Source organism: Nostoc sp. ChiQUE02 (genome assembly GCF_034531305.2).
Lineage (GTDB): Bacteria > Cyanobacteriota > Cyanobacteriia > Cyanobacteriales > Nostocaceae > Nostoc.
In genome coordinates, this window is sequence record NZ_JAVRBN020000024.1 from 1 (window position 1) to 57,671 (window position 57,671).

Consider the following 57,671-nt stretch of genomic DNA (forward strand, 5'->3'; position numbering starts at 1 on the left):
CAAGCACGCTCTAGATTACCAGAAAAATTATTAGAAAAGCTTTTTAAAAAAGCGGCAGATAATTTTTCCTGGTTTTCGCACTCAACGAGTTAGCTTAATTACTACTCTTTTAGATACAAAAACTTATTCTACTCTGGAAATTGTTGGGCTTTACGGTCAACTTTGGGATGTTGAACTAGATTTAAGACATCTAAAAACTACCTTGGGTATGGATATTCTACGATGTAAAACACCCTCAATGGTACGCAAAGAAATTTACGTTTTTTTGCTGGCTTATAATTTACTTCGGAGTTTGATGTGGGATGCCGGAACTACTTACACCACTCCTCCATTACGCCTATCGTTGCAAGGTACTCGCCACCATTTAATTAATTTTATTCCTAAATTATTAGCAGCAACTTCAACAAAACGTCTCCGAATTTATCGCAATGAAGCTAAAAGTTATTGCTCACAAGGCTGTTCCTGACCGCCCTGTTAGAAATGAACCACGAGTTCGTAAACGTCGCCCAAAAATTTACCCCTTGATGACGAAACCCCGGCATGAATTACGCAAGCAATTGCAAACTGCTTAAACCGCAAGGGTTCCGGCTTTTCTTAGTGCCATTCAATCTAGACTATAAAGATGCTTCGGCTCAAATGGTACCATTAAAGCGAAATGGGCTGCCAGAGGATGTTGCCGGAGCTATTCTGCTGCTCGCATCCGACGAAGCAAAATTTATTACCGGGGCATATTTACCCGTGAGTAGCGGTATACAAATGCTTTGATTGGTGTCAGGAAGCAATGATGAGATGACGTAGATAGCAAGCATACAAAAATCCCCCTCTATACCGTTAGGTGAGAGGGGGAGATAGCTAAGGTCAGAGGATATCTATCAAAAACTTCAACCGAATTTCCCGGCGGTTGAGGCTATGAGGAATGCTGCATAGGTAAGGATGTAGCCAACTGTGAAGTGAGCTAGACCTACTAACCAACCTTGGACAATAGACAGAGCAACGGGCTTATCTTTCCAGTAAACTAAGTTAGCCAGTGGAGTGCATTCATGTGCCCAGACTAGAGTTTCAATTAACTCTTGCCAGTACCCACGCCAGCTAATGAGGAACATGAAACCGGTTGCCCAAACCAGGTGTCCAAAGAGGAACATCCAAGCCCAGACAGATAAATTACTTGTGCCGTAGGGATTGTAACCGTTAATTAACTGAGCGGAGTTAGCCCAGAGATAATCACGGAACCAACCCATGAGATATGTAGAGTTCTCATTGAATTGAGCGACGTTACCTTGCCAAACACCGAGATGCTTCCAGTGCCAATAGAAAGTTACCCAACCAAGGAGATTCAGCATCCAGAACATAGCGAGATAGAAAGACTGTTCCCAAGAGGAAGTTTGGCAAGTACCACCCCGACCAGGCCCATCGCAGGGGAAGGTGAAGCCGAAGTCCTTTTTATCAGGCATCAATTTGGTACCACGAGCATCCAAGGCACCCTTGACACAAATCAAGGTAGTGGTGTGCAGACCTAAAGCGATCGCATGGTGAACCAGGAAATCACCAGGGCCAATGGTCAAGAACAGGGAGTTAGTACCGGAATTAATCGCATCTACCCAATTTGGCAACCAGACGTTACCGTAGTTGGGCCAAGCTGTGTAGGCAATGCTATCTGGATTAGATAGTAAAGCATCCATGCCATACAGCAGTTTCCCGTGAGCAGATTGGATGAATTGAGCAAACACCGGCTCAATCAAAATTTGCTTTTCAGGAGTGCCAAAGGCAACCACAACATCATTGTGGACGTATAACCCCAGAGTGTGGAAGCCCAAGAATAGCGACACCCAACTCAGGTGAGAGATAATCGCTTCTTTGTGCTTGAGGACGCGCTCAAGGACGTTGTTTTTGTTTTGCTCTGGATCGTAGTCTCGTATCCAGAAAATACCAGCATGGGCGAATGCACCAATCATCAAGAACCCAGCGATGTACTGGTGATGAGTGTACAGTGCTGCCTGTGTTGTGTAGTCCTTACCGATGAAGGCGTAAGGAGGCATTGAGTACATGTGCTGTGCAACTAACGATGCAGCAGTTCCCAATGCTGCCAAGTGTATAGATAACTGGAAGTGCAACGAGTTGTTATAGGTGTCGTATAGCCCTTGGTGCGGTAAGTTGAACTGACCTTCAGTTTGGATGCCAAAGAATTTTTTGGAGTTGAGCATCTCTTTGATGCTGTGACCAATCCCGAAGTTAGTCCGGTACATGTGACCGGCGACGATAAAGATGACTGCGATCGCTAAATGGTGATGAGCCATATCGGTCAGCCATAGCGATTCAGTCTGGGGATGAAAACCACCCAAAAAAGTCAGAATTGCCGTCCCTGCGCCTTGAGATGTGCCAAACAAATGCCCTGGTGTATCAGGATTCTGGGCATATACACCCCAGTCACCCCTCCAGAAAGGTGCTAAACCTGCTGGGTGCGGCAAAACTGTAAGAAAATTATTCCAACCAACATGAACACCGCGAGATTCGGGAATGGCAACGTGAATAAGATGCCCAGCCCAAGCCAGAGAGCTAACACCAAACAAACCTGCCAAGTGGTGATTCAGACGAGGTTCAGCACTCTTGAACCAAGCCAAGCTGGGACGATATTTAGGTTGCAAGTGGAGCCAACCAGCAAACAAGAACAACGCTGCTAACAGCAACAAGAACACTGAACCTTGGTAGAGGTCATTATTCGTCCGCATCCCAATGGTGTACCACCAGTGGTAGACACCAGAGTAAGCAATGTTAACAGGAAAGGGAGCGCCCCCTTGGGTAAAAGCTTCTACTGCTGGTTTGCCAAAGTGAGGATCCCAAATTGCGTGGGCGATTGGGCGAATATGCAGAGGATCTTTAATCCACTGTTCAAAATTACCTTGCCAAGCTACGTGGAACAATAGACTAGATGCCCACAGAAATATGATTGCCACGTGACCGAAGTGAGTAGCGAAAATCTTTTGGTAAAGATTTTCCTCGGTCATACCATCATGGCTTTCAAAATCATTTCCCGTAGCGATCGCATACCAGATCCGACGTGTAGTCGGGTCTTGTGCGAGATCCTGGTTAAATTTAGGATATTTTGTGGCCATGCAATTTAATTACATCTCCTTAAACGCTAATCCAAGTTGCTAGTTCTAACGAGTCAGCAACTTTTTACAATTGAATCAGCACCCTTTCAGCCTTGGATTGGAGGTCAATCTAAATAGCAAAAGCTGATGAGTATTGAGGATAAAACAGACTTAATTCTTAGACTTACATCATTAGGCAGTATGATGCAATTCATTTCCATAGAAGTAATAAAATAATTAATGACTACCATTTCCATCTAACTATCGGACGATATTTGTATTAAATTAACTTGTAGTCTTAAATACAGCCTCAAAGCTACAAATTTTAGTAATTTTTTTATTAAAATGAGCTTAGAACTTTGTAAATACGTGACATGATGAGAATTTTTTTAGCAAAATAAAACAAAAAATTAAGCTCAAGTTTATGTACGTATTAATAAGCTCTGATACCAATAATTTGTACTTTTTGTGGGACTAAATTAGGTGAATTAGTCAGGGGTTAATAATTCCGTAGTAAAGAGCAACAACAAATAAGAAAGTAGCCAATATAACCACGGTAAACCCATAGCGAGCTAGTAGATTGGGTAAGTCCTGATTGGTGATTACATTATCCCTTTGTACCTGAGTCATAGGCTCAGATTTATCAGGTTCTTGAGCATTCATGTCGTTAGGTGGGTTCTCTGGCAGAGAAACATTATTCTCTGTTATTTTGTTTTGAGTCTCTTGGGATTTCATGGGCTTTTTTTCGTGTCTTTCTAGCTCCGATGCTTTCATAGTTTAAAATATTGGCTAACGATTACATCGTTCTTGAGAACTACCTTGGCTTGATGTGCGATTCGCCTAGAGGTGTTAGTCGATGTGAAGTTAATCTGTAATTACAAATACACTTTTCTAAACAACTGGATTAAATTTAAATTTTTGAGTTTTTAGAAAATTACCAATTGGGCGAAGTGGGTATATTTGCTAATGATGCTTTACCAGAGAAGAAGGCGAAGGGATTATCAATAGTGGTTGTAAATATTGAAATGCCAAACTCGATATAATACCGTACTCACGTTTTTTTCAAACCACAGACATACGCATATAAACACAGATAAATCTCATAATTATCTGTATTCATCTGTGGTTACTAATTTTCTATGAACGAGGAAGTCTCCAAAAAGCTAGAGTTAATCAGGCAAACCTTGCATGAATCCGAAGTGCAAGGCGTGCGTTTGCGTGGTACAGACTGGTTTGCTTGGGCAACGGCTGGTGCTTCTAATACCGTGCTGCTGACTGCTGAAACTGGCGTAGCAGAAGTATTAGTAACTACTGACGAGGCTTGGGTATTGACGGATGAAATTGAAGCGCAGCGTCTTAAGGATGAAGAACTGCCTGCTAATTTTAAGGTGCATGTCAACCCTTGGGCTGATGGTGCTGCCCGTGAGTCTTTCGTTCGTGATGTAACTGGCGGCGGAAAAGTAGTTAGCGATGTCTCCGACAACGCGAAGCGCGAACGCCCCATCTCCAATTTAGAAAAACCGTTACCCCCATCTCTGCAATTTCATAAACGGGTAATGATGTCAAGTGAATTAGAGCGATATCGCCAAGTCGGGCAAAAAGCTAGTCAAGCAATGACAGAGGTACTCAAAGCTGCCAAGCCAACTTGGACAGAATATCAATTAGCGGGTGCGGGTGCAGAGGCATTATGGGCGAAAGGATTGCATCCGGCGCTGACACTAGTAGCAGGTGAAAGGCGTTTACCGCTATACCGTCATGCTACACCCACAGGAGAACAGATTGGACGGCAAGCAATGCTGGTGTTTTGCGCTAGAGGATACGGTTTGTATGCAAATCTGACTCGATTTGTTTGTTTTGGTGAGCTTTCAGGCGAACAGGCCGAATTGCATTCCCATGTGCGCGAAATAGAAGCAGTAGTTTTGAATTTGTGCCAACCCGGAACCACACTCGATGCAGTTTATCACGCCCTAGCTCAGGCTTATGAGCAGCATGGATTTCCCAATGCCATCCGCGAACATCACCAAGGAGGAACCACTGGATATTTAGCGCGAGAAATCGTAGCAAATCCAACTACTACTGATACTTTGGCAGAAGGTATTGCTGTCGCTTGGAATCCTAGTTTACCAGGGGCAAAGGTTGAAGATACTTTTGTGATTCTCAAGGATGGAAAGTTGGAAAATCTGACTTTTGATCCAAATTTTCCTAGTGTTGAGGTAGAAGGAAGGTTACGCCCTGTACCTTTGTACAATTAAAAATTATGGATTTTCAACAAGTATTCGGTAAACCACCTGAAACTCAAGCCAGTGCGCCAGGAAGAGTAAATTTACTCGGCGAACATACCGACTATAACGATGGCTTCGTTCTGCCAACTGCGATTCCTCAATCCACGACGGTACAGCTAGGTTTGAGTAGCGATGGCCATCATCACTTTTACTCGGAAAATCTCAACGAGCAAGTGAGCATTTTAGATATAAACCATTCCCCGTCTGGATTTGCCAGTTATATTTTTGGCTGTATTGAGATTTTACAAAAAGCAGGATACAAGATACCATCACTTTGTGTGTATGTTAAATCATCGGTTCCTATGGGTTCGGGTTTGTCTAGCAGCGCTGCTTTAGAAGTGGCAACGCTTCGGGCAGTACGCCAACTTTTGAACCTTGCCATTGATGATGTTGAAATCGCCCAATTCGCCCAGCAAGCAGAAATTCACTATGCTGGCGTGCAGTGCGGCATCATGGATCAGATGGCTTCTAGCTTGGCTGATACTGAACATATCTTATTTTTAGATACTCGGACTTTAGAACGCCGGGTGATGCCTTTGCCTGAGAAAGCCGAGATTTTGGTTATTGATAGCGGCGTACCCCGTACCCTTGCAAGTAGCGGTTATAACCAGCGTCGGGCTGAGTGTGAGGAGGCGGCGCGATCGCTAGGAGTTAAGGCACTGCGAGATATTACTGATGTTGAAGTAACAGAAAAACTACCCGAACCTCTACGCCGTCGCGCTCGTCATGTGATTACAGAAAATAACCGCGTCTTAGAAGTATTGCAGGGAGTAACATCTGAGCGCTTTGGCGAATTGATGAACGCATCCCACGCCAGTTTGCGAGATGATTATGAAGTCTCCGTACCTGCGCTGGATACTCTAGTAGAACTGTTGCAAAAAACTCCGGGAGTATATGGTGCAAGACTCACAGGTGCTGGTTTTGGCGGGGCAAGTGTCGCTTTGGTTGCGGTTGGTGAAGCTAGAAGTATTACAACCCATATCCTTGAACAATACAAGCAAGCAGGTTACACCGGACAAATTTTAGTTCCTTCTTTGGAGTTAAGTAATGCAGCCTAAAGTTGTTTATGGAAATACAGCCGTTGAAGGTGTAAATCGTTGGGGATGGTTCATGGGTCACTTTATCACCCCTGAAGACGATCCGCGTTCCACGGAAATGCTAGAAGTAAAATGGGCTGTTCACTAAGCAGGTGACAGTAGAACTGAATGGGCAGTAAATAACCAAGCTGCTACGCTTTCAATTCTCACAGGACTTACGCAACTGTCAATTAAAGTTTCATAATCTTACTTCGATTGTTGTTTTCCAGGAGTGACAAAATAGGGTTAAAAAGCTGCTCCTTAAATTTTCAAAGTGGGGTATCGCTTGCGTAATATCATGTCCAGTTGAACGCTTGTCGTTGCGAACGGAGTGAAGCAATCGCAGAGACCTTGTGATTGCTTCGTTCCACTACGTTGCACTCGCAATGACATATCACAAGTAATTTACCGGACATGATATAAATGGAGAGTTGGTTGAGTGGAACGAGTAGCGATTACCTATTTATGTAGTGGTTTAATGCGATCGCATTTCAACTGCTGGCAAATTGTAGCACTCGTTCCCATTCCCAACGCCACACCGTCTCTACCAGTATTTGTTTGCCGTTGGTGAATTTGATGAATTCTTGTCCAAAGGCAATAAAAGACAGTGGATAGGGGCTAGTTGATTGGGAGGGGTAGCAATTACAGCACTTTCATCCAGTTTGAGCGCTAATCGGGCAATGACGCTGTATCGAAATTCATTGGTCAGAATTGAGTGTAATTTCCTTATGACTGAAGCTCCCCAGGATGACCGATTACAGCAGATAAAGTAGTCAATAAATCTGTCACAGTGTAAGGCTTAGACAGAAACTTCTCAGCACCAACAGCAATAGCCTTTTGCTCGTTAGCGGGTAAACCACTGGTGGCAATAATCTTAATATTGGGGTTGAACGTTCGCAGGATGGAGATAGTTGTTAATCCGTCCATGTTGGGCATGGACATATCTAGCAAAACTGCACTAATTCGTTCCTTATACTGGGCATACAAAGCGATCGCCTCAATGCCATCGTTAGCAACAAGGGTTTTGTAGTTATAATCTTCTAAAGTTTCCTGATTGGTTTGTTTTACTAAGTCTTCATCATCAACAACTAAAATCAATTCGCCATTACCTAAAGGTAATTCTGCCTTTATTATTGTCTCGGTTGCTGTGCCTTCTCCTCTGGGTAAAAACACTTGAAATTGTGTCCCTTTACCTACTTGAGTTGATACTTTCACAAAACCACCGTGGTTTTTGATGATACCTAAAACTGTTGACAGTCCTAGCCCTGTACCTTTACCAACTTCTTTAGTTGTAAAAAAGGGATCAAATATGCGCTCTAAGAATTCTGGAGGGATTCCCGTCCCTGTATCTGATACGGTAACAACGATGTAGCCTCCTGCTTTTGCGTCCAGGTGCATTCGGGCGTTTGTTTCGTCAATCATCCGGTTTTCGGCATTAATTGTGAGCATACCATCATTGGGCATAGCGTCACGGGCATTGACTGCCAAGTTCATAAATACCTGTTCTAGTTGGGTGGGATCGGCTTGCACCATCCATAATGTGTTTATGGGAATGTCATTAACAATTTCGATGGATTTAGGAAATGTCTGTTTGATGACTTTGACCAATTCTTGGAGCAAATGCCCAGGTTGCAACAAGATGCGCTTCCCTTCTGTACCACGGGTAAAGGCGAGAATTTGTTTAACTAAGTTCGCTCCACGCTGCGAGCTGTTTTCTAGTGTTTTAAACAGTTCTTGAGTCTGCAAATCCACATTTTTGTATCTCAAAGGCAGCAATTCGGCAATCATGATTATGGGAGCAAAGACGTTGTTGAGGTCGTGAGCAATGCCACTGGCTAGAGTTCCTACACTCTCCAAGCGTTGAGCGCGGTAAAATTGTTGCTCTAGTTGTTTTTTCTCGGTGATGTCGGTGTTGACTGATAAGATAGATTGGCTTTGTCCGAATTGATTGTGTACCAGTGTCCACCGACTAGCAACGATAATTTTTCTCCCAGTTTTGGTGGTTTTTTCTAACTCCCCTTGCCAATAACCTTGTTCGAGAGTGGTTTTGAAACCTGCTGCTAGTTGAGACAAGGATTCTACGTTGAAAAGTTCATGGACTAATTTCCCCATGCTTTCCTGTGCTGTCCAACCGTATAACTTTTCAGCACCTGGACTCCAGAACAGAATGCGGTTTTCTAAATCGCGGACAAAAATGGCATCGGTAGCAATATCAATTAAAGCTGCTTGTTCGGCAATTTTCTGTTCGGCCAGCTTGCGATCGCTAATATTGCGGCTGACGGCTGCCAGACCAATTAGCCGGTCGTTGGTGTCTTTGACGCAAGAAACGCTGTAAACCATCCATAATGCTTCTCCCGTCTGGAAATGACGGAAACGAATTTCTACTTCCGCCCGTCCCTCACGCAAAACACGCGGGAAAAATTCATTGATGATAAAGTCCTGATCTTCAGGAAAGAAAAATTCCCTGACTGGCGTTTCGCTATATTGCTGAGTGTCATTTAGCCCGACTAGTTGCATACCCGCCGGGTTCAAATAGAATGGCACAAAATTCATATCACACATACCGATAAATTCTGTGCTGTTATCGGCCAGAGAAACAAATTTACGGATTTCAAGTTCCGATTGTTTGCGTTCGGTGATATCTATATTCACCCCAATCATCTGGAGTGGCTTATTAGTAGTGTCATCATACAATACTTGACCCTTGCATACTGACCAACCAACTGTACCATCTGAGTAAATAAACCGGAATTCGAGATTATGGGGTACTTGCTGGTCAATTGCTCGCAAAACTGATTGATGCAGCAATTCGCGGTCTTCAGGGTGGACAATGAGATTTAAAAAATTTTCATAGCTGACATCAAAGGTATCAGGAGTTAGACCAAATAAAGTAAACAAACTCTCAGACCAGATAACCTGATTGGTTTTCAGATTCCATTCCCAAGTGCCAATTTTACCAACACTAAGTGCCAGTTGTAACCGCCGCTCACTTTCTCTGAGAGTTTCCTCAGTCTGTTTACGATCGCGCAACATGGCTTGGCGATCGCTCACATCCCGCATTATTGAAAGATGACGATGTGGTATAAAATTGGCAACCGCCGCAAATTCAGTTTCTCGCACTGTGCCATCAGGACAATATAAGTTAAACTTACCCAACATTTGTCCTTGTTCGTAGAACTGTTGCCAAGCTTGGGTAAAATCAAATTCGGGTGCTGCAAAATCCGCGATTGTGGAACCTAACAGTTCTTCCTTCGATACACCAAACAGCTTACAGGCTGCTGGATTTCCCTCTATATAGCGCCCCTCGTCATCTGCAATAGCGATCGCATCAAGAGCATGATCGAAAAGAGCTTTCCACTGATGTTCACGCTGCTGGAGTACTATTTCAGTTTGTTTGCGCTCCTCAATTTCCCGTTTCAAACGTACATTTGCTTGCAGTAGTTCAGCTGTACGCTCCGCCACCCGTAACTCTAATTCTTGTTGAGCTTGGCGGCGTTGTTTAACTTCCTGTTCTAACTGCTGGTTGCATTGCCTAAGTTTAACCGTTTGTTCCTCAACTTTTGCTTGCAAAACTTGAATTACCCTGACTATTTCTAGGGGATCAAGCACTTGCAGGAGATTAGTTTGTGTCACCAGTCCTTGCAGTTCGCTTTGTTCTCCAACTACGGTTAATCGCCGCACCTTTCGCTCTTGCATCAGCTGGTGAACAGTCCATAAAGATTCTGTGGGACTGATGCTTAATACAGGCGTACTCATCACATCTTGCGCCTGGGTTTGGGCTATATCTAGTCCCTGTAACTGGAATTTAATAATATCTTTTTCAGTGATCATTCCTACTGGGATCAATTTCGCCTTCTGTTGTGCGACAATCACAACACAACTGATCTGGCGATCGCTCATCATTTGAGACAATTTCAGCACAGATGTAGTCGAGGGAGCATGAATAACTTCTGTTACCATCACTTCCGTCACACATTGTAGCTTCAGCAGATGAATTGGTTGGATAACCTGACGAATTCTGTCTTGGGTAATTAAGCCTACCAATTGTCCAAGATCATCTACTACAGGTAGATGACGAATACAATGCTGGTGCATAAAAGATAAAGCTGTTATGGCGTTTTTAGCCTGAGCCAACCTCAGGCTAATGACTGGTTGTGTCATCACCTCTGAAATTTTGACACTGGATAAAATTTTTCCTATCCCAGTCAGCCTTACTATATCCCGAAGAGTTAATATACCTATTAAGCTTGTTTCCTCAACTACTAAAACACAACTACTAAAATCAAAGGTAGATTCTACTATACTGCTGCTTACCCGATTCATTAGAGCAATAACATCAATAAGTGGGGTATCAGGTAATACAGTTAAAGGAGAATATTCAACTATCTGCTCTAGAGTTGGTAAATCCACAGGATAAAGTGCTCGCATTAGTTCAACCTGTTAGTTCAAGCAATTAAAAAATTGATTTCAAAAATCAGACGATGACAAAATCAGCTGAAAAATTATCAATCTTAAATCCAGATGGCAAAATTTAGCTTTCTGCTTTAATCAAAGTTCTGTTTTTAAATTTTTGCTCAGGAAGCTCACACAAATAATTTACCTTTTTAATCGCTGATACTCCTAGTCATCAATGTTAATTTTTTCAAAATGGAAGTTATTTTTGTGCGACTCCTAATGTACTTAAATAGTTTTTTGTAATGTTGATAACTTTCTTATGAAAATGTATTAGCTTAATTATATAACCTAACTTGTTAATTACAAAAGTGCTTATATAAGGTAAAGACATAGATAAAAAATTTGAGGTTAAGCATAAAACCTTTGCTCGTGACTAGATGAATTTATTTGAGTAATTTTTGAGTAATGAGATCAAAAACTGTCTCAATATCAATACTTTATTCCCCAATACAAATCCTTACAACATTATCAATGCTTTCATAGTTGAAGATACCATATAGAGTAGCCTTGGAAACGAATTGATTACAAGTGCCCTCTTCTCCCTCATCAAGAGGCGATTGCATTACTAAACTTATCCACACTTTAAAAAGATAGTTGGTATCTTTCGCCAGCAAGAACTGCCCTATTCAAGAACTGCGTCTTCATTGAGATGATTTTTCAACTAAATTTTCTTTACAATAGCTTTCAAACGCTTAAACCGCTGATTCTGTTCTGACCACTTTTTGCAAGCATCTTTAACAATTGTTATCTCTGAGGCCGATAAAAACTCATCCCCTTGCCCAGACGCTATAATTTTAGCTGCTATAACCGCCTCTTCATACTCCACACAGTACTTAACCAGTTCTGTGCAAAATATCTTTTCTCTTTCTTCTATTGATGTAAAGTAATTACTTGGCATTATTCAACAGATAATATAAGTCTTATTTTGAAACTACATCAACTAAAATAAGTTTCCGTTTCAAATCCTACGAATTGTATAAATTTATAAGTTCTACCTAGAGATACTTGAGAAAATGTAGTTAATTTATATCTAGAATAGTAAGAGGCTGTGAGGGTTTGAGAGCATCACCTGATGAAAATATTAAAAAATAATTAAAGATTTTTTCCAAGTAAGAGAAAAGTAAACATGCTCCCTCTTGAGCATAGCAATCGGTTATAAAGCTGTACGTCTGCACAACTTGGCTGCGATCGCAGCCTCATTCCAAGAAAATAATCTTGTAGTCAATTGCGCTCTTCCATCACTCTCATGAGAGTGATGGAAGAGCGTTAATTTGACGACAGCCCGAATGCTTTTAAAAGCAGACTAAGGTATAGCGTTTCCTAATCATAGAAGGTATATCATATTCCCCTCATCGCTTGTGGGGAGGGGGTTGGGGGTGGGGTTCTTGTATCTCACTCAAGCGAGAACCGCTATATCTATGCCATTAACTAGCTTTTCGATTAGTTCGATAGACTCGTGCATCGTTTTTTGATAACATTTTGGATGAGAAAAATGAAAGTTCAAGCCTTAGAAAAATATGGCAGTGCTTTTACCCAAACAAGGGTTTTTGAAAAGCTAAAAGCACTACCATACATGTTGCTGAGGATCATGTTATATCTGAAATTTTTCAATGTCATCAAAAAACAAAAATGTCCTGTTTCAATAAATAGGATTAGAACCGAATAAGCCCGTAATAAGCACTTGCAGCAGCTAAAAGAATTGTTAATACTCTCAAAGTTGTGCTTATACCAAATCTATGTGAACCTGCATAGAATAATTCCCTTGCAAGGCATGGAATTTCAAGTGTTTTATTCTGTGCATCTTCATAGAGAATTGGTATTAGTAGAAATTGTATAGAGGTGTTTCTATTAAGAGCTTCTTTAGTTTCACCCTCAAGTGTCATCCGTTCGGTATTGTTAGAATTTGTTACGTTGTCACTTTTCATGGTTATTATCCTGTTTGATTATTTATTACAATTTCGCCTTTAGTCCCAAAAATTACATCTAGCTTTAGGATTAGCAAAAAAGCTAGAAATAATCAAATGTAATTAAACGTTCCGGGAGCATCCACCTGATTACAAATCGGCAGATTAAGCTTCTTGCTAACTCCTTCTAGCAGCTGTTGTTGTTCAAGCCAATAGCTCATGCCTACCTTCAAGAATTTCCCTTGAATTGCCTGGGCATCATCTGAACGGAATTTCTATGCAAATTATCGGTCAAATATAAAATTCTCGGTCAAATATATTACTCCAGACTTCCAAAAACTATCGCCAATCCTCAATTGTTTCACCCTTGGCTTCGTAAGAGGCTAACTCCCGCGTCAGTTCCGAAAATGCCTTGATCCAAATATCTGTCAGCACTAACTGATAGTCAAAGCTAGCTTGGGATAGCTGGATTAAAGCATCAAAAGTTTTCAACAGTTGGTTAATTTCACAGGTTTGCTGCTGTGTGCCCATTAGGTTTACTCCGTTATTTTTCCTAAGATAATCCGCACAATAACCCCTATAAGAATTCGTTAAAAATTCTGGATTCAATGCACAGATATAGCAACACCTGTGAAAAACCTTTTTGTTTTAACAAAACACTAATGCACTCCACCGTTTTGAGTCTGCGTGGAATCGTACACGCCCCAATATTCAATACCGCGATCGCGTAATATCGGCTCGACGCGATGAATTTCTTCTTCTGAGCCTTCTAGGATGAGCAAATAATAACTCTGCTGGAGGCGATCGCTATAAACTCTGGCTCTGTCTTCGGGTATGCCTAAATCACCTAGTGCCTTTAACAAATTTTGATTTGCTGCGGCTCCCACAGCAACACCTGCCACGCTACTAACCAATGCTACACCTACGGAACCTGCTGCGAGTACGGCTCCTAAACCGGGAAGTGCCAAACTACTCAAACCAAGTAACGCGCTACCCCAAGTAGTCGCTGTCAGCGTGTCTCCTACCGCTCCGGTTGTATTGACATCTTGATTACCAATGCGATCGCTTACTTGGGTTTCGCCTAAGTTTTCGCCTTGCTCTACATCTTTAGCAATGACAGAAACTTTCTCCATAGGAAAGTTTGCAGTTTTTAATTCATTAATTGCCTGCTCTATCTGTTGAGAATTAGCAAATACTCCTAATGCACGTATAGTGTCTTTAGTTATCATATTTACCTCTTTCACAATTGTATTAGTGCGTCCATCTATAACCCCAATATTTCGCCTCACTTGAGGAGTAGAGTAAGTATTAAAACGCTACTAAGTTGTTTATTAAATTTATTTCCCCAAGGGGGGATAAATATAAGTGAAGATTTAGCGAACCAAGTGGAGTACGTCACGTACTAAACTATAGCCAGCCAAATCCCAAAGTAGGTAAGAAACAAAGCCAATCATCGCTAAACGACCATTCCACAGTTCTTGTTGGGGATTCCACCCAAGAATCCAAGCATTGCGATCGACAGCGTTATAGGCTTTAGCTTCAGTAGATAATTCAACCACTTTGTTAGTTTCAGTTACCATTGCAAATATTCCTTAATAACTCTACTACACCCACATCTTAGTTACTATTACGGTTGTAGTTCTCTGTCTATTGGGGAATCTAAAAGTGTCACAGGAAGTATCTGTAAGCATTATCTAGATTTTTGATAGTTTAGACTAAAAAGCATCAGGAGCTTACCCCAAAAAGCTCAGAGAAATATCATCTGTAGCCTTCAGACTAAACTTTTAAATGAACCAATCTCCTAATGCTATTTACTTTTTTTACAAACAGCCTCTTAGTCTGATTCACTCCTCAAGACAGATGTAAAAGCAGATTTAATTGAACCTCCTGCTTCCTTGATTTTCTGGGCGATAGGTTGCTCATTATGTAAAAACACACGCGCACAGTTACGTCCCGGCAAACCGGAAATTGAACCACCCGGATGAGTTCCAGCACCAGTAAGATACAAGTTATCAATTGGTGTTTTGTAGTTAGCTAATTCCGGCAACGGACGGAAGCAAAGCATCTGTTCTAAAGTCATATCGATGTGGTAATAATTACCTTTGTAAGTCCCTAACCGTTCTCCCAACTCAGCCGGACTTTCGACATGACGGGCGATGATTGAATGTTGCAGATTGGGCGAATACTGCGCCAGTTTATTAATCACCTTATCTGCAACTTTGTTTTTCAGTTCATCCGTCCAACCCGTACCCTTTAAACCTGTACCCTCTGAACCAGCAATTTGATAAGGGGCAAAAAACTCTATCCATAATGTGTGCTTGCCTTCCGGTGCCATTGATGGGTCGAGTCCGGTAGGCATCACCACATACATTGATGGGTCTTCATCAGGAATTTTGCCCAGAGTAATCAGACTATGGGCTTGTTCCACATGATTGACGGAATCAGCAATCAGAATAGAACCCATCAGATAGTTATCTTGGTGATTGTGGTGGACAAAGCGCAAGGGTTCAGATAAAGCACAATCGATTTTGAGGATGGTTTCATTGTTGTTGACGATGCGGCGATCTAACCTTTCGCGCAAGTTGCAATCGCTATTATCAACATCGCTACTATCCATTAATTGCAGGAATAAGCGCTTGGCATCAATACTTGAAATTACACCTTTGTTGGCACGATATTCTTTACCACCAGCAACTTGCACACCAACAGCTTTACCATCATCTACCAATACTTTTTCTACCTTTTGGTCGGTGAGGATCGTACCACCTTCAGCTTTTACCATCTTCACCAAAGCTTCCACAAGTCCGCCACTACCGCCACGTGGCCTTGCCATACCGGGATTATGACGCAACATCATCATCATAGCCCCAAAGGACATAGCTTTTTGCGAGGGAGGGGAACTCAGTTCTGCTGAAAGCCTAGCCAGAGGTGCTTTGAGAAACTCAGAATCGAAATACTCGTTAATATTATCTGTGGCACTGCTGAGTAGAGTACGAAGTAAATCAAGGGTTGTATTAGAGCCACCGAGAAGAGAAAATAAGTCTTGCAGACTATTGAGATTGTAATTACCAGCAATATCAACAATTGATTTGGGTGGTGCATTGAAGAAAGGAGCAATCCCTGTGATAAAGCGTTGCCAAAAGTCGGCATACTCAGCGTATTTTTCAGCATCGCGCTGACTGTAACGGGCAATTTCGGCACAAGTCTTTTCCACCGACTTATGGGCTAAGAAATACTTGCCATCTGGATGGGGGCAAAAGGCAACTGGATCGCAGCTAAGATATTCCAAGCCGTACTTATGTAGTTCCAATTCCTGGATGACTGGCCCTAAGAAAATAAACAGATGGTTAATCGCGCAAGGACTAAATTTAAAACCAGGTGCTTCATCAGGCATAAGTTCTTCAGTTGTAGAACCGCCACCAGGGAGCGATCGCCCTTCTAATAACAGGACGCTGTAACCAGCTTTCAGCAGGTAGCCAGCACAAACTAAGCCATTATGACCAGCGCCAATAATTACAACGTCATACGATTCCATGACTGCAATGGGGGGAGTAAAGTATATTCCCTGATATTAGGAAGTGCTGAAGATATCTAAATCTTTCGTGGGTTATAGAATATTTATATATCTAGTAGTAGTATTTTTATCGCCAAGAAGTAAATTTATTTTTAACCCATTTTTATTATTATTTTGTACCCAATCGATAAAGATTATAAATAAATCCATATTTTATATTATTTATAGTTCAATACAGTTCAGATAAGACCAAACCACTTGTAGAGACGGCGATTTATCGCTTCTCAAAACCCACTTGAATAATTTTTTCTAAGTATTCTTCTCCTGATATTTCTTTTGGATCTGCAATTGTTTTCATTACAACTTGTTTATCAAAGACCAGAAGATAGACAACATTAGTAAAATTCCGCATTGCTTTGAAAATACGAAATAACTGCTTGATATCTTCAGCAGGCAACCGATCAATATCGTCAATTATTACAACTATTCGCCGTTGCTGCTGTACTAACGTGTCTTCTACTTCTTCTTTTAATTGGGAAGCTTCCTTGTCCTTCTCGTCCAATAATGCTGCTAATGCCTTACCAGTTTGAGCATAAGGTAGAGGAATGTCTCAAATAATGGCGGCAAAATCAGCTAATCTGTCTTTCAAACCTTTTGGCACAGATGACTGTTGGCTTAAAACGTTTTGTAATTGCTCGAAAAAGCGTCTTGTGATATTTTGGTGTCCAGACAATAACCAGGGATTAAAAGGAACGATGATTGGTTGCTCATCGTCTGGCTTTTGCTGAAGATAGTGAACTACAAAGTTTAACAGTGTGGATTTGCCAGAGTTCCAAGAACCGTAAACTGCAATAACGAAACCTTCAGGAAAGGTCATTTTACAAATACTGTCTGCTAGATACTTGGCGAAGTTGGCATGTCCTAGCAAGTCTTTTTCAGGATCGACTAAGGAGCTATCTACCGATATATCGTTAATTTCTGTCTGTGCCATAAAAGAGTTTTTTACTGATGTTGCGATCGCCTCTATCGGGCCGTAGCCCATCGTGACACATTCAGTAGGATGAGCAATGATACCTTAGGATAGAAATTTTCAGTAAAATAATTTCCTCAAGACTTATGCAATTGGTTTTAGATTAGTTATTTGGCATCGCTGAAATTAGAAGGTTAAATAGACAAACAGCGTATATGGTAAATTTTATCTCTACATTATCTAAAAAGACTACTCAAATAATTGGAATTTAACCCCAATCATAACTATTGGTTAGATAAATGCAGCATTCTTTATATCTATATGTACTAGTGAAAGCTAAATTTTAATACTCCTATATAAAGGTATTAATTCTCAAGAATGATTTTGAAAAAATCCTATTATTTTATCTTCACCAAATATTAATTAACTGCTAAATTTATTACACTAAAGCTTCTAGCAAAATCTGTATTAACTTTAGGTCAAATAATTGACTTATGAGATGGAAGCCTAGCCACAGTTATATATTAGTTATTTCTGTTCAAGCAGTTTATAGTCAATACTTACTATGGACTAGTTCTTCAGGATAAGTAAGCAACTGCAATGCCTTAGTACTTATTGATTAAATTTTATATAAGTTTTCCTAATTGTGGCTAATAGTAGCTATAACAATTTAATTCTTTAAATATTGACTAAATAATATGGTTCAGCCCTAAGAAGATGACATTTCAACGGATGGTTGCACTTGTACCCTTAGTTTTTGTTCAAGAGCAACGCTCTATACCATTAGGCCAGCTAATGCGATTCTTATTCCCAATCAAGCAGTCAACTGATCTGATAGAAGTGGAATAATAAGTTTTCAATTATGTATTTCAACAACATCCCAGCAAACAATAGAGTCGTTGAGCATCACGAATAGCGTTTCCATCGGGGTCGTTGTTGAAATACACGTAAACGTCAATTTCCTGCATTAGAAATGAACGGATACGTTCAACCCATGTAGATAGCTCTTCATCGGTATAACCTACGTTCCATTGCCCACTGTGCATACGAATATAAGTCCAAGGGGCAGTCAAACAGACATCAAGGGGAACTGTTGGGCCGACAGGTAGACAAAGGGCTACACCCGCGCTTTCTAGTAGTTCATAAACTTGTGGAATCAGCCAGCTTGAATGACGAAATTCAACTGTAAATCTTTGTTGTGGGTAGGTTTGCAGTAATTCTAAAAAGGGCTGAAGACGTTCAATATTAATATGCCAAGTATGAGGAAATTGAAATAAAATAGGGCCGAGCTTTTCTTGCAATCCAGATGCGCGTTCCATTATGCGAGATAGCGGCTCTATCGGGTCTTTTAACTTCTTCATGTGGGTGAGATAGCGGCTACCTTTAACAGCAAAAAGAAAGTTAGAGGGTGTTTGCTTGCGCCAAGTTTCAAAGACAGACCGTTCTGGCAAACGATAAAAAGAAAAGTTAATTTCTACAGTAGCAAAATGTTGGGCGTAAAATGATAGTTGCTGGTCGCTAGGTAAATATGGTGGATAGAAAATATTCATCCAATGTTTATAAACCCAACCACTAGTACCAATTTTTAGTTTATTCATTCAGTTATCTAACTTAGATTATTCTTCTGAAAACTTAAGTCGTAGTTTCAACAATAATTTGCTATATTAAAACTTCATAACAAAAAAATAATGTAATTGAATTAGCCACAATTCCATCTATTAAATAATTAATTATAAATTAAGCTATGTTACTTATGCAATATAAACTTAATTAAACTTGCTCTTAAAAAGCGGCTCTAAACCTATTTTAAAGGCTAAAACCGCTTCCTCTAATCCTGGAATTATTCACTATCACTTCCTTCCATTTTTAATCTCCTTAAAATCATTTTAAAGCTAGTAGTTGATGGCTAAATTGTTGGAGTTGAGATTGAACCCAACTACCGCCATTAGCTATACATTTATAGCAGATATCTCCATAGCCTTCGCCTTGGTCATTGCATACAATTAATCTGGCTTCATGTGTCTGAAAATTTTGCTGACAAATTAAACATATTTTGTTAATTTTGTCTGTATTACACTCGATTTGAAATTTCATATTTGTTATCCTTATTAAATACATTTAAATAAAAACAAATTATATATGTTATTGCTTATAGTTTTTGGTAGAGAATTTACATCTATAAAAATAAGTATATGATTTAATATTTAAAGGGGCTATTAATATACTTTAATTTTTTATTAAAGCCAAATTTTTTAGCCGGGCTTTTACCTTACTGAAAGCAAAACTACACTGCTATAGTTTGACAATCATCTCTACAATAATATTTCTTAACTTCTCTTAAAAGCTTTACCAATGTAGCCGACAGAATGATTAAGTATTTGCCATCTAGCGATACAGTTCAAACTGGCGTAGGTTGCTTCCCCAACCTACGCTCTTAGCGTTCCCATAGGGTAACAAGTGGCATTTGCGGAACCCAACATTATCAAAGCTTTGTTGGGTTTCGCTGTTGCGAAACTCAACCTACTATTCTTCTTAACCCAAGCGTATTGAGCTATATATTCAGACTTGAAAGCTCAGATTTAATTGGGTTTCATTAATTACGTATTTCCTTAGCGTAGCGGGGCATAATCCATTACGAATTGATATGAGTTATTTCTTGGTAAAGGCAGCCACCTTGTCTTGTCCTGCGGTCATATAAGCACAAGCCATGTGTGATGAATTATAGGCCCAACCAATGCGTCCTTGACGGTCTATGAGGATGCACCCAGCTTCACCTTTAACCTTAGAAGCCAAAGCGTCAATCGCCATTTGTGCGGCTTCATCTGGATGCCGATCGCCAGTCAAAAAATCGATCGCAGTTTTAGCCAAAACCACCGGGATAATTGACTCGCCATCACCTGTTGTTGAACAAGCGCCGAATTTATTATCAGCATATAAGCCACAGCCAACAAGCGCAGTGTCACCGACGCGACCTTGTTGCTGCTTTGTAGTCCCGCCAGTTGAAGTACCAGCAGCTAAAACACCGCTAGCATCCAAAGCAACACAACCTATGGTATTAGGGCGATCGATTACTTCTTGATCTTCTTTCCACTGCTGCCATTGCTCCTCAGCTATTAAGTCTTCTTTTTTACACATTTCGGCACCACAATCTATAGCGAAGCGTTCTCCACCCCGCGCTACTAGCAGCCTGGGTTTTTCATCCATAATTTTTCGGGCAACCGAGATTGGATGACGTATACCCTGAACTGCTGCGATCGCTCCCCAACTTAAAGAGCCTTCCATAATCGCCGCGTCTAACTCCACTTCTCCGTCGCTGTTGAGAGTTGCACCAAGACCAGCGTTAAATGTCGGGTCAGCTTCCAAAACACGGGTAGCTGCTTCAACAGCTTCTGCGGCAGTACCTCCGCTAATTAGCACTGCCCAACCAGCTTCTGCTGCTGCTGTACAGCCTGCATTATTGGCTGCAACTTTGTCGTCTGTGATGGTTTTTGCTCCACCATGAACAATGATGGTCGGTATCATATAATTCCTTCTTGTTAGTATGAATTTTGTGGGACTGCAATCGCCTTCACAGGTTCGTCAATTAGTTGTAGCGATCGCATTTTTAAAGTCTCTAAACCCAAGTGCTGGGTTGCTGATATAAAGACAGCTTCAGGATAATCTTGTTGAACTCTAGCCCAGGTTTCGCTATCTACTTTGTCAACCTTGTTAAAAACAAGCAAACTTTTTTCTGGAATATCAGGCATTTCTTCAAGTATTTCCAGCACACTCGTAATATGGCTTTCCCAAGCTGGATGGGATAAATCCACGACATGGATCGTGGCATCTGCCTCAACTACTTCCTCCAATGTGGCGCGAAATGCATCCATCAGTGGTGGCGGGAGTTCGTGAATAAACCCTACAGTATCTGTGAGCAGAATCGAGCGACGTTCATGTGTTTCGGGGTCTGTAATTACTACCTTGCGGGTTGTTGGGTCGAGGGTAGCAAATAGTTGATCTGCGGTGAAAACCTCTGCATTGGTTAACACATTCAGCAAAGTAGATTTACCAGCATTGGTATAGCCAACTAATGCCAAAACCGGAATTTCTTGCTGTTGTCGTTGTTGTCTAATCCGGGCGCGATGTGCTTGTAATTGGTTTACTTCCTGCTGTAATTGAGCAATTCGCCGTTGAATTGTTCGCCTTTCCGTCTCGAGTTTTGTTTCACCAGGTCCTCGTGTACCAATCCCCGCACCTAATCGAGACATCTCCTGACCGCGACCGCGCAACCGAGGTAACATATATTCGAGTTGTGCCAGTTCTACTTGTAATTTACCTTCTTGAGTGCGAGCGCGTTGAGCAAAAATATCCAGAATTACTTCCGTGCGGTCTACAACTCGGATGCCAATCTCTTGTTCTAAATTGCGGGCTTGAGATGCAGAAATATCTCGGTCAAAAACGATTAGATTAGCTCTTAGTTTTTGAGCCAAAAGAGTGATTTCTTCAATTTTCCCCTTACCGACGACTGTTTGAGGATGGGCACGGTCGCGCTTTTGCCGCATTGTATCGAGTACAATTCCCCCAGCACTTTCAACCAAACGTACTAGTTCTGCAAGTCCATCTTCAAATCGCTGAACAGAAACATCTTCTGTCTGCACTCCTAGCAGCAACACCCTGTCTTGGTCGGAAACAATTTCTTGAGATAAGAATATTCCATCCCCTGCATCAACAATTTCTCTTTCCCATTCGTGAACTAATTCATCAAATTCCTGTTCGGTTAGATCGTCCAAACTTAGAGGAGGTGAAATTACCCAAGGACTTTCTGAATCAGGGAAAAGATAAGTTAGAAAAGCTTCTTTTACTTCGCCATCAATTGCGGTTAACATGACAAGAGCATCTAAGCGCTGACGCATCATTGCAATCAAAGCGGCTTCATCAGGTGGTTCTGATTTAACTTGAGTAGCAATACAACGGATTCCGCTCAAACGTTCTACACTGCGGCGAGGTAATTCTTCAGGTGGAATTTGAGTTTGGCTTGGTGTTCCGACAGCAATTCGGATAATTTGCCCACGCCGATTGAGATAACAACAAATCGGGTGATGAATTTGTTGACTGATTGTAGCTAAGGTTTGAGCAAATTCTGGCGTAATAAATCTATCTGCTGGTTGATTTTGCTCATAAAGCTCTTGCAGTCGTTTAATCTGACTAGCTTTTATGCCCTGAACATTGCCATAAATTTTTTGCATAAAACTAATAATTCATAAGTTAGTTTCATCTGTGTATATTGTTATTTTGGTCTTTTTTAATTTTGATTTAATCTACCAAGAGAAATAAGCAACTTAGCTATAGATAATTACCTCACAATCAAGCTTCTATAAAATTGTTTATAGACCAATTAAGTGAGTATTAACCATGAATGAGACTGTAAACATGTAAGTTTCACTATGGTTAACGCAGACACAACAGCAGAGGTGCAGAGAACATAGACTAGATGTCTCTAATTTACGTACAATTATTGTTCATTAGCCACCAAGAACGCAAATGTGCGATCGCTTCTTCTTTTTGTTTGGCTTCGACTTCGATCCACGGTGCTTGGTGGTAAACGTTAGGCATATCGGTAATCAAGTCGCTGTGTTTTCTGTCATTGAAAGCTTGCTCACCATTGGAAATATGGACTAATTGCCAATCTGGATTTGTCCAAGTTTCTCGCGCTGCGTAAAACATGGATGCTACACTCGGATGATCGTAGTTATCCAAATTTTCGTGGCAAATATGGTGATGGGCATCAAATACCATCGGCACACCAGCTTGCTGACATACTGCTAAAATTTCATCGGCACTATAAGCGTATTCATCGTTTTCTAGAGTCAAGCGGCTTTTGATATTTTCTGGTAGTTCGGAAATTACTTTTACTAGTTGTTCAGCCCGTTGAGATTTGCCACCATGAATATTCATCAATGACCAAGGCGATCGCGGTAAACCCAGTAAGTCAAGTATACGTGCATGTCCTGCTAAATTATTGATACTTGCCTGTACCACTTCGGGAGAATCAGAACTTAGCACTACATATTGATCTGGATGCAACACCATTCTGATGCTCAATGCATTTGCTCGTTCACCAATTGCTGCTAAATCAGCGCTCATTGCCTCTAATATATTTGCGCCAATTTCGTCTTCTAAGTCACTTAGGGGAAATAAATTAGAAGACATCCGATAAAGCTGAATTTTATTCTGCTGACAAAAGGAGAGGGCATCATGTAAGCGTTGTAAATTATGCTGATACAGTTCACTCAGGGCATTTTTGCGATCGCTAAGAGAAAGTTTTAAGTATCGGGTGCGCGTCATTGTCCGAAAGCGCACTTGTTTATCAGAGGTAATGCAAACTAGCCCTAAAGAGGGCTGTGTACTTTTTTGGCACTGCTGTGCATTAGGTAAATTTTGAAACTCGATTACGCTCATTAACTAATACTAACTGATACTTTTTTTAAGCCATTCTTTAATTTAAACAAGTTCTCCCATTGGCTTACGAGTACCTAAAGAATGAATTTCTAAGCCTTACAGGATGTTTTAAAATGTCTTTACTTATGTCGTTGTTGATGCCATTGCCAAGCATGGGCGATAATTTCGTTCAAATTAGGATACTCTGGATGCCAACCCAATATTTTAGTTGCTTTGTCGCTACTGCCAACTAAAATAGGAGGGTCGCCTGGTCTGCGATCGCGTTCTTCTATTTTAATTTCTTTGCCTGTTATCTCTTTAGCAGTTTCTATTACTTCTCTGACTGAAAAACCACTACCATTTCCTAGATTAAATACTTCGCTTTCTCCAGCTTTGAGCAGATATTCCAAACCTAAAATATGGGCTTGTGCCAAGTCAGTCACATGAATATAATCTCGGATACAAGTTCCATCAGGTGTAGGGTAATCAGTACCGAAAATCAAAATAGATTCACGCTTACCAAAAGCAGTTAGTAGTACTAGTGGTATGAGATGAGTTTCAGGTTCGTGGTCTTCACCCAGCAACCCATTAGGGTCAGCACCTGCGGCATTAAAGTAACGGAAACGTACAGACTTTAAATTATAGGCTGTATCAAAATCAGAGAGAATTCTTTCTACCATCCACTTGCTTGTAGCATAAGGACTAATGGGATCTTGTGGATGTTCTTCGGTAAGAGGAACGAACTTTGGCACGCCATAAAGAGCGCAAGTAGAAGAAAAGATAAATTTGTTAACTGACGCAGCAAGCATTGCTTCTAAAAGTGTCAGAGTGCCTGCAACATTATTTTGGTAATATTTGGCTGGGTCGGTAACAGATTCACCCACTGCGATATAGGCAGCAAAATGCATTACTGCCGTTATATTATGGTTTAAAAATATGTCATCGAGAAGAGAGCGATCGCTCATATCTCCAACAATCAATTTTACCTGTAAAACTTCTTCTACAAGTTCTCGATGTCCGTTCGACAGATTATCTAAAACGATTACTTCATAACCTGCGTTTTTCAGAGCTAATGCAGCATGGGAGCCAATATATCCGGCTCCTCCTGTTACTAAAATAGTTGACATAATTTGGTGATGGGGAATGGGGAATGGGGAATGGGGTATAGATTTACTCCCCTGCTCCCCTTAAAATTAGATTGCCAGCCAGACTACTAATTTCTTTCTTCCAAGTAGCGAGAAATTGCATTGTCAAGGTGTGGCATTAATTCACCTCGATTGCTACCAAGAACACTGTAAGCTGGGCGGGGAGCAATGAAACCAAGTTCTTGTGTAGGACGAGCAATTAGACTGCTGACACTTATACCTGCTTTTTTCGCCGCTAATCGTGCCAAGTCAGCCCAAGCAACAGCACTTTTGTTAGCCAAATGCCACAAACCTTTTTCACCATCAATCAATAAATCAAGGCTGGCATGGACAAGATCGGGTACATAAGTAGGGGAAACGATCGCATCTTCGGCTGCGACAAAAGTTTTTCCAGCAGCTAATTGCCGTAGGGCGATCGTCACAAAGTTATAATCATCCCACGGACCGAAAAATGCGCTGGTACGAATCACTAGCGATGCCGGATGAGCCTGTAATACTAGCTTTTCTGCCAAAACTTTGCTGCATCCATATACATTCAGGGGCGCAACGGTATCAGTTTCGACATAAGGGTTAGACTCAGCACCATCGAATACCAAATCTGAAGAGAAAGTTAGCAGCGCTACATTATGTTGAGCGCAAGCAGCAGCTAAAATCGCTGCTCCTTCAGCGTTTACCTTCAAACAAATATCAGGTTCACGTTCGGCATCGTCTACCCGCACGTATCCCGCAGCGTTCACAACTGCCCACGGTTGCAACTCGGCAAGTACTTTATTGACGGAAGCAGGATTGGCAATATCCATATCTTGTCGTCTTAGCAGGCAATATGAAATTCCTCGCACTTGACATAACCGAGCAAAAGCCTTGCCTAGTGTTCCTGTGGCTCCGACGATCGCCAGGGGACGATTGGAAGCAGGAGAGGAAAGCGGGAGAGATGGGGGAGATATGCGACAACTGACGGCTGGGTATAATAGGCGCTCTTCTCGATGCCACCATCCTGGTGTATCAAGTAATGGATGATTGGGTTTATGCCCAGTGGCTAAATCTCGCACCATTTTAGCGATCGCTGTCTGTCTGGGGCGTGATGAGCGCAAATCGAACACGCCTGACTCGTAGTATCCTGCCGAGCGAGTCACTAAACTATTCCAATCGTAGCTGCCGAGAAGTGCCCAAGCAGTCACAGCACGAACATCTGCACCCCAATCTCGTAATTCTTGCGCTGCATTCCACACTTCATAGAACCAGCGTAGCTGCTCCTCACGAGTGCAACTCAAATGAACTTCAGTGACAGCAAGGGGCAGTTTGTAGCGTTCCCATGTCTCTTTGAGCAATGTTCGCGGCCCTGCCAAACCCTCAGCACAAACTCGTACTGCCTCTACATCTGCATACTTGTCCCGACCATTACCACCATGCGTCCAAGCTGGATAGTTTTCTAGGTTTTCATCTAAAAAGCGATCGCTCGTCAGGTAATGGTTAATGCCGATGATGTCAGGCGGACAGGTATATTGCAGAGATTCTTCAAGCTCAGTTTTGCTGATGCCACAGTAGCGCAAGTAACCCCACATAGGATGAGTCGGGTTGATTCGACCGCATAATAAATCAAAACTCAACCAGCGACGCTCATTCTCAAATTCTGCTTGATAAGCTAGCTTTGGTGTACTATGAGTTTTACCCAAATCTTCAGTTTGTACGAGTTGAGCATCGGGGTTGACTTCCCGGATTGCTTGCATCGAAAGAGCGATCGCTTTACACTCTCCTAACAAAGCACGGGCGAAAGTTAAATTATCTCGACCGTGAGGATACCAGTGACCGTACATCCCACTGAATCGTGCTGTTGTCAGTGGCTCATTTATGGGTGTGTAATGTGTAACCCAAGGATAGCGTTCTGCAACTGCACGAGCAAACACCGCTAGTTTTTCTGGAAATTCTGGATCTACCAAGCTGGTATCACGCGGGCCACTGCCATGATGCACTAATCCCACAATCGGACGGATGCCGAGTTCGCGCAAACGCCCCAGCCGTTCATCTGCCCACGACCAATCAGCATTCTCTAAACCATTGGGCGCTATCCTCTCCCAAAGTATTGGATAACGGATAGCGTGTATGCCAAGTTCAGCGAATAAATCTAGGTCATCCAAGCGCGTTGCATGACCATTGCGTTCTAACTGATCGAGATACTCTTCACCCACACGATTAACCGTACACTCTACACCAGCCCAAACTTCTAGAAGAAGTTGTGCTTTGTTAGTGTTGAGCGTCGAGTCGAAAGCAGAAGCCATAATTTACAACTCAAGCTGATATTTTATTTGATGCGTTCTTTTCAAGTTTTGTAGGGTGTGTTATGCCGGAGGCTAACGCACCATCCTAGATTTTCGGTGCGTTATACAGAGCAGCCCTAATTACGAATTACGAATTAACGCGATGTGCAACTTATTCTTAGAACCCCGCTTTCATTCCTCTCGTCCACAGAGAGATACGATGTACACACAAGTCTGAAATAGCTGATTAACCAAGGTTTTACCCCACCCTAACCCTCCCCTTATAAAGGGGAGGGAACTAGATTTCCGGTCTCCCCCCTTTCCAAGGGGGGATTAAGGGGGGTAATTCGGCGTGAATTACGAATTATTTAAGCCTTAACCGCAATTTGTTTGTACACAGACAAAGCCTGAGCAACACATTGATCCATGTTGTAGTACTTGTAGGTCGCTAATCGTCCTACAAAATAGATCCCTGGTGTTTCATCTGCCAGCACCTTATATTTCTTGTAAATTTCCTGATTCTCAGGGCGCGGTACGGGATAATAAGGGTCTCCTTCAGCTTTCGGGAACTCGTAAACAATACTAGTTTTAGAGTGTTCTTGACCAGTTAAGTATTTAAACTCTGTCACACGAGTATAAAGCTGTTCATTGGGATAATTTATGACTGGCGCTTTTTGAAACACAGCGGTGTTGTGCGTCTCATGCTTGAAATCAAGCGAGCGATATGGTAATTTGCCGTAACGATAATCAAAGTATTCGTCAACCGGCCCGGAGTAAATCATCTCGCGGCAAGGTATAGCTTTTTGAATTTCTTGATAATCAGTGTTGAGCATTACCTTGATGTTCGGGTGATTGAGCATATTCTCGAACATCCGGGTAAAACCGTGCAGTGGCATTGCCTGATAAGTATCAGTAAAATAGCGATCGTCACGATTGGTACGGGTGGGAATTCTGGCAATTACTGATTTATCAAGTTCTGATGGGTCAAGTCCCCATTGTTTGCGCGTATAATTTCGGAAAAACTTTTCATACAGTTCTCGACCAACTTTGCTTACCACCACATCCTCACTAGTACGGATGTATTCCATTGGTTCAGCAAGGGATTTGTAAAACTCCTCCACCTCAAATGAATTGAGATTCATGCCATACAGCTTGTTGATGGTGTCGAGGTTGATCGGAATCGGAACAAGTTGCCCGTCTACACTGGCAAGGACGCGATGTTCGTAAGACCGCCACTTAGTAAAGCGCGAGAGGTATTCAAAAACTTCGCGGGAGTTGGTGTGAAAGATGTGGGGGCCGTATTTGTGTACGAGAACGCCATGATCGTCATAATGATCGTAGGCATTGCCGCCTATGTGGTTGCGCTTGTCTACAACCAGCACTTTTTTACCTTGAGTTGCTAAACGTTCTGCAATGACGCTACCAGAAAAACCAGCGCCGACAACCAAGTAATCGAAGACAAAATCTCTGGTAATGATATTTGGTGCTTGTTTACCAGCCGCACCTGTGGAGTTAGCTTTGTCTTCACCATCACGGGCTGCAATGGCAGAGTCAATCAGCTTCATCATTGATGCCCAAGTGCGATCCCAAGAAATCTTTTCTAAAAAGGCATCTACTCGACTCAGCCATTCTGAGGTTGGGGTATCCTCTTGCATTGCTTGTTCTGCGGCGGTGACGAACTCAGAAACTGTGTCTGCAATTCGCACCAGTTTTGACTCTCCATAAGGACGCACCACATCTCGAATCGAAGTAGATACTACAGGTCTACCTGCGGCAAGATACTCTGGAGTTTTGGTAGGGCTAATAAAGCGTGTTGACTTATTACGCGCAAAGGGCAACATTGCTAAGTCCCACCCTGCTAAATAGGCAGGTAGCTGTTTATAGTTTCTGCCACCGAGATAATGGATATTTTCATACTGAGGCAGAGTTGCGGGATCGATTTTGACAACTGGCCCAATAATTACTAGATGCCAATCGGGGCGTGCTTCGGCAATACCTGCAAGCAGTTCAATATCCATCCGTTCATCAATTACGCCAAAGAAACCAAGGCGAGGATGGGGAATATGAGCTTGATCTTCTGGTTCTTGAAGATTTCTCGCCTGGCCAAAGTGGGCGACATCTACACTGCTGGGAAAGGCATAAACGTTGGGGTGCTGGTTCACCTTACTTTCGTAAAGGCTTTGTCCACCTGTAAATACTAAGTCTGCACGGCTGAATAGTTCGGCTTCGTAATTCTTTAAAGTGGGTGATGCTCCCTGGAATGCAGACAATTCATCCATGCAATCATACACCACAGCTTGGGGTTGCAAGTGGCGGGTAAAAGCGATCGCCATTGGTGTGTAATACCAACAAATGTATTTGTTGATATTATGCTCTGCAAATAAATTATTAATTAGTACTTGTAAATCTGCGTTGATTGCTTCTTCGCTTAAACCTTGTTGCAGGTGTGGCACAACCACAACTACTCCATTAGAATCTTCGTTTATATCTAACCTTGCCAAGAGTTCTTCAGAGAAAATTGGCTCCTCAATAAAGAACACTCGCTTCCCTTGAGCGCAACGACTAAGAAGATGTTGTGGCCTTTGATAAACGAAATTCCAACGTAAATGAGATAAGCAAACTATATCAGGTGTGTCTTTAAAGGTTTCTGTTGATTGAACTTTTTTATTAGACGAAGTTAAATTCAACCGTGACGGACTCGATGATTGCGTTTCAGCTAGCTGCGATCGCTTGGTTTTACGCTGCTTCGACGAAATAATATTGCTGACACCGTTGTTTTTGACTTGAGATTTTTCACTTGCCATAGATGCTCTCATTATTTAAATTATTAATTATGACTAGCCAATCGCTAATACCTTTTCTTTGTAAGGCAGCACCAAGCTTACTTTCAGGCAAAAGCTTGTAACATATTTTGCTGCTTTTCAATATTGAATCGGTATAATCAATACTTGACTAGGTTGCATTAATAATAAAATACTGTTTTATATGTAATTTTTTCATCTACCAAAATAAATATAAAATTACTTCTGTATTAAGTCCTAAGCACTATATTTTTTCCAATATCTAACTCTATATAAAATTAAGTATTAAATAATGTAACGCAGTTTTTTAGATTTAAAATCCTATACAAATTTAGTTGTTTTTGTCTGTTCGATTTCGTACATAGTATAATCAAAATTAATAAATTCAGTTTATTTATTACCTGACTTCATTACTCATACTAAATGTTTCAGCCTACTAGTATATATAAGTTGCCTATTTTTAAGTATTAAAATAGTATATTTTTTTACAAAAAATCGATTCAATTGTTACCTTGAATACATACTGTTGTAATAATTATTTTACAAACCATAGTAAATAAAGAAATTTCTTTTATTGTTGGTTTTTTGGAAACAAGTATTATAAATTTCACCCTGGTGATATATGTGTTCTCTCAACCTTAGGTAGGTTAAAAGCTTTTTGACTGTGTATACAATTGCTCGTAATTCAATTCATAAACCTCACGCGATCGCTTCTAATGATGCCAATCCGTGAAGCGATCGCCTTTTTCTCAATATTTATCAAATAAAATAGTTAATCCAGTCAGTATAAGCATTGAAATTTAAAGGCCCTAATCTTGCTTTATAATGGCAATCAACATTAATGAGTTAAGTAGCAAACTTTCTGGGTTTAGAAGTTTTTTACTTTTAAATATTTAATTTAAATTTTTTTAAATCGAAATTCTGACTTTAGATATAAAAACTCAAACTTAATCTTAAAACGACTGACAGAGAATACATTGAAACCTGTGACAGATAATCGCAAGTTTTATATTAGCTACAACGTTAGTTATTACCTTATTAGTCAAAGGAATTGCGAGTAATGAATGCAAGTGTTTTGTCAGCACCTAAGTTCCGTAGCGGTCAAAAGGTAGAGTTTATCGGCGGAGAAGGCATCATCAAAAATTACCGACCTCAGTCAGGTAGCTGGATTTATTTGCTAGAGATGCCTATGGGTTTAGAGCCAGAAATGGGTGGAGTTGGTTATGAGACTATGATTTGGCTATCTGAGATAGATATCTATTCGCCCTTCAATAATTTTTCTCATAATAAAATACTAAAAAATGAACAAAAAATGCTCTTTTTAGAAGTCGCTAAAAGAACAAATTATGATAAAACTACAAACAATTAATCAGGAAGTTTTTGAAGTATATAGCCTAAATGCGGCCAGAATCTAAGCTCTTTTAAGATAGCATTTATTACTTTTGATAGAGTGAAATATATGAAATACTAAGTTGAATTATAAATATTGTTCTTAGACACTTAACTAGCTAGAGGCAATCTATTTATATCTGTTAACAAATTAGATTCTAATAATTTCTCAGCTAGCGGTTACTATTTCGTAAACATCTACACACTTAACAAGAGAAAAAAATGGAAAACATCAACCAGGCAAAAATGATAGAGCGTTACATTGCTTTGGCTATCGGAATCATTTATTTACTTTTAGGTATAGCTGGATTTGTACCAGCTTTGGTTTCATTACCAGGAACGAGCGAATCTTTTGTTCCACTTGATGAATCTGCTGGTGCTTATTCTGCGGGTTTTGGTTATATCTTTGGTGCAATTCCCACCAACTTTTTGCATAACATTGTACGTTGCGCCGTAGGATTGTTAGGGATTACTTCTTACAACAATACTACTACTGCGCGTCTATTCAATCGTGCTTTTGCAATTTCTTATGCATTGCTGGCGATCATAGGATTGTTGCCTTTGGGTAAGACATTTTTCGGCTTAATGCCATTGTTCGGTACCAATGTTTTGCTTAATGCATTAGCAGCGATCGCTGCTGGCTACTATAGCGTTGTTATACCAGCTAAAGTGAGCGGTGTTAATGTATCGCAAAATCTTCAATAGTTGCTGATGGTCTGCGGTGTCCAGATAGGGCCATTGCAAGATGGCCCTTCTAGTTTCCAGATCAGCATATCTAAGCAGATTTGTCGCATATCCATATTTTCCGTCCAAGCATGGTAGACAACATACTCAGTCTTACCATCTGGCGCAACAACAATAGAATTATGTCCCGGCCCTCTAACGAAATTAGGAACAGACTTTAACACCCGTGGCCCAGTTTCGTTGCCTGCATCAGAGTAAGGCTCAAGGCCCCATCATGTTATCAGCAATGCCATAATCTACACCATAGCCCTCTTTTAAGAAATCGCAAGCTTTCTTAAAAGAGGGATATTTGAACAATAATCCTCTATATAACTCATAGTTGTGCATTGGTGTCAATAGATATTTGCATAAAAAAGACGTAGCACTGCTACGTCTTTACAATAGTTCTGGATAACGCATATTTAATTTCTGGAGATGTCTAATGGCAACTCCTCTGTTTGTTGCTGTACAAAAATACTATTAACGAACTCTGCGATCTCTATTCGATTCCCACCGGGATCTCGGAGGAAAAACCGCACACATCCTGGAAGTGGTCGTTGATCGGGAATAATTTCTACCCCATATCCTTTTAGGTGTTTCTCAAAGGCGTTCAAGTTATCGACTTGGAAACAAAAATGTCGTCTAGATGCTTGGTTATTGGCGTTTTTCTCTGTACTGACGTGCAATTCAATGTCTCCCACCTCGTACCAAGCTCCTGAATCGTTTTTCATGACTTCAGGTCTGGGAATTTCTGTCAATCCCAAAACTTTGCTGTAGAAAGACAGCATTGCATCCTCCACCTCAAGAGGATAAGTCACCTGAATATGATGAACTGCTTTGAGTGCCATTTTCATTCTCCTGTTGGTACATATCAGAATTTAGGGGACTAGGGGATAGTTTTCTTTTCTGCTCCCTGTAACCTTTACCCTATCCCCTTCTTAAATAAGGACTTGCCTTTGCACATTGTTTGTGAAATACTACTCTAGAAACTACGGCAAATCGGTATAGTTTAAGTAGTTTTATAGAAAACTTACCATAAAACATTTCGTCCTCAAAGCAATTACAGGCTAATCCCTAAGATGACAAACCCAGAAATTCACACCGCTCAAGTTAAAGTCCCTAACGGAGATTTGCAAATTGATGCTTACTTAGCTGAACCAGCAAAAAAGGGAACCTTCCCAGCAGTTATCGTGATTCAGGAAATCTTTGGCGTCAATATTCACATTCGGGAAGTCGCTGAAAAATTTGCCAAAGAGGGGTATGTGGCGATCGCTCCGACTTTATTTCAACGCACCGCTCCCGGTTTCGAGGGTGGATACACTCCTGAAGATGTCCAGCAAGGAAGAGGGTATAAGGAGCAGACAACAGCAGATGAAATATTGAGTGATATTAAAGCTGCGATCGCCTACTTAAGAACTCTACCAAATGTGCAAGGAGATGCAATCGGCTCCATTGGTTTCTGCTTTGGTGGTCACGTTGTTTATCTAGCTGCGACTTTACCAGATATTAAAGTCACAGCTTCTTTCTATGGTGGCGGTATTCCCAACTCAACTCCTGGCGGTGGAGAACCAACCATCACCCGCACTCCTGATATTAAAGGCCCCATTTACGCATTCTTTGGTCTTGAAGATAAAGGAATTCCCTTGGAGCAAACAGAGCAGATCGAGGCGGAACTAAAGAAACATCACATTCCTCATGCTGTCTTCCGCTATCCTGGTGCAGAACACGGCTTTTTCTGCAACCATCGCGCTAGCTACAATGCCGAAGCTGCTGCTGATGCTTGGAAAAACGTTCAAGAACTTTTCCAAAAGAACCTTCAGCTTCAAAAAGTCTAAATCTTTATGTTAAGAGCAATACGCGGTAGAGGTGCACATTTGTACGCCTCTACGACTTAACATCGGCAAATATCAGCTAAATAACCAAAAGCAAATAAAAACAAAGTATCAGGTCCATGATTACCGCCTTCAAACAGCCACGAGTTAAGATTTTCCAACGTTTTTCACTATTTTTATTACCGGGATTATTAACTATCTCAACGACCTTAATCAGTTGCTCAGTTGAAACCCCAAACTCAGAAAATAAAACCACTGGTTTAAAAACCAAAGTCGTCCGGATGGGATACCAAAGTTCTGGGGATATTTTCAGACTTAAAGGATTGATAGAAAAGCGTCTACAGCCTTTAGGTGTTTCTGTCGAATGGGCGCAGTTTGCTGCTGGACCACAACTGATGGAAGCGATGAATGTGGGTAGAGTTGATATTGGTTCTGTAGGCGAAACTCCCCCAATCTTTGCCCAAGCTGCTGGTACATCTTTAGTATATGTTGCTAGTAATAAACCCAGCACTGGCAAAGGAAGCGGAATTATCGTCCAAAATAATTCACCGATTCGCACTTTAGCTGACCTCAAAGGTAAAAAAGTAGTTTTCCAAAAAGGTTCTGCTTCCCATTACTTATTAATAAAAGCCTTAGAAGAGGCTGGTTTGAAATATAGTGATATTCAAGCCCTTAGCCTACCCCCCTCGGAAGCCCGTGATGCTTTTATTCAAGGGAAAATTGATGCCTGGGTAACTTGGGATCCTTATTTAGCCGTGGCCCAAAAAAAGGCAAATGCTCGTGTTTTGAGAGATGCTAGTGGCATTGCTACTCAGGGCGGATATTACATGGCGGCGCGAAAGTTTGCCACAGAAAATCCGAAATTAGTACGATTAGTTCTTGAAGAGATAAATAACACAGGTCAATGGAGTGAGAAAAACCGCTCAGAAGTTGTAAAACTTACGATTCCTCACCTCAAAATTGATGAAGATATTTTAACAACAATGGTTGAAAGGCGAACTTATGGTTTAAGACCAATTACGCCAGAAATCATGGAAAATCAACAGAAGATTGCAGATTTGTTTGCTAAAGAAAAAGTGATTCCTAAACCCATTAGTATCAAGGAAGCGATGCTGACTAGCGAACAATATGCAGCCATCACACCGGAAACCATTAGTCAGAAATAGCACCAGGAGATAGGAACATGGAAGTTTTTTGGTATTTGCCTACACAGGGAGACGAGCGTTATTTAGGTACTACAATTGGCAGGCGACCAGCCACTTATCCCTATATGCAGCAAATCGCTCAAGCTGTTGATAAATTGGGCTATGGTGGGATGTTGATTGGTACTGGACAAAAACAGGATACTTGGATTGTAGCTACTTCGTTAATTTCAGTTACGGAACGCTTGCGGTTTCTTGTAGCCTTTCGTCCAGCAATTATGTCGCCTTCTTTGGCAGTCAGGATGGCTGCCACTTTTGACCAAATTTCTAATGGTAGAATTATTCTGAATGTTGTCACTGGTGGCGACACAAAAGAACTTGCTAAAGATGGGATTTTCTTAAATCACGATCAGCGTTATGAACTCACAGATGAGTTTTTGACAATTTGGCGATCGCTCATGCAAGGTGACGAAGTAACCTTTAATGGACATCACTTGAAAGTTAAAGAGGCAAAACTCCAGTTTCCTCCTGTACAGAAGCCTTATCCCACCTTATATTTTGGTGGTTCTTCAGATGCTGCTCTCCAAGTTGCAGCTAAACATATTGATGTGTATTTAACTTGGGGTGAACCACCAGATCAAGTTGCTCAAAAGATTACAAAGGTACGCCGATTAGCAGCAGAACAAGGTAGAACAGTCCGCTTTGGGATTCGGATGCACGTCATAGTGCGTGAAACTACCCAAAAAGCTTGGGATGCAGCTAATGAACTGATTCAGTATGTGGATGATGAAACCATAGCTGCTGCACATCGGCGGTTTGCCCAATCTGAATCAGAAGGACAACGCCGCATGGCCCAACTGCATAATGGTAATCGCAAAAACTTAGAAATTAGCCCCAACTTATGGGCAGGTGTTGGCTTAGTGCGTGGAGGTGCTGGGACTGCTTTAGTTGGAGATCCAGAGACAGTTGCAGCGCGAATGCTGGAATATGCCGATTTAGGAATCGATACCTTCGTTTTTTCAGGTTATCCCCATCTCGAAGAAGCCTATCGAGTCGCTGAATTACTGTTTCCCCACTTGCCACTACAAACTCCTGCAATCGCATTACCGCAGCAAGTTGCAAGTACATTCAGTGAATTTATCAGCAAAACAGATTTACTCAAACCACAGCCTGTGTAATTTAACAAGAAAGCCAGAAGTTTGAGGGTAGAAACCTTAGGAGATATTAGTTAATTGGCGTTGCAGAATAGAAATATGAATTAGTGCGTAGGCGTAGCCAGTCGTAGACATCGCTATGGAATGTCCAAGGTGTGCATCAACCCACATTCGCAAAAATGGGAAACAAAGGATTAATCAGCTGTACAGTCATTCCTGGTCGTAAATTAGCAGCACGCTCTGAGGGTACTGATAAATTGACTTCCAAAGGATGATTTTGGGTAATGGTTGCAAGTTGAGTGGAAGGACTGACATAATCACCCACCTTTGTGGGAATATTGCCAATTGTCCCAGCAAAAGGAGCAATAATCTGGTAATACTGAAGTTCAACCTGCTGTCCCCTAACATTGGCAGATGTCTGTTGGAAGACTTTCTCCTTACTGGCAACGATTGATCGCTGTGCTTCAATTCGAGCTTTAGCGGCATCAAGTTCTGCTTTGGCATTATCAAGGTTATTGCGCCTGCCATCTAACACTTCTTGACTGACTGCGCCTTCTTGGTACAGAGTTGAGTAGCGATCGTATTGCTGCTGTTGTAGTGTTACGTCTGACGCTTTAGCGCGGCGATCGGCTTCTAAGGGAATTAGTGAAGCTTTGGCACTTTCAACGTCTGCTTGGGCTGAAGCGGCGGCAGCACGAGAACTGGCAATCTCGGCTTGTTGACGATCGAGCAACAGAAGAATATCTTACTGATGAACAACTTAAAACAATTAGTAATGAAACTGCAAGCAAAAGAGAGTATAAACACAATCTTTTAGACTATCTCGTTTATTTCCTTGACAATTTTGACAGTTCAATCTCAATGCACCAAGAGATTGGAAGATATTTAGGTGTAAGTAAACATTCACTGAATAAAATACATCAGACTGAAAATGGTATTTTGGTTCGTTCAAAATCAGAAGTGATAATTGCAAATATTCTTTATCGTTCAAATATTGATTTTCAATATGAAGAAAAACTTTTTTATAATAAACATCAATGGAAAGAACCTGACTTCACAATAAGACATAATGGCAATGTTTGGTATTGGGAACACCTTGGGCTTTTAGGTAACGAGCAATACAACGAAAATTGGCAGGAGAAAAAGAAACTTTACAAAGAGCTTGGAGTATTTGATAAAGTATTAACGACACAGGAAAGTGCAGTTTTAAGCAACCAAGTAAATGAGTTAATTAAAAAAATAAAATAAGTGTTTTATCGGCAACTAAAAGCTCTAATTCGCTCTTAATCCATTGTTGAATTTGACCATAGCTTTGAAACCCGGAGGTTTCCTACAACCGCTTTTTCAAACTTTCTAAGTCTGAACCACTGATGAGAAGAATGTTTCCGGGCGCTTGTTTGACCTCAAGCAAGCCCCTTGTTCCTTCATCTTTATACTTTCTAACCCAACGAGTTATGGTTGCTTCTTTGAGTGATATTGAAACAATTGAGATCAGGTGAATTTTTCGGAATACAAAACTCTGGGTAGGAAGGATCGCAGTTATTTTGCTGTTACGTTGGTATTCTTATCGATAGCGATTAGTGAAGTTAGACTTTCTACCAGTTTTTATACGTAATTAACATAATATTAATTTTGTGACAAGGCATGGGAATACTAAAACAAAGTGTCACAGATTCTTATTGCCATCAGCACAAAATGCAAATCAACCCTAATCAATTTCTACCACCGAGGCGACCACTACCAGTAATTGTGCTTGCTGATGTCAGTACCAGTATGGAAGGCGAAAAAATTACTACCTTGAATGCTGCACTGGTAGAAATGCACCAAAAGTTTCAGACTGTGCATGATACCCGTTCTCAGATCCATACTGGCATAATTACATTCGCCAGCAATGCTCAACAAATTCTCAGCTTAACCCCTGTAGAGAACGTTAAAATACCTACTTTGGCTGCTGGTGGGACAACTGCACTGCGATGGGAGCCGCTTTCAATATTGCTTTACAACTGTTGCAGGATGAGCAACAAATGCCAAAACGCTCTTATCTTCCGACTCTCGTGTTAGTTAGCGATGGTCAACCTAATGATGATTGGGAAGAACCATTACAAAAGCTTTTGGATTCCGATAGAGGTAAACGTGCAGTGCGTTTAGCTGTGGGTATTGGTGATGATTGTGACTTTGATGTCCTCAAGCGTTTCGTAAATCATCCAGAAATTCCGGTCGTGCGTGCAACAGCGGTTAGCAAGTTGATGGACTTTTTCCGGGTTGTCAGTATGTCGGTTATGGCGCGTTCGGTAGCTCAAAATCCAAACTCTACCAGCAATTCACCACTACATTTGTTGAATGATGATGACGATGATTTGCCGTTTGATTAAACCGAAAGGATCAAAGTGCCTAAATTCTCTTTTCCAAAACCAGGTGCAGTTGTTCGAGACACAGAAGGACGACGCTATAAATTAGTTGCACAACTAAATCAAGGAATGCAAGGAGCAATATATACCAGTGAGGATGAAAGTATCCTTGTAAAAGTCCGCAAACCGCCTGACTCTAGTTCAGCAGATTTTCATAAACATCTGCGTATTTTGATCCGCCGCAATTTAGAGGTTGATGCCTTGGTGTTGCCTCGTGCTGTTTTGGATGAGCCTTACTTGGGCTATGTGATGGATCGGGTTAATGACAGCATTCCATTGGTGGAATTAGTTTACCCCAAAATACTTACTACTAATTGGCACGTTGCTACAGGAGGATTGCGCCGTCGCTTAAGGATTGCTGCTCAATTAGCCAGAACCATACAGCAAATCCACCGCAATGGTCTTTGTTACGTGGATTTATCTTGGCAAAATGTCCTAGTATCATCAGACTCCAAGCAAACTTTTATCAAACTTATCGATGCGGACAATTTGATTGTTCCGGGCACATCGTTTGCTGAAGTTATGGGTAGTCCTGGGTTTATTGCCCCAGAAATTTTGAAAGAGTCTCGTTTTCCTGATCACACGTGCGATCGCTGGTCTTTGGCGGTGGCAATTTTTCATCTGTTAGTGCTAAATCATCCCTTTTTTGGAGATGAAGTCCTCGAAGGTGAGCCGGAATTAGAGGAAATGGCTTACCGGGGAGAACTGCCTTTTATAGACTCCAGAGACAACGAACAAAATCGCTCATCTGTGGGTTTACCATTAGGTCGCGTGTTAACTAGGAAACTCAGAGACTTAAGCCGCCGAGCTTTTGAAAATGGTGTAGCAGACCCTTGGGCGCGACCATCGCCAGAAGAATGGCTAATTGCTTTGTTGGAAGCTGCGGATCAAACCGCACTTTGCCCCAAATGTGGTGCTACTACCTATTTACCAGAAATGCGAGGTACTCCCTTCGTTTGTGGCTGGTGCAGACAAACAAGCGATCGCCCAATTGAACTTGGTTTCTTTGATGTCGATCCAGCTATTGATAACTTAGACGAAGACGAGCGCAAGGAATTGATCAGAAATAAAAAACCCCATCGGCTAGTTTTAGATAAAGAACAGAGGATACTTCCTAACCGCTTGGTGAATGGCGACCCAGAAGCAACTGGCGATGCCGGACAATTTGGGGCAAAGCGGAATCGTAATAATGAGTCAATTTTTAGGATTAAAAATTTGAGTCAAAATACTTGGGCAACTAAAGATGCTGCCGGAAACAAACATACCTGTCCTCCTGGTGATTATGTGTGGCTATTCAATCAAACGGTAATTCTCTTTCCATCTGGTATTAGAGCAAAGGTGCGTAATCCTTACCCACACATGGGGGGTCAAGGATGAAATTATTTGACTTGAAATTTGGCAAAGAGGTAAGCGGACGTTTTTTGCTGCAAAGAGGTGCGGCACAGTCAGATTGGGAAGATAAAATAGTTGAATTACAACGAATTGATGAAGGTATTCTTGGCTTTGAAGTTCCCAACAGTAATGATTCCGATTTGGTAATCGAAGTTGAGTCAAACTCTGCTGATGCCAAGGTATTAATGTGGGAATTGCAATCAGGGCAGGTTAGTATACTTGGTTGCATTATGAAAGCAGCAGCCCAGGAAGTTGAAATTAAAGGACAAGCTTTTACTCTCCCAGAAGCTGAAATTCCCGTACAGTTGCAAGTGGCGCTGACTGACGAATTTATCGAGACAGTTGTGATGCGCCAGTGGTCTAAAGTAAAGACGTTTAAAGATGCGAAACGCTGTTTGGAACGGGAGTTTTTGCTTGATAAATTTGGCTATTGGTTTGTTAATTCCGGTGCTAGCGATCCAGACTTGGAACGGGGATTTACTGTGGTTGGGGCTGATCTCGCTCTTGATTTGACTTTTACTGATGATAAGCGACAACTGGTAGCAAAACGAATTGTTAAACATCGCGGGCAAAATCTTGATCGCCGCCCTATATATTTAATGCGCCAATCGTTAGAGTTCTGCGACAAAACAGCCGCTAGTACTATATATTCGGCAGCAATTGCAGCCCTTGACAAAGCTGTTAGAGAAAATAATAGTTGGATTGCCAGTTGGAAGCATTATAACTCAGAAGAAGGAAGAATTTTAGAAGAGCGTTTTGGATCTTTGCCACCTTTACGCTATCAAGGCAGACCAAAACTAAAATCTGATGATAGTAGTAAAACTTTACTAATTTTTAACTTAGAACTATCAGCCAACCTTAAGCCTTGGGTTGAGCATATTTCTGGTGATGGACTGCCAATAATAATAGAAAGCGATGGAGGTAAGCCAGAAGGATTAACAGTGGATTGCGACCAGAAAAATAAGCGCCTCACAGTTGTTTGGGAAAGTGATAACGAGCCACCCAGTGATGGAATAATTTCTCCCTCTATGGCTTTGGAGGAGTCGAAACTCAAAAAACGTGATAATGCGATCGCAGGCATGAGCCTTTCAGGACTTCCTGTTGACCGACTTGGAGGCAAAAAAGGGGAAGATCGAGGAGCCGAGGTAATTCAAGCGTGGGGCGATCAAGTTATTAAGGTTGTGCGATCGCACTTCAAGAACGAACCTTTTGCAACTCGCACCCTCATCGACCAACTCAAAGGTAGCCTCTCCCATTGGCGCACTTCAGCAGGAGGAAGGGAAGGAACCCGTGAAATTATTTTAGCTTTTCGCAATGCGGCAGAACAGTTTTTATCTGCCCAGCGAATAGCCGAATTAGACCGCCTTGCGGCTACTGTTCCAACAGTGCAGACTCAGCCCAAGCCAGTGATTGAAGATGCCGAAGATAGGGAGGAACTAGAACGCAGATTAAATCAGCAGTGTACAGCAGAAGAAAATTTTAAAGATGATGGCAATCGACAGGCTCGGAGATTGAGACGCTTTTTGGAGCCTTATCTTGATAATCTTTCACCAGAGATAATGTTACATCCAGCTAGCCATGCTTTAGCTGGATATGCTACTTGTGAAGAATTTGGTGTCTTGCTAAATGATTTAACGTATAAAAATCACCAATCTCAAATCATTATAACCTGTAGAGAAAAACCATCTAATTTGGCAGATTCGCGGTATGAAGGTTCCCAGCCAGATTCAGAGTTAGTGCATTTAGAAACATTGGGAGGTGTATCAATTGAATCAGGCATTAAAATTTTGCAGCAACGTCACCTTACAGACAGCGACGAAGATTTAGAATGGATAGCACAAAGTGTGGATGGACATGTATTTTTACTTACTCAGTTAGCTGCTATTGCTAAAGGTAAACCTGGATATCTCCGCAAACATCCAGAATTAGTAACAAAAAATGCTGCCAAACTTTTGAAAGTTCAATTTGAGCGTCAAAGTGAGGAGGGAAGGGAACTTTTACAACGTATATGTATATTACGTGAACCTATTAATACTAAAGGTCTAACATTTTTACGCTTATATACAGATGATTGGATTAAGGAGGACTGCTTAATAAAGCCTTGTGAACTAGAAAAAAAATATAAAACGAGTGATGTAGAGATTGATAAAACAGAGTTAATTATAACACGATTAGTTGATAATTGTTTAGTTGAATCTTATTACGACGAACAAGAGTGTGAACATTATTATGGGTTACATCGTGTTATTAAAGAATTTTTACAAAAAGAGCTTATAAATAATTTACCTGCTCTTTTGCAAAGAGTTTACTGCTATTATAAAGCAGCTAAAAATATATATGATACTCCTAAAAGTATCGAAGAATTATATCCATCTTTAGAAGCTCAATACTTATATTTTTATTTAGGGGATTATTCTGAAGTATATAAATTGTTGAATTCCAATGCAAAAAAATATTTAAAGCGTTGGGGATACTGGCGTTTATTGCAAGAACTGTATGAAAAAATTTTGCCGTGTCTAAGTGGCTTTGAACTCTCTGAATGTCTACACTCATTAGGAGAAATATATTTTGATTTTGGTAATTGGGAGTTAGCAGAAAAATGCTTTAATATGGCTTTGTCTATAGCTAGAGAGCAGGGTTATGAGAATCTGGAAGAAATGTCTACTCTTTCATTGCAATTAATTGATAATGAACGTCAAAGTTGGGACTTAGAAGAACAAAGTTATCAGTTAAGGATGCAATCACAGCATGAAAATTATGACCAGGGGAGAATGCAAGATTTTTACCAATTTTTGGATGATTACAATCGGCAGGCTTGGGGTGTAAAAGCAGAAAGCTATAAAAAGCAATTACAATTTTACGCAGAATCTCCTAGTTTCCCTGACCTTGAAATCAATATTACTGAGACTACAGGAAATTTAGGGGAAGCTGAATTTTATATTGGTAATTTTGAATCAGCAGAAAAAATTCTAGAAGAAGCTTTAGCTAAGATGCAGGAACTATGTATGGTTAAACATATTGCATTGACTAACTATCGATTAGCCAAGCTAAAATATCGATGTGGCAATATAAAAATGGCAGAAGCTCATTATAATATAGCTTGCCAAATATATCTAAATTTAGGGGCACTAAAAGAGTTAGAAAAAATTGAGCGAGAATGGAGACGAATGTAGTAATTGTAATTGTGCATTTTTCACAAATATCAAGTACAATAGTATTTTCAAAATTACTTTTATTTGTGGTTATAATCCAAATACAAACAGATGAACTCGCATTAAGTGGCTAACATTTCATTCTTTCTTCGTTGAAGACGATGAGGAATCTGACTTTTTCGAGTCTCTACTTTGAGTTACCGAGTTTTCAATCATTTCCTTACTTTCTGCACCAGTGATGGGTGTATTACGACCGCCCGCAGCTCGTAGACTGTCTAAATCCTCAATGGGCATATTGAGGATAGCATCTAAAATTTGCGGACGGGTTTCGTACCAGAGAGCGATCGCATTGGAAATTTCTTCAACATCATCTGGGAGGGTTGCAAGCAATTCTAGTACATAGGGTTAACCCTATTTGAGGTGATTTGGTATTTTAGGCTGGCTGATAATACCCTTGGAAATCTGAAATCTCCTCTGTCAGCCTAATGAGAATCCTAAGACTCTAATAGGAAACCATAAAGCATCATCGCCAGCGCTAGCCAGTAACCCATAGACACACCGGGGGCTACTAATGGACATAAAAATACCCCTAGTTAGTTTGGTGCTAACAAGGGGGAAAAGGTACAAACCAAAAACTCAAAGAATGCTTAGTTAAAAATAGAGGTTTTATAAAACTTACAGTTGCTACTACTTAGTCAGATGCTCAACAGATAACTTATAGGATGCCTAGTTACCCCATTTGAATATCAGTTTGAATATCAAAATCGCCATTTGTCTTGTTTTTGGAAGTCCTAAAAGGCTGAAAGCCTTAAGGCGGCACCCGGATTTGAACCGGGGGTGGAGGTTTTGCAGACCTCTGCCTTACCACTTGGCTATGCCGCCACAGCAAGATTCCCTGAACTACTTTAATGTTGCTAAGGTGTCTTAGCAGCCATTTAGTAGTCATAGGGCGCTAGTTAAACCATAATAGCATAGGATTTTGAGGTAGAGATAGTATGTTAACTGGATGTTTTTGGTAGGCTTTAGGCGATCGCTAGAAAATTTCGATTGCAGGTCGATCGCAGCACAAACAAATTTTAGCTGATTAAAGAGATTTGTAACTCCTCACTCCTCACTTGTTACACCTTTACTTCTTCGGCAAAACTACCCCAGCGGAGAAAGTGAAATGGGCCAGCGATAGAACCCCAGAGACGTTCATCGGTGTCTAAATCTCTTCCCCTGTCGAGGCTGAAAAATTCTTTAGCGTCAATCTCAAATTCGTTATCTAGATAAGTATTTTTGCCGTCACGAACCACTATGCAGCCTTTACCAGGTTCAACTCTGCCTTTGAAGCTCTTACCTGTCCACTCTACAACCATGTTGCAACCTGGCATTTTTTCCAATTGGTCAAGAGACAACTCTTTGAGGCGTTCGGGTTCACGAGATGCACCGTAAAATTTCTCTTCTTCTTTAACGGTGTAGTGTTCAATCGCAATGTGGTTTTCTGCCGGAATTAACTTCATTACCCGCATTCGGTAGGGTTGATTGAGCATAAAATCATAAGCTTGTTCGAGAAACAAACTTACCCCTGAGAACAATTCTAAGGGAAGGGGACGGATACACACGCGGATATGGGCATAAAAAGGCGGATTTTCAAAAGCTTGTTCTTGATTGCTAAAGTCAGCTGCCATCCAGCGGGCTAAGGTGGCGATATCGGTAGAATGAGTCATTACAAAACGATCAACTAGTTGCTTAAAAATTGTCTAGGATTATTTTGACACTCCCCTGACTCAAAAATCCTGCCTGCGATCGCAATTTTTTGGATAAATATTATGATGGATGTCCAAAACGATCGCAGATCCAATTTCCAAACTCGGAAAATCAGGATGCTTTAGTCTTTTTTGAAGATATGTGAATAATAGGGCATGGGGATAATTACCAATTACCTCCTTATGCAACTAACTCAAGGCAAAGTAAAGTACCCATGTTAAGGCGCTTAATTATAATCGTTACTGCCAGTATATTCTTTAGCAGTTCCTTGACGCTGGCACAGAGTAAAAAGCCTAAACCACCAGATAAATTTCCTCCCAGTCCTCTAGAAATTATCACACCCGATCCACTGCTACCACGATCGCCCAAAGACAAACAGCCGTTAACTCTCCAAGAACGGCAAAGGTTAGAACCAGCGCTGGATGCGTTAAACCAAGAAGCGGCGGCGAAACTGCAAGCAGGGGATAAGGTGGCGGCATTTGAAATTTGGAATCGGGAACTGCGCTTGCGGCGCTTTTTCGGTTCATTAGCAGAGGTGCAAGCATTATCACGAGTCGGCGAAATCGCTTGGAATCAAAACGACGCACAAGAAGTACAATATATTACTGAGCGATTGCAAGCAATTCAAAAGGAAACACAATCCCAGAAAATAACTGCCCAAATTGATTTAGAATTGTGGCGATCGCTAGGTCAAGCTTACCAAAATGTGCGATCGCCTAAACTAGCTATAGAAGCTTACGACCAAGTTTTGCTAGTAGTACGACAGCAAAAAAATCCAACCGAACTAGTCGAAACCCTCAAGACGATTGGAGAACTGCATTTGAGTTGGTTTGATTATCCCAAAGCTGCACCAATCTATGAAGAGTTATTGACTCTAGCTACTTCCCAAGGGGAACGCGTAAACGAGGTAACATATCTGCGACGACTAGCTTATATTTACGAGCAGAGCCAACAACCACAGCAGTCATTAAATACACTTAATAAACTAGTAGAAGTTTACGTCAATGAAAATAATCTTACAGAAATACCGGAATTAAAGCTAGCGATCGCTTCAGATTACGAATCTCTAGCCAAGAAAGATCCTAACTTATTGCTAGAAGCTTTTAAAAATTATCAAGAAGCTTATACCACTGCTTGGCAATTACAGGAATTCGTTCGTGCTGGTGAAGCTTTGCAGAAGTTAATTGCCTTGTACCGTTCTCAAGGACAAACAGACGAGGCTTTACAGGCTAGCCAAATTCTTGTGCAGACACAGGCGCAAGCCGCAAACTTTTACGGAATGATGCAAGCTTATGACCAAATTGGGCAATTGTATCTAGAACGCAAAGAGTTTCCTCAAGCACTAACAGCCTTTCAAAAAGGGTTAGAACTAGCGCAACAACTCAAACATGAGGAAGCATACTTTACTAGGCAAATTGAAAAACTGTCGAAAGCAAATTTGTAACATGATACTTCGTCACGTTTACTCCGCACGATAGGCAACGCGGAGACTTTGGATTAAAATCACCAGAGATGCGATCGCCATTAACCCGCCCCAAAACCAGTAAGGTAAAAGTAAATACCGTTGCATTTGGGCTGTATCAGAGAGTCCAAGCCGGCCAGCAGAGCTACTAAATAGATAATCAAGTTGATGGTACGTACTTACACAAGCTTGTACACCCAGAAATTGAATGGCAAATCCTTGTGACCAACGAGGTGCTTTCAGGGCAATACCCAAAATTATTAAACCAAGCAAGGGAATTGCCACCAATCCAAACCAGGAACGTACCCAAATTAATGTGGAAAACAGCAAAAAACTACCTAAAATTTTCAAACTCAGGGATGCTGCTGTAAAACTGCGGGAAGCCAAAATCAAAGCTGCACCGGCAAGAGGTGGTCCCATTGGGCCTGCTGCTGCGACCATTGCCGGGCCAATTGGCCCCAATGACGACCGGATGCCATAAGTTGCGACACCGGAACCATTGCTAAAAATCTCTAATTTCTGAAATTGTCCCCCTAATAGCAGTGCCATTAAGCCGTGACCCATTTCATGAAACCAAGTTGCCAGGATGGTAAATGGGTATAAAATATAATCTCCTCCTGGTACTTGCCACAATAAAGCAGTTGCGATCGCTGCCGCAACTAGCCAGGTTAGCCCCATGCGTTCAACAACTGGCGGGGCTTCTTTGGTAAGCAAGGTTTCAAAATTTTTGCTTGGTTGCCTCATAGATCACTCAATTTTAGATTTTAGATTTTAGATTAATTCCCCAAATTAATCAGGGGACATTCGATTTCGGATTTTAGATTATCGCTTCAATCCACAATCCAAAATTGGCAGTTTATTTTTATCTATACTAGTGTAATTATTGAGGTAGTGGGGTTGCTGGATAATGCAACAATTCGCACATCGAAGCGACGGCTGTCAACTATGGCATTATCAAGAACAACATAGTTATCCGTCGCTTGTGTGATGCGGTGCATTTGTTTTTCCTCCAAAAGGGATGCCGGAGGATGGGCAGAAAATGCCTAGACTGATGTCACAATTAATAGAGAATCAGTTAAGCAAGTTGAAAGAGGAATGTCATCAAGTCTCCTTTACCCAAACTGATGCGATCGCCTGGTCGTAAGCGATGACGGTTTCCTGGTAAAAGTGGCAAGTTATTAATGTAAGTGCCATTAGAACTTCCCACATCCTCTACATAATGAGCATCACCCTCGACGCGAATATCTGCATGAATTCGCGAGACAACTTCTGAATTGGGGAATCCTGAAACGTCTATATCTGGGGGAATCCGGTCATTGGGCTTGCCGATATGAATCACAGAAAGATTTTGCGGCAATTCAATTAACCGATCAGTTTGAACGTGGATTAACCTCGCTGTAACCTGCTGCAACTGCGTTCTGGCAGCAGTTGCAGTTGGTGCTGGTGCTGCTGGCGGGGGTACTTCGGCTTCAGAGGCTGGCGCTGGTTCCACCGGTGGTGGAGTAGGAATACTTTGTATAGAGACTACAGGTTGAACTGCGACGGGTGGCGCTGGTTCTGGGGGACTGCTTTCGGTAACAGATAACTGTGGCGCTGGTTCTGGGGGAACTGCCACCTCTGTTGGTGGTAAAGATGAACTGGGAGGATGGGAGTTAGTAGATTTGCCCATTCCCAAGGCATCTGGTTGTAAAAGTTCTAACAGTGGATCGGGTGGAACTAACGGCGGTACTTCCACAGGAACATCGGGAGTAACTGTTGCAGCTACTGTTGCAGGATGAACGTGTGGAACTCCTGCGGAGTGAAGGTTATAGCCACACTGACCGCAGAATGCAGCATCTGCCTGCACAGTTGCCCCACAACTGGGACAGTTAGTAGTTGCAGGTAACGGTGTATAGCAAGCTTCACACTGGACAGCGCCATCAGGGTTGGGATGATTGCAATTAGGGCAGACGATCATCGATATTTAGCCTTTGTTCAAGATCATCATAAATATAGGTAGGACTGGCAAGCAGAGGGCGGCCCTAGCTTTAGATTCTAGCAATTACTGCTAACGCTCTGACGCGGGGAAGGGAAGCAGGGGAGCAGGGGAGCAAGGGAGCAAAGGAAAAGTTGCAGTAAGTTTTCCCCTCTGCCCCTCCGCCTCTCTGCCTCTTGTACCCCATGCCCCCTTCTTCAATGTTGAAGTTCTAAACCTGCTGCCGCATCCAGCAGCCACCAAAGCTCTCCTTGGGGCTGAATTAAGCGGGATGGGTAAGTGAAGTCATCGGCTACGGGTGCAAAGACTTGCGCTAAAGCTGGTCGTTTATTAGCACCAGCAACCAAAAAAATCACGCTGCGAGCAGAGTTGATGAAGGGGTATGTGAAACTTATCCTGGGGTTTCCGTCTTTGTTACCCACAGTAACTAAGCGATCGCGTACTTTGAGAGCCTCTGTGTGGGGAAACAAAGATGCAGTATGTGCATCATCACCCATTCCTAGTAATACTACATCCAACGCGGGAAACTCGACCCCAGAAGAATCGAAGAATTCTTTGAGATGTTGTTCATACTTAGCAGCCGCGAGTTCTGGATTGGCTTCTAAAGTTGGTACAGGGTGAATGTTAGCTGCTGGAATGTCAACACGATCTAGCCAGGCACGACGCGTCATCAGTTCATTACTATCGGGATGATCTGGTGGTACGTAACGCTCATCCCCCCAGAATATATGAATTTTATCCCAAGGCAGTTTTTGAGTAGCAATCGCTTCGTATAACGGTTTAGGTGTACTGCCGCCAGATAAGGCAATGGTAAACCGTCCCCGCTGCTCAATGGCAGTTTCTAACTTAGACAGAATTAATTCTAGCGCTCGTGCAACCAGCGCTGGCTGATCCGGTAGAACTTCAACGGTTTTGTTCATGGCTTCATCATCATATTGCTGGCTTCCAGCAATACAATACCGAACTTATTACAGTCCCCCTTTTTAACTTTTGAAACATTTAACATCGTGGATTAGGTAGGTTGGAAAAACGTAAACGCTCCTTATCACCTTGAATGCTAAGTTGTCAGTAGTCAGTTGTACTAACTACTATGCACTCTGATGATTATTTTTATTTACATCCAGTTACTTGATACTTTGTTGATTAAGACCACAAAGGATACATTTATTAATTCTTATTAAAAATTAATAAAACTAATTAATCACAAACAACGCTTCCCAGTCAGCGATCGCTTCACGTTGGGCAATTAACAATTCCTGAATTCCTTTTTGGGCGACATCTAGCAGCTGATTTAACTGAGTCCGGCTAAAGCTGCCTTCTTCGGCTGTTCCCTGGACTTCAATGATTCCCAGGTGTTGATTCATCACCACGTTAAAATCTACTGTCGCAGCCACATCTTCGATATAATTCAGATCCAAAAATGGCTCTCCCTCCAGCAATCCTACGGAAACTGCGGCTACCTGTCCACACAAAGGCGATCGCTCCAACACGCCCTCTTGCAACAATTTAGAAATTGCATGACCCAACGCCACAAACGAGCCTGTAATAGCTGTTGTCCGAGTTCCAGCGTCTGCTTGCAACACATCGGTATCCACAGTCAGCGTACGTTCTCCCAGTGCCTCAAAATCCACTGCTGCGCGTAAGCTACGTCCAATAAGACGTTGAATTTCTTGCGTCCTTCCTGATAATTTCAATAATTCCCTTTCTTGCCGTTTTTGCGTAGCAGATGGTAGCATCCGGTACTCAGCAGTTAACCAGCCTTTACCGCTTCCTTCGAGAAACTTCGGAACTCCCTTATTAACGCTAACAGTACAAAGTACTTGAGTATCACCGCATCTTGCGAGAACAGAACCGGGGGCAAAGCGGGTGAAACTGGGGTGAAAGCTGATCGGACGTAGTTCGTAGGGAAGACGGCCGTCAGGACGCTGCCAAGCCATTGGAGTTGCCTCAAGATTTTATATGGAATACTGCCTTAAGGTTACCTTAGTGTTGCAAATCATCATTTTTGGGGCATTTGTCATTTGTCATTAGTCATTTGTCATTAGTTATTAATTCTTCTCTCTTACTCACTTACTCCCTCATCTCCCCCTGTCCCCTTGTCCCCTTGTCCCCTGCTTCTTTTCTAAGGAACCGAAAGCAGAGTCAAAATATTTTGCAGCACCATCTCTGGTGACTGGTCGCCGTTGATGGTCAACAAGCAGCGACGACGGTCGTAATATTCTAGGATAGGAATGGTGCGATCGTAAAATAATTCTACACGGCGTTGCACGATTTCTGGTTGGTCATCTGGTAGCGATCGCCCCAAGGATCGGCTAACCATGACTGCTTCCGGAACTTGGAGATAAATTGCCCAATCTAGCTTTTGCCCTAAATTATCCAATAAAAAATCTAATTCTTCAGCTTGGAAGGCAGTACGAGGATAGCCCTCTAAGACCCAATCGCAGTTAATATCTGGTTGTCTGAGACGAATTTGGATCAATTCAATGATCATTTCATCCGGAACCAACTCCCCTTTTTCCACGTATGGCCGTGCGTGGTAACCTAGTTCACTCAGGCTAGCGTAAACCGAAAGAGAAGTCCGGGGGTCGGCTTCCGACCATTGGAACTCCGGGAGGAGCTTATCGCCAGATATCGCTTCCCGTAAAATCTCTCCTGTAGAAATCAAAGGAATATCAAAGTATCTGCAAAGCCTTTGTGCTTGAGTGCTTTTACCCGATCCTGAACCTCCCAGAATCACCAATCTCACAACAATTAACTCCTCATCTTGTCAAATCCACTACTTGCTAAGTCTGTTTTGCCCAAACAACCGATAAATCTAACATTTAGCGATTTTCAGCCGTTATACCCAGCTTTTTTAAATAATTGGAACTCTAACTCATGTGTTCTCATTTTTACAACTACTTTCAGAGAAAAAACGAAAATAACTCTTGACTTCAGCACAAACGTAGTGTTTGACTAAGAATGCAATTTGCCAAATCCACCACACCTGTGAAAAACAGATTGATTATACAGGCAGATTTGTAATAAGTACCGCCAGCACAAACCTTTAATTTATTGTAATTTTTTGAACTTTAACCTATGGTTGCCCAGTTAGAAACTCCAAGTATAAATTCAACCCTAACCTTACCATATCCAGTTGAAGGACTAGTGCAAGTTTTCACTAGCTCCCATCGTAACTTTTTTACGAGCGTTATGGCTCAAGCACTGAGAATAGCTGGACAAGGAACGCCAGTATTAATAGTGCAGTTCCTCAAAGGGGGTATTCGTCAAGGACAGGATCGACCTATACAATTAGGGCAAAATTTAGATTGGATTCGTTGTGATTTGCCTCGTTGTATCGATACACCACATTTAGATGATACGGAAAACCAAGCTTTACAAAAATTGTGGCAGTATACACAGCAGGTAGTGTGTGAGAGTAAGTATTCTCTCGTGGTGTTAGATGAGTTAAGTTTAGCGATTAACTTTGGTTTAATTCCTGAAACGGAAGTTTTAGCGTTTCTGGCAAAACGCCCTCCCCACGTCGATATCATTCTCACAGGACCAGAGATGCCAAAATCTCTCTTGGATGTAGCAGATCAAATTACAGAAATCCGCCGGAGTTATCGACCTTAAATAATCCATTTCCAATTGATAAGTGACTCAAAAGGTGAGTTGCCACTGCTAGTATTTAAGTGGAGGAGAATGGTGCTGATAAGGATTTTTATTTGTGCTGTTGTCTCCACTGTTTTAAAACGCTCTCAAGTTGAGTTAAAGCATCTTTATAGTCTTTGAACTCGATTTCAGAAAATACAGTAGGTATACCACGAGGGAATCTCGATATTACTTTACCTCTTTTGTAAAGTAATATAATTGGAAGTTCTCTCCCAGTCTTTGGCGGGTACTTCCTCATACTCGTGTTTGATTTCACTTACTTTCTCGCCTTCTAGATATTCTTCTGGAGATATAGTACTCACTTTGGCTAATGACCATTTTAGTAACTTAGAGTTTTATCAAACATTTTAACCCATAGAACAAATCTAATGAGCGACAGTGCCACCAGTTGGCTTCACCTTTTTGAAGAATAAAATGGCAATGCCGCTGATTAATAAAGCAATACCAATAAAGTAGAAGCAATCGTTAAAAGCCATCACAAACGCTTCACGACGGACGATATTAGATATGGATGCGATCGCTTGATTTTGTGCTGTACTCAAATCTGCTCCTCGACTGATAAAATACTGTGTCATCTGGTCAATTCGCTGTTGAGTTTCTGCGTTATATAAAGATACTCCATCACCTAATCTATTCGAGTGAAATTGTTCTCTATTTGCTAATAAAGTTGCTAAAGAAGCAATTCCGATAGAACCACCCATATTCCGCATCATATTAAATAAACCACTTGCTGAACCTGCTTCTTTTGGACTCAATCCAGCAGTAGCAATAGAAGTCAGTGGCACCATAATTAAGGGTTGTCCCATCGCACGCACAAATTGCGACCAGCGTAACTGATCTAATCCTGTTTCATTAGTCATTCCAGAGTTCATAAATGCACTAATGGAAAACAAAGCTACGCCAACAGCCACCATTAACCGCACATCAATGCGTTGCATCAATTTGGGTATGAGGGGAATAATAAATAGTTGGGGAATACCAGCCCAAATCAACACTTCACCAATTTGCAGTGCATTGTATCTTTGAATTTGGGCCAGATACAGCGGTAAAATATAAATTGAACCATACAATCCTACTCCCAGCGACACATTGACAATACTCGCTAAACCAAAGTTCCGCCTAAATAAAAGCCGTAAATTAATAAATGGTTGCTTACGGGTTAATTCAATATAGAAAAAGACTGCCAAAAAAATTGCCGCAATCACACTTAAGCGCACAATCAACGCTGAACTAAACCAATCTTTACGACTACCTTCTTCTAAAACAACTTGCAGGGAACCTAACCCAATAGCCATTGCAATAATTCCCCACCAGTCACCCTGTTTCAGTAAATTAATTTGGGGTTTTTCTTGCTTAATTCCATACCAAACACCAGCTAGCATTAATGCTCCTGGAATTACATTTATATAAAAGTTGTATTCCCAACCAAAGTTTTCTGTTAACCAACCTCCCAATGTTGGGCCAATTGAAGGTGCAAAAACTGCGCTAAACCCAAAAGCAGCCAATCCAACTGATTGCTTAGATTGGGGTAAAGTCGTTAATACAACTGTCATAGCAGTGGGAATTAATACTCCTCCGCTCAAACCTTGTAAGGCGCGAAATAAAATCATGGAATTGAGATTCCACGACCAAGCACAGCATATAGAAAAGAAAATAAATAGTGCAGTATTTACTAATAAATAACGTCGCAGGGAAAACACCCGTGATAACCATCCTGTTAAAGGAATTACCACAATTTCTGCTACGAGATACGCCGTAGAAATCCAAGAACCTTCTTCTAGAGTTGCTCCTAAACTTGCTTGAATATCTTGCAGTGAAGCATTAGTTATTTGAATATCCAATACCGCCATAAATGCACCAAGCATACTGGCTAATACACCAATCCAGGTTTTTAGCGGTACACGCTCTGGTGGTGCTTGCTGATAAATTACACCTGTATTAGCCATAGTGTTGTTCCAGTTTTCAAAATATTATCCAACAGAATTCAGGAGTCAGCAGTCAGAATTAATTTTGTGCGACTGGCGACGAATCAACAGTTTATTAATTCTGATTCCTAGATTAGGAATTATTATCTAGTAAATTCTATATCATCTATTTGCGTTTTTATCCTAAGCTTTATTATTCATTAAAATGCCCTTTTTTTCATAAATTGGCAGCATTATTTTCCTTAAAGCAGGCAACTGTCTGCTAAAAATGATAGAACCTAAAATACAAACTATACCATCAATAATTAAAGTGTTAGGTGCACCAATCCGACTGGCTAATATACCTCCTAATAAATTACCCACGGGAATCATCCCCAAAAATGACATTGTATATAAGCTCATCAACCGCCCACGTTTGTCATCCTCAACAATTGTTTGTAAAAATGTGTTGCTAGCAGCAATTTGCAGAATTGTACCTAAGCCAACAAATAACATTGTAAATAAAGAGAATGGTAAAAATCGAGACAAAGAAAAGGCAATTAAACCAATTCCTAAAATTGCTGGAGCTAAAGCAATCAATTTACCAATTCCTAAGATTGTTTGACGCGTAGCTAGATAAATCCCACCAGTTAAGGCTCCAACTCCAGAAGCCGCCATCAAAAAACCTAAACTTTCTGCACCACCTTTGAGAACTTGTTCTGCAATAACTGGTACGAGAATAGTGTTTTGCAACCCCATGAGGCTGACTAAAGCTGATAGCAGTAAGATGGCTCGAATGGGTGGAAAACTAAACGCATATACAAATCCCTCTTTGACTTTTTGTAAGGGATTCCCGTCAGTTACCACATTTTTCCAAGGTTTAATTTTCATCGCCAATAAAGCGGCAATTACAGCAATGTAGCTTAAACCATCAATTAAAAAACAATAGGCAGTTCCAACCCTGGCAATTAGTAAACCTCCGATCGCAGGGCCAATTAATCGCGCACCGTTGATCATAGTGGAGTTGATGGCGATCGCATTGGCTAAATCTTCTCTGCGTTCAACCAGTTCTGGCACAAATGCTTGGCGGGCTGGCGCATCTAAGGCGTTAATAAATCCTTGGAACAAACTCAAGGCGATGATGTGCCATACCTGAATCACACCAGTTAGCGCCAGTACCGCTAATGTTAACGATTGAATCATCGCCAAGACTTGCGTACCAATTAAGGTACGATAGCGAGAAAAGCGATCTACAAACACTCCGCCAAAGGGAGCTAAAAAAAAGCTAGGAATTTGACTCGAAAATCCCACAATTCCTAGCATTAATGGGGAGTTTGTCAAGTCATAAACTAGCCAAATCGTGGCAAGTTGCGTCATCCACGTCCCAATTAGGGAAATACCTTGCCCAGCAAAAAACAACTGGTAGTTTCTTGACCTTAAAGCAGGTAGTAGCGGTTTTTTCATGTCAGGCTTGCTTTATACCAATCTGCTTTCATAGATATCATCTCACCTCATCTCTATACGCCTCTCTTTAGATGTAGGAGAATGTCAGAGGCAGAAAGAGGTTTTTCATCTGTTTTAAGCCAATTTGGTATTACTTGACTTCCACCGCAACTTCCGCAGACATCCCTGGAGTAATCCGCGATTCGTACCCTTGAATGCTCTTTTGGTCAAAAACTACTTTTACTGGGATGCGTTGGACAACTTTGGTAAAGTTACCTGTAGCGTTATCCGGTGGCAATAAGGCAAACTGAGCGCCGGAAGCTGGCGAAATACTGTCAACACGACCAATAAAAGCGTGATGAGGGAAAGCATCCAGCTTGATTTCTACTGGCTCTCCTGGTCGCATCTTTTCTAATTGAGTTTCTTTGAAGTTCGCAATTACCCAATATTCGTTATCCACGATCGCCATTAATGGTGTTCCCGATTGGACTCGGTTACCAACTTCGACATTTTTCCTACCTACGCGTCCGGCACTGGGGGCGGTAATATTGGCATAAGATAGTTGCAATTGTGCGTCTTTGAGCGATGCTTCTGATTGGGCGATCGCCGCTTTTGCCGCTTCGTATTGACTACGTTTTACTGTTGTATCTTGTCCGCCTGCGGTAGCTTGTTGCAATCCTCCCTTAGATGCTGCCAATTTAGCTTGGGCGTTGGTGACATTTTCTTGCGCCTGTGCTAATTGAGACTGGGCTTTGGCGACACCAACTCTCGCAGAGGCTAACTTGGCTTGGGCTTGTTCTACTCCCTGAACAGCAGCGTTTTTTTGTGCCGTAGCCACGTTATAAGCGGCTTTGGCTGTGTCTAATTGCTGACGAGCGATCGCCCCTGATTGATACAATTCGTTGTAGCGATTGTAATCTGCTTGTGCTCTTTCCAAATTTGCATTTGCTTGCGCTACCTGCGCTTGGGCGGCGGGAATTCCCGCTTCGGCTAGTCTGACTTCAGCTTGCGCGGCTGGTATCCCAGCTTGGGCTTCTTGTACTGCTGCTTGGGCTGTGGAAATTGCTGCTACTGCACCGCTAACATCACCCTGCGCTTGAGTTGTCTTACCACTGGTGGTTTGTGAACTTAAAGCAATATTTGCTTGGGCGGCTTGTGCCTGTCCACGAGCATTTTCTAGCGCTGCTTGTGCCTGTTGTACCTTACTTTGATAGTCCCGTGGATCTAACTTCACTAACAATTGTCCCGGTTGCACCAGTTGGTTATCATTCACAAGTACCTCACTTACAGTTCCGGGAATGCGGCTACTAACTTGGTGAATGTTTCCTGCAACGGTGGCGTTGTCTGTTTCTTGGTGGGTAGAGGCGTATTGCCAGTAGTTATAACCAAAGGTGCCTGCGACGATCGCACCCACACCTAATCCTGCCAAAATTAAACCAGTCGGTTTTTTCCGCTTCGATGGAACTTCTTTTTCTTTCTCTATCTCAGGAGTTACAACAGGTGCTTCTGCTGTTGCGGATGTTTCTGTGGTCACAGCTTCTAAAGTCTCGGAATCAGGAATCAATTGTTTTTCTAAAACTGGGGTTTTGTGTCTGTTGCGTCCATTAAAAGTATTAGTACCCATGATTGTTACCTCGTTTGTTCGTTCAATTATTTGATTGATAGTCGTTTATTTAGAATGCGTAGTATTTTCTGAAAAAAAATCTTATTTCCTTAGTATGCGTATTATTATCTCAAAACAAATCTTTACATCACTTCCCCCGGTCGGGTGATTATGGGATCATCTTTAGGAGAGGTTAGCGATCGCCCGATTCAAAATTTGGGAAAACAGTTCTCGGTCAGCAAAGGAAATACCGTCCATCGCTTCATCACGCACGGCTGCGGCTATTGGCGGTAAGATCGTTTCTAGTTCCTTACCTGCATCCGTTAACCAGATCCGCCAGATGCGGCGATCGTGGATGTCGCGTTCTCGACGCACCAAGCCGCGTTCTTCCATCCGATCGAGTACGCCTGTTAAAGTCCCCCCCACTTGTTTGAGTTTGTCCCCAATACTAGAAGTGGGTAAACCATCTTCTTGCCACAAACAGCACAACACCAACCAGTGAAATGGAGTCAGTCCAAACGGTTCTAGCCTTTCAGTAAACTTGCGACTGAGCAGTTGTGAGACTAATTTGATTCTGTAGCCCAAATTGTATGGTGCCAGATTTTGCTGCCACGAATCTAAAGCTGAGGAGTGATTAGATGTAGAAACCATTTAGCAAAATACTTAGTATACGTACTATTGTAACTAAATTAATATTTTTTAGCAATACTTGCTTTGTATCTGTCTTAGGAAAGAAATTGAATCAACTGGTACTGTTGGACTGTACCGATAATACGGTGAG

At 41.6% G+C, this 57,671-nt stretch carries 52 protein-coding genes, 1 tRNA gene and 2 pseudogenes (1 of these 55 running past the window's edge); 19 read left to right on the forward strand and 36 right to left on the reverse strand.

What is annotated here, in order from left to right; all coding sequences use genetic code 11:
• Positions 1–133 precede the first annotated feature (133 nt).
• Positions 134–466 carry a hypothetical protein gene (locus tag RM347_RS22580; protein WP_428850599.1) on the forward strand — a complete coding sequence of 111 codons (333 nt, stop codon included), beginning with the start codon at positions 134–136 and terminating at the stop codon, positions 464–466.
• 74 nt (positions 467–540) lie between these two features.
• A complete protein-coding gene (locus RM347_RS22585) occupies positions 541–765 on the forward strand; it encodes an SDR family oxidoreductase (protein ID WP_322720068.1) in 225 nt (74 codons plus the stop codon).
• Between the two features lie 116 nt (positions 766–881).
• Here RM347_RS22585 and psaB read toward each other — a convergent pair whose 3' ends face one another.
• Positions 882–3,110, reverse strand: coding sequence for a photosystem I core protein PsaB (gene psaB, locus RM347_RS22590; protein WP_322720069.1), 2,229 nt, complete (start codon positions 3,108–3,110; stop codon positions 882–884).
• A 471-nt stretch (positions 3,111–3,581) separates the two neighbouring features.
• Positions 3,582–3,824, reverse strand: a complete 243-nt coding sequence (locus RM347_RS22595; RefSeq protein WP_322720070.1) for a hypothetical protein — start codon at positions 3,822–3,824, stop codon at positions 3,582–3,584.
• 404 nt (positions 3,825–4,228) lie between these two features.
• On the opposite strand from RM347_RS22595, the gene RM347_RS22600 reads away from it, so the two are divergent.
• From RM347_RS22600 to RM347_RS22615, 4 genes are all read left to right on the forward strand, one after another.
• The gene (locus RM347_RS22600; RefSeq protein WP_322720071.1) at positions 4,229–5,341 is read left to right on the forward strand and encodes a M24 family metallopeptidase; all 1,113 of its coding nucleotides are present in this window, start codon (positions 4,229–4,231) and stop codon (positions 5,339–5,341) included.
• Between the two features lie 5 nt (positions 5,342–5,346).
• Positions 5,347–6,429, forward strand: coding sequence for a galactokinase (gene galK, locus RM347_RS22605; protein WP_322720072.1), 1,083 nt, complete (start codon positions 5,347–5,349; stop codon positions 6,427–6,429).
• Positions 6,419–6,556, forward strand: a complete 138-nt coding sequence (locus RM347_RS22610) for a hypothetical protein (RefSeq protein WP_322720073.1) — start codon at positions 6,419–6,421, stop codon at positions 6,554–6,556. The genes galK and RM347_RS22610 overlap by 11 nt, the downstream gene beginning before the upstream one ends.
• A 330-nt stretch (positions 6,557–6,886) precedes the next feature.
• On the forward strand, positions 6,887–7,018 hold the full coding sequence (locus tag RM347_RS22615; protein WP_322720074.1) for a hypothetical protein: 132 nt from the start codon (positions 6,887–6,889) through the stop codon (positions 7,016–7,018).
• A 155-nt stretch (positions 7,019–7,173) separates the two neighbouring features.
• Here RM347_RS22615 and RM347_RS22620 read toward each other — a convergent pair whose 3' ends face one another.
• The 16 genes and pseudogenes from RM347_RS22620 to glf all read right to left on the reverse strand — a co-directional run bounded on the left by RM347_RS22620 (position 7,174) and on the right by glf (position 29,911).
• A complete protein-coding gene (locus RM347_RS22620) occupies positions 7,174–10,875 on the reverse strand; it encodes a PAS domain S-box protein (RefSeq protein ID WP_322720075.1) in 3,702 nt (1,233 codons plus the stop codon).
• A gap of 688 nt (positions 10,876–11,563) precedes the next feature.
• The gene (locus RM347_RS22625; RefSeq protein WP_322720076.1) at positions 11,564–11,800 is read right to left on the reverse strand and encodes a hypothetical protein; all 237 of its coding nucleotides are present in this window, start codon (positions 11,798–11,800) and stop codon (positions 11,564–11,566) included.
• A 754-nt stretch (positions 11,801–12,554) separates the two neighbouring features.
• Positions 12,555–12,827 carry a hypothetical protein gene (locus RM347_RS22630; RefSeq protein ID WP_322720077.1) on the reverse strand — a complete coding sequence of 91 codons (273 nt, stop codon included), beginning with the start codon at positions 12,825–12,827 and terminating at the stop codon, positions 12,555–12,557.
• Positions 12,828–13,145: 318 nt separating this feature from the next.
• Positions 13,146–13,337: a poly(R)-hydroxyalkanoic acid synthase subunit PhaE gene (locus tag RM347_RS22635; protein WP_322720078.1), complete on the reverse strand. Its 192-nt coding sequence runs from the start codon at positions 13,335–13,337 to the stop codon at positions 13,146–13,148.
• Between the two features lie 128 nt (positions 13,338–13,465).
• Complete coding sequence (locus RM347_RS22640) at positions 13,466–14,035, reverse strand: general stress protein (protein WP_322720079.1); 570 nt, start codon at positions 14,033–14,035, stop codon at positions 13,466–13,468.
• 144 nt (positions 14,036–14,179) lie between these two features.
• A complete protein-coding gene (locus RM347_RS22645) occupies positions 14,180–14,386 on the reverse strand; it encodes a high light inducible protein (RefSeq protein WP_322720080.1) in 207 nt (68 codons plus the stop codon).
• Positions 14,387–14,640: 254 nt separating this feature from the next.
• Positions 14,641–16,341 (reverse strand): beta-carotene ketolase CrtO, encoded by a 1,701-nt coding sequence (crtO, locus tag RM347_RS22650; RefSeq protein WP_322720081.1) that lies wholly within the window; start codon positions 16,339–16,341, stop codon positions 14,641–14,643.
• 253 nt (positions 16,342–16,594) lie between these two features.
• A pseudogene (locus RM347_RS22655) lies at positions 16,595–17,362 on the reverse strand (KAP family P-loop NTPase fold protein).
• 797 nt (positions 17,363–18,159) lie between these two features.
• Entirely contained in the window at positions 18,160–18,888 is a 729-nt protein-coding gene (locus tag RM347_RS22660; RefSeq protein WP_322720084.1) for a DUF72 domain-containing protein, read from the reverse strand.
• A gap of 283 nt (positions 18,889–19,171) precedes the next feature.
• Entirely contained in the window at positions 19,172–19,384 is a 213-nt protein-coding gene (locus RM347_RS22665; protein ID WP_322720085.1) for a hypothetical protein, read from the reverse strand.
• 555 nt (positions 19,385–19,939) lie between these two features.
• Positions 19,940–20,812, reverse strand: a complete 873-nt coding sequence (locus tag RM347_RS22670; RefSeq protein ID WP_322720086.1) for an isoaspartyl peptidase/L-asparaginase family protein — start codon at positions 20,810–20,812, stop codon at positions 19,940–19,942.
• Between the two features lie 14 nt (positions 20,813–20,826).
• A complete protein-coding gene (gene hflX / locus RM347_RS22675) occupies positions 20,827–22,515 on the reverse strand; it encodes a GTPase HflX (RefSeq protein ID WP_322720087.1) in 1,689 nt (562 codons plus the stop codon).
• 256 nt (positions 22,516–22,771) lie between these two features.
• Positions 22,772–23,728, reverse strand: a complete 957-nt coding sequence (gene uvsE, locus RM347_RS22680; protein WP_322720088.1) for a UV DNA damage repair endonuclease UvsE — start codon at positions 23,726–23,728, stop codon at positions 22,772–22,774.
• A gap of 119 nt (positions 23,729–23,847) precedes the next feature.
• The gene (galE, locus tag RM347_RS22685; protein ID WP_322720089.1) at positions 23,848–24,834 is read right to left on the reverse strand and encodes a UDP-glucose 4-epimerase GalE; all 987 of its coding nucleotides are present in this window, start codon (positions 24,832–24,834) and stop codon (positions 23,848–23,850) included.
• 86 nt (positions 24,835–24,920) lie between these two features.
• Complete coding sequence (locus tag RM347_RS22690; protein WP_322720090.1) at positions 24,921–27,128, reverse strand: family 1 glycosylhydrolase; 2,208 nt, start codon at positions 27,126–27,128, stop codon at positions 24,921–24,923.
• 347 nt (positions 27,129–27,475) lie between these two features.
• Positions 27,476–29,911 (reverse strand): UDP-galactopyranose mutase, encoded by a 2,436-nt coding sequence (gene glf, locus RM347_RS22695; protein ID WP_322720091.1) that lies wholly within the window; start codon positions 29,909–29,911, stop codon positions 27,476–27,478.
• Between the two features lie 1,057 nt (positions 29,912–30,968).
• Here glf and RM347_RS22700 point away from each other — a divergent pair.
• Both RM347_RS22700 and RM347_RS22705 read left to right on the forward strand, forming a co-directional pair.
• Positions 30,969–31,277 carry a hypothetical protein gene (locus RM347_RS22700; protein ID WP_322720092.1) on the forward strand — a complete coding sequence of 103 codons (309 nt, stop codon included), beginning with the start codon at positions 30,969–30,971 and terminating at the stop codon, positions 31,275–31,277.
• A 242-nt stretch (positions 31,278–31,519) separates the two neighbouring features.
• A complete protein-coding gene (locus tag RM347_RS22705; protein ID WP_322720093.1) occupies positions 31,520–32,002 on the forward strand; it encodes a DUF4383 domain-containing protein in 483 nt (160 codons plus the stop codon).
• On the opposite strand, the gene RM347_RS22710 is transcribed toward RM347_RS22705, so the two are convergent.
• Together RM347_RS22710 and RM347_RS22715 are read right to left on the reverse strand one after the other, a co-directional pair.
• The gene (locus tag RM347_RS22710) at positions 31,996–32,205 is read right to left on the reverse strand and encodes a hypothetical protein (protein WP_322720094.1); all 210 of its coding nucleotides are present in this window, start codon (positions 32,203–32,205) and stop codon (positions 31,996–31,998) included. The genes RM347_RS22705 and RM347_RS22710 overlap by 7 nt on opposite strands.
• Positions 32,206–32,442: 237 nt before the next feature.
• Positions 32,443–32,868, reverse strand: a complete 426-nt coding sequence (locus RM347_RS22715) for a VOC family protein (RefSeq protein WP_322720095.1) — start codon at positions 32,866–32,868, stop codon at positions 32,443–32,445.
• 231 nt (positions 32,869–33,099) lie between these two features.
• Here RM347_RS22715 and RM347_RS22720 point away from each other — a divergent pair, with 231 nt between their 5' ends.
• The 4 genes from RM347_RS22720 (at position 33,100) to RM347_RS22735 (ending at position 36,374) form a co-directional block, all read left to right on the forward strand.
• The gene (locus RM347_RS22720) at positions 33,100–33,855 is read left to right on the forward strand and encodes a dienelactone hydrolase family protein (RefSeq protein WP_322720096.1); all 756 of its coding nucleotides are present in this window, start codon (positions 33,100–33,102) and stop codon (positions 33,853–33,855) included.
• Positions 33,856–33,971: 116 nt separating this feature from the next.
• Positions 33,972–35,018, forward strand: coding sequence for a sulfonate ABC transporter substrate-binding protein (locus RM347_RS22725; RefSeq protein ID WP_322720097.1), 1,047 nt, complete (start codon positions 33,972–33,974; stop codon positions 35,016–35,018).
• Positions 35,019–35,035: 17 nt separating this feature from the next.
• On the forward strand, positions 35,036–36,172 hold the full coding sequence (gene ssuD / locus RM347_RS22730; RefSeq protein ID WP_322720098.1) for an FMNH2-dependent alkanesulfonate monooxygenase: 1,137 nt from the start codon (positions 35,036–35,038) through the stop codon (positions 36,170–36,172).
• 115 nt (positions 36,173–36,287) lie between these two features.
• Complete coding sequence (locus tag RM347_RS22735) at positions 36,288–36,374, forward strand: transposase-like zinc-binding domain-containing protein (protein WP_416211922.1); 87 nt, start codon at positions 36,288–36,290, stop codon at positions 36,372–36,374.
• Here RM347_RS22735 and RM347_RS22740 read toward each other — a convergent pair.
• Positions 36,348–36,683 (reverse strand): annotated as a pseudogene (locus RM347_RS22740) (efflux RND transporter periplasmic adaptor subunit); the annotation flags it as partial. The gene RM347_RS22735 and the pseudogene RM347_RS22740 sit on opposite strands and share 27 nt — an antisense overlap.
• A gap of 326 nt (positions 36,684–37,009) precedes the next feature.
• Here RM347_RS22740 and RM347_RS22745 point away from each other — a divergent pair.
• From RM347_RS22745 to RM347_RS22765, 5 genes are all read left to right on the forward strand, one after another.
• Entirely contained in the window at positions 37,010–37,396 is a 387-nt protein-coding gene (locus RM347_RS22745; protein ID WP_322720100.1) for a hypothetical protein, read from the forward strand.
• Between the two features lie 396 nt (positions 37,397–37,792).
• Positions 37,793–38,209, forward strand: a complete 417-nt coding sequence (locus tag RM347_RS22750; protein WP_322720101.1) for a vWA domain-containing protein — start codon at positions 37,793–37,795, stop codon at positions 38,207–38,209.
• Complete coding sequence (locus RM347_RS22755) at positions 38,173–38,520, forward strand: vWA domain-containing protein (RefSeq protein ID WP_322720102.1); 348 nt, start codon at positions 38,173–38,175, stop codon at positions 38,518–38,520. The genes RM347_RS22750 and RM347_RS22755 overlap by 37 nt, the downstream gene beginning before the upstream one ends.
• 15 nt (positions 38,521–38,535) lie before the next feature.
• On the forward strand, positions 38,536–39,933 hold the full coding sequence (locus RM347_RS22760) for a protein kinase domain-containing protein (protein ID WP_322720103.1): 1,398 nt from the start codon (positions 38,536–38,538) through the stop codon (positions 39,931–39,933).
• The gene (locus tag RM347_RS22765) at positions 39,930–43,121 is read left to right on the forward strand and encodes a tetratricopeptide repeat protein (protein WP_322720104.1); all 3,192 of its coding nucleotides are present in this window, start codon (positions 39,930–39,932) and stop codon (positions 43,119–43,121) included. Before RM347_RS22760 ends, RM347_RS22765 begins: the two co-directional genes overlap by 4 nt.
• A gap of 117 nt (positions 43,122–43,238) precedes the next feature.
• On the opposite strand, the gene RM347_RS22770 is transcribed toward RM347_RS22765, so the two are convergent.
• From RM347_RS22770 to RM347_RS22780, 3 genes are all read right to left on the reverse strand, one after another.
• A complete protein-coding gene (locus tag RM347_RS22770; protein ID WP_322720105.1) occupies positions 43,239–43,490 on the reverse strand; it encodes a hypothetical protein in 252 nt (83 codons plus the stop codon).
• Between the two features lie 421 nt (positions 43,491–43,911).
• Positions 43,912–43,982: transfer RNA gene (locus tag RM347_RS22775), tRNA-Cys, on the reverse strand.
• 236 nt (positions 43,983–44,218) lie between these two features.
• A complete protein-coding gene (locus RM347_RS22780; protein ID WP_322720106.1) occupies positions 44,219–44,809 on the reverse strand; it encodes a chromophore lyase CpcT/CpeT in 591 nt (196 codons plus the stop codon).
• A gap of 254 nt (positions 44,810–45,063) precedes the next feature.
• On the opposite strand from RM347_RS22780, the gene RM347_RS22785 reads away from it, so the two are divergent.
• A complete protein-coding gene (locus RM347_RS22785; RefSeq protein ID WP_322720107.1) occupies positions 45,064–46,293 on the forward strand; it encodes a tetratricopeptide repeat protein in 1,230 nt (409 codons plus the stop codon).
• Positions 46,294–46,311: 18 nt separating this feature from the next.
• Here the strand turns inward: RM347_RS22785 and RM347_RS22790 are convergent, their stop codons facing one another.
• From RM347_RS22790 to RM347_RS22815, 6 genes are all read right to left on the reverse strand, one after another.
• On the reverse strand, positions 46,312–47,055 hold the full coding sequence (locus tag RM347_RS22790) for a M50 family metallopeptidase (RefSeq protein ID WP_322720108.1): 744 nt from the start codon (positions 47,053–47,055) through the stop codon (positions 46,312–46,314).
• A gap of 122 nt (positions 47,056–47,177) precedes the next feature.
• The gene (locus tag RM347_RS22795) at positions 47,178–47,309 is read right to left on the reverse strand and encodes a hypothetical protein (protein ID WP_322720109.1); all 132 of its coding nucleotides are present in this window, start codon (positions 47,307–47,309) and stop codon (positions 47,178–47,180) included.
• Between the two features lie 77 nt (positions 47,310–47,386).
• Positions 47,387–48,268, reverse strand: a complete 882-nt coding sequence (locus tag RM347_RS22800; protein ID WP_322720110.1) for an FHA domain-containing protein — start codon at positions 48,266–48,268, stop codon at positions 47,387–47,389.
• Positions 48,269–48,483: 215 nt separating this feature from the next.
• On the reverse strand, positions 48,484–49,206 hold the full coding sequence (gene pgl / locus RM347_RS22805) for a 6-phosphogluconolactonase (protein ID WP_322720111.1): 723 nt from the start codon (positions 49,204–49,206) through the stop codon (positions 48,484–48,486).
• A gap of 273 nt (positions 49,207–49,479) precedes the next feature.
• On the reverse strand, positions 49,480–50,223 hold the full coding sequence (gene rph / locus RM347_RS22810; RefSeq protein ID WP_322720112.1) for a ribonuclease PH: 744 nt from the start codon (positions 50,221–50,223) through the stop codon (positions 49,480–49,482).
• 185 nt (positions 50,224–50,408) lie between these two features.
• The gene (locus tag RM347_RS22815) at positions 50,409–51,032 is read right to left on the reverse strand and encodes an adenylate kinase family protein (RefSeq protein ID WP_322720113.1); all 624 of its coding nucleotides are present in this window, start codon (positions 51,030–51,032) and stop codon (positions 50,409–50,411) included.
• 332 nt (positions 51,033–51,364) lie between these two features.
• Here RM347_RS22815 and RM347_RS22820 point away from each other — a divergent pair, with 332 nt between their 5' ends.
• Positions 51,365–51,901 (forward strand): P-loop NTPase family protein, encoded by a 537-nt coding sequence (locus RM347_RS22820; RefSeq protein WP_322720114.1) that lies wholly within the window; start codon positions 51,365–51,367, stop codon positions 51,899–51,901.
• Positions 51,902–52,113: 212 nt separating this feature from the next.
• Here RM347_RS22820 and RM347_RS22825 read toward each other — a convergent pair whose 3' ends face one another.
• The 6 genes from RM347_RS22825 to RM347_RS22850 form a co-directional block, all read right to left on the reverse strand.
• Positions 52,114–52,242 carry a hypothetical protein gene (locus RM347_RS22825; protein WP_322720115.1) on the reverse strand — a complete coding sequence of 43 codons (129 nt, stop codon included), beginning with the start codon at positions 52,240–52,242 and terminating at the stop codon, positions 52,114–52,116.
• A gap of 63 nt (positions 52,243–52,305) precedes the next feature.
• Positions 52,306–53,886: a DHA2 family efflux MFS transporter permease subunit gene (locus tag RM347_RS22830; protein ID WP_322720116.1), complete on the reverse strand. Its 1,581-nt coding sequence runs from the start codon at positions 53,884–53,886 to the stop codon at positions 52,306–52,308.
• 162 nt (positions 53,887–54,048) lie between these two features.
• The gene (locus RM347_RS22835) at positions 54,049–55,308 is read right to left on the reverse strand and encodes an MFS transporter (protein ID WP_322720117.1); all 1,260 of its coding nucleotides are present in this window, start codon (positions 55,306–55,308) and stop codon (positions 54,049–54,051) included.
• A gap of 130 nt (positions 55,309–55,438) precedes the next feature.
• Positions 55,439–56,911 carry an HlyD family secretion protein gene (locus RM347_RS22840; protein ID WP_322720118.1) on the reverse strand — a complete coding sequence of 491 codons (1,473 nt, stop codon included), beginning with the start codon at positions 56,909–56,911 and terminating at the stop codon, positions 55,439–55,441.
• 162 nt (positions 56,912–57,073) lie between these two features.
• On the reverse strand, positions 57,074–57,541 hold the full coding sequence (locus RM347_RS22845) for a MarR family winged helix-turn-helix transcriptional regulator (protein ID WP_322720119.1): 468 nt from the start codon (positions 57,539–57,541) through the stop codon (positions 57,074–57,076).
• 74 nt (positions 57,542–57,615) lie between these two features.
• Positions 57,616–57,671, reverse strand: the 3' end of a protein-coding gene (locus RM347_RS22850) for a glycosyltransferase family 39 protein (RefSeq protein WP_322720120.1). It continues 1,603 nt past the right edge of the window; the window shows 56 of its 1,659 coding nt (coding positions 1,604–1,659); its start codon lies off the right edge, out of view; its stop codon occupies positions 57,616–57,618.

Excerpts from the sequence above, each read along its gene's own strand:
- RM347_RS22835 (WP_322720117.1), bottom strand. The coding sequence starts at position 55,308 with ATGAAAAAACCGCTACTACCTGCTTTAAGGTCAAGAAACTACCAGTTG.
- RM347_RS22665 (WP_322720085.1), bottom strand. The coding sequence starts at position 19,384 with ATGAAATTTCAAATCGAGTGTAATACAGACAAAATTAACAAAATATGT.
- RM347_RS22720 (WP_322720096.1), top strand. The coding sequence starts at position 33,100 with ATGACAAACCCAGAAATTCACACCGCTCAAGTTAAAGTCCCTAACGGA.
- RM347_RS22785 (WP_322720107.1), top strand. The coding sequence starts at position 45,064 with ATGTTAAGGCGCTTAATTATAATCGTTACTGCCAGTATATTCTTTAGC.
- RM347_RS22635 (WP_322720078.1), bottom strand. The coding sequence starts at position 13,337 with ATGGGCACACAGCAGCAAACCTGTGAAATTAACCAACTGTTGAAAACT.
- ssuD (WP_322720098.1), top strand. The coding sequence starts at position 35,036 with ATGGAAGTTTTTTGGTATTTGCCTACACAGGGAGACGAGCGTTATTTA.
- RM347_RS22725 (WP_322720097.1), top strand. The coding sequence starts at position 33,972 with ATGATTACCGCCTTCAAACAGCCACGAGTTAAGATTTTCCAACGTTTT.
- pgl (WP_322720111.1), bottom strand. The coding sequence starts at position 49,206 with ATGAACAAAACCGTTGAAGTTCTACCGGATCAGCCAGCGCTGGTTGCA.
- galE (WP_322720089.1), bottom strand. The coding sequence starts at position 24,834 with ATGTCAACTATTTTAGTAACAGGAGGAGCCGGATATATTGGCTCCCAT.
- RM347_RS22790 (WP_322720108.1), bottom strand. The coding sequence starts at position 47,055 with ATGAGGCAACCAAGCAAAAATTTTGAAACCTTGCTTACCAAAGAAGCC.
- RM347_RS22795 (WP_322720109.1), bottom strand. The coding sequence starts at position 47,309 with ATGCACCGCATCACACAAGCGACGGATAACTATGTTGTTCTTGATAAT.
- uvsE (WP_322720088.1), bottom strand. The coding sequence starts at position 23,728 with ATGAGCGTAATCGAGTTTCAAAATTTACCTAATGCACAGCAGTGCCAA.
- RM347_RS22750 (WP_322720101.1), top strand. The coding sequence starts at position 37,793 with ATGGGAATACTAAAACAAAGTGTCACAGATTCTTATTGCCATCAGCAC.
- RM347_RS22600 (WP_322720071.1), top strand. The coding sequence starts at position 4,229 with ATGAACGAGGAAGTCTCCAAAAAGCTAGAGTTAATCAGGCAAACCTTG.
- RM347_RS22690 (WP_322720090.1), bottom strand. The coding sequence starts at position 27,128 with ATGGCTTCTGCTTTCGACTCGACGCTCAACACTAACAAAGCACAACTT.
- RM347_RS22630 (WP_322720077.1), bottom strand. The coding sequence starts at position 12,827 with ATGAAAAGTGACAACGTAACAAATTCTAACAATACCGAACGGATGACA.
- psaB (WP_322720069.1), bottom strand. The coding sequence starts at position 3,110 with ATGGCCACAAAATATCCTAAATTTAACCAGGATCTCGCACAAGACCCG.
- RM347_RS22660 (WP_322720084.1), bottom strand. The coding sequence starts at position 18,888 with ATGAATAAACTAAAAATTGGTACTAGTGGTTGGGTTTATAAACATTGG.
- RM347_RS22625 (WP_322720076.1), bottom strand. The coding sequence starts at position 11,800 with ATGCCAAGTAATTACTTTACATCAATAGAAGAAAGAGAAAAGATATTT.
- RM347_RS22715 (WP_322720095.1), bottom strand. The coding sequence starts at position 32,868 with ATGGCACTCAAAGCAGTTCATCATATTCAGGTGACTTATCCTCTTGAG.
- RM347_RS22705 (WP_322720093.1), top strand. The coding sequence starts at position 31,520 with ATGGAAAACATCAACCAGGCAAAAATGATAGAGCGTTACATTGCTTTG.
- RM347_RS22765 (WP_322720104.1), top strand. The coding sequence starts at position 39,930 with ATGAAATTATTTGACTTGAAATTTGGCAAAGAGGTAAGCGGACGTTTT.
- RM347_RS22645 (WP_322720080.1), bottom strand. The coding sequence starts at position 14,386 with ATGGTAACTGAAACTAACAAAGTGGTTGAATTATCTACTGAAGCTAAA.
- RM347_RS22755 (WP_322720102.1), top strand. The coding sequence starts at position 38,173 with ATGCCAAAACGCTCTTATCTTCCGACTCTCGTGTTAGTTAGCGATGGT.
- glf (WP_322720091.1), bottom strand. The coding sequence starts at position 29,911 with ATGGCAAGTGAAAAATCTCAAGTCAAAAACAACGGTGTCAGCAATATT.
- RM347_RS22845 (WP_322720119.1), bottom strand. The coding sequence starts at position 57,541 with ATGGTTTCTACATCTAATCACTCCTCAGCTTTAGATTCGTGGCAGCAA.
- RM347_RS22595 (WP_322720070.1), bottom strand. The coding sequence starts at position 3,824 with ATGAAATCCCAAGAGACTCAAAACAAAATAACAGAGAATAATGTTTCT.
- RM347_RS22700 (WP_322720092.1), top strand. The coding sequence starts at position 30,969 with ATGAATGCAAGTGTTTTGTCAGCACCTAAGTTCCGTAGCGGTCAAAAG.
- RM347_RS22840 (WP_322720118.1), bottom strand. The coding sequence starts at position 56,911 with ATGGGTACTAATACTTTTAATGGACGCAACAGACACAAAACCCCAGTT.
- RM347_RS22780 (WP_322720106.1), bottom strand. The coding sequence starts at position 44,809 with ATGACTCATTCTACCGATATCGCCACCTTAGCCCGCTGGATGGCAGCT.
- RM347_RS22610 (WP_322720073.1), top strand. The coding sequence starts at position 6,419 with ATGCAGCCTAAAGTTGTTTATGGAAATACAGCCGTTGAAGGTGTAAAT.
- RM347_RS22670 (WP_322720086.1), bottom strand. The coding sequence starts at position 20,812 with ATGATACCGACCATCATTGTTCATGGTGGAGCAAAAACCATCACAGAC.
- RM347_RS22745 (WP_322720100.1), top strand. The coding sequence starts at position 37,010 with ATGCACCAAGAGATTGGAAGATATTTAGGTGTAAGTAAACATTCACTG.
- RM347_RS22800 (WP_322720110.1), bottom strand. The coding sequence starts at position 48,268 with ATGATCGTCTGCCCTAATTGCAATCATCCCAACCCTGATGGCGCTGTC.
- RM347_RS22620 (WP_322720075.1), bottom strand. The coding sequence starts at position 10,875 with ATGCGAGCACTTTATCCTGTGGATTTACCAACTCTAGAGCAGATAGTT.
- RM347_RS22830 (WP_322720116.1), bottom strand. The coding sequence starts at position 53,886 with ATGGCTAATACAGGTGTAATTTATCAGCAAGCACCACCAGAGCGTGTA.
- RM347_RS22735 (WP_416211922.1), top strand. The coding sequence starts at position 36,288 with ATGGAATGTCCAAGGTGTGCATCAACCCACATTCGCAAAAATGGGAAA.
- RM347_RS22640 (WP_322720079.1), bottom strand. The coding sequence starts at position 14,035 with ATGATAACTAAAGACACTATACGTGCATTAGGAGTATTTGCTAATTCT.
- RM347_RS22585 (WP_322720068.1), top strand. The coding sequence starts at position 541 with ATGAATTACGCAAGCAATTGCAAACTGCTTAAACCGCAAGGGTTCCGG.
- crtO (WP_322720081.1), bottom strand. The coding sequence starts at position 16,341 with ATGGAATCGTATGACGTTGTAATTATTGGCGCTGGTCATAATGGCTTA.
- hflX (WP_322720087.1), bottom strand. The coding sequence starts at position 22,515 with ATGCAAAAAATTTATGGCAATGTTCAGGGCATAAAAGCTAGTCAGATT.
- galK (WP_322720072.1), top strand. The coding sequence starts at position 5,347 with ATGGATTTTCAACAAGTATTCGGTAAACCACCTGAAACTCAAGCCAGT.
- rph (WP_322720112.1), bottom strand. The coding sequence starts at position 50,223 with ATGGCTTGGCAGCGTCCTGACGGCCGTCTTCCCTACGAACTACGTCCG.
- RM347_RS22820 (WP_322720114.1), top strand. The coding sequence starts at position 51,365 with ATGGTTGCCCAGTTAGAAACTCCAAGTATAAATTCAACCCTAACCTTA.